44 protein-coding genes (2 of these 44 cut by a window edge) are annotated in these 57,671 nt (G+C 43.5%); 13 read left to right on the top strand and 31 right to left on the bottom strand.

All coding sequences use genetic code 11. The features are described from left to right. Positions 1-318, bottom strand: partial view of a 2-hydroxyacid dehydrogenase gene (locus ACVW0P_RS10195; RefSeq protein ID WP_457131995.1) — the beginning only. It extends 669 nt beyond the left edge of the window; 318 of the gene's 987 nt are visible here — the first part of the coding sequence; the start codon lies at positions 316-318; the stop codon falls past the left edge of the window. 436 nt (positions 319-754) lie between these two features. Here ACVW0P_RS10195 and ACVW0P_RS10190 point away from each other — a divergent pair, with 436 nt between their 5' ends. From ACVW0P_RS10190 to ACVW0P_RS10180, 3 genes are all read left to right on the top strand, one after another. Beyond that, a complete protein-coding gene (locus ACVW0P_RS10190) occupies positions 755-1,222 on the top strand; it encodes a PAS domain-containing protein (RefSeq protein ID WP_457131994.1) in 468 nt (155 codons plus the stop codon). A 5-nt stretch (positions 1,223-1,227) separates the two neighbouring features. Beyond that, positions 1,228-1,533, top strand: coding sequence for a hypothetical protein (locus ACVW0P_RS10185; RefSeq protein WP_457131993.1), 306 nt, complete (start codon positions 1,228-1,230; stop codon positions 1,531-1,533). Positions 1,534-1,610: 77 nt separating this feature from the next. Then, positions 1,611-3,011, top strand: coding sequence for a PAS domain-containing sensor histidine kinase (locus tag ACVW0P_RS10180; RefSeq protein WP_457131992.1), 1,401 nt, complete (start codon positions 1,611-1,613; stop codon positions 3,009-3,011). Positions 3,012-3,273: 262 nt separating this feature from the next. On the opposite strand, the gene ACVW0P_RS10175 is transcribed toward ACVW0P_RS10180, so the two are convergent. Next, positions 3,274-3,516 (bottom strand): hypothetical protein, encoded by a 243-nt coding sequence (locus tag ACVW0P_RS10175; RefSeq protein WP_457131991.1) that lies wholly within the window; start codon positions 3,514-3,516, stop codon positions 3,274-3,276. A 568-nt stretch (positions 3,517-4,084) separates the two neighbouring features. On the opposite strand from ACVW0P_RS10175, the gene ACVW0P_RS10170 reads away from it, so the two are divergent. From ACVW0P_RS10170 to ACVW0P_RS10155, 4 genes are all read left to right on the top strand, one after another. Beyond that, complete coding sequence (locus ACVW0P_RS10170) at positions 4,085-5,749, top strand: cation-translocating P-type ATPase (protein ID WP_457131990.1); 1,665 nt, start codon at positions 4,085-4,087, stop codon at positions 5,747-5,749. Continuing rightward, positions 5,746-6,426 (top strand): hypothetical protein, encoded by a 681-nt coding sequence (locus ACVW0P_RS10165; protein ID WP_457131989.1) that lies wholly within the window; start codon positions 5,746-5,748, stop codon positions 6,424-6,426. Before ACVW0P_RS10170 ends, ACVW0P_RS10165 begins: the two co-directional genes overlap by 4 nt. A gap of 39 nt (positions 6,427-6,465) precedes the next feature. Continuing rightward, a complete protein-coding gene (locus ACVW0P_RS10160; protein WP_457131988.1) occupies positions 6,466-6,849 on the top strand; it encodes a hypothetical protein in 384 nt (127 codons plus the stop codon). A gap of 149 nt (positions 6,850-6,998) precedes the next feature. Further along, on the top strand, positions 6,999-7,217 hold the full coding sequence (locus ACVW0P_RS10155) for an aldo/keto reductase (protein ID WP_457131987.1): 219 nt from the start codon (positions 6,999-7,001) through the stop codon (positions 7,215-7,217). A 73-nt stretch (positions 7,218-7,290) separates the two neighbouring features. On the opposite strand, the gene ACVW0P_RS10150 is transcribed toward ACVW0P_RS10155, so the two are convergent. The 8 genes from ACVW0P_RS10150 to ACVW0P_RS10115 form a co-directional block, all read right to left on the bottom strand. Beyond that, positions 7,291-7,746, bottom strand: coding sequence for a universal stress protein (locus ACVW0P_RS10150; protein WP_354426550.1), 456 nt, complete (start codon positions 7,744-7,746; stop codon positions 7,291-7,293). A 2-nt stretch (positions 7,747-7,748) separates the two neighbouring features. Beyond that, the gene (locus ACVW0P_RS10145; RefSeq protein WP_457131986.1) at positions 7,749-8,495 is read right to left on the bottom strand and encodes a succinate dehydrogenase/fumarate reductase iron-sulfur subunit; all 747 of its coding nucleotides are present in this window, start codon (positions 8,493-8,495) and stop codon (positions 7,749-7,751) included. Positions 8,496-8,503: 8 nt separating this feature from the next. Next, positions 8,504-10,414: a fumarate reductase/succinate dehydrogenase flavoprotein subunit gene (locus ACVW0P_RS10140; protein ID WP_457131985.1), complete on the bottom strand. Its 1,911-nt coding sequence runs from the start codon at positions 10,412-10,414 to the stop codon at positions 8,504-8,506. Between the two features lie 5 nt (positions 10,415-10,419). Next, the gene (locus ACVW0P_RS10135; protein WP_457131984.1) at positions 10,420-11,079 is read right to left on the bottom strand and encodes a succinate dehydrogenase cytochrome b subunit; all 660 of its coding nucleotides are present in this window, start codon (positions 11,077-11,079) and stop codon (positions 10,420-10,422) included. A gap of 46 nt (positions 11,080-11,125) precedes the next feature. Continuing rightward, entirely contained in the window at positions 11,126-12,556 is a 1,431-nt protein-coding gene (locus tag ACVW0P_RS10130; RefSeq protein WP_457131983.1) for an anion permease, read from the bottom strand. Between the two features lie 9 nt (positions 12,557-12,565). Continuing rightward, entirely contained in the window at positions 12,566-13,711 is a 1,146-nt protein-coding gene (locus ACVW0P_RS10125) for a porin (RefSeq protein ID WP_457131982.1), read from the bottom strand. Between the two features lie 113 nt (positions 13,712-13,824). Then, positions 13,825-15,249 carry a class II fumarate hydratase gene (fumC, locus tag ACVW0P_RS10120; protein ID WP_457131981.1) on the bottom strand — a complete coding sequence of 475 codons (1,425 nt, stop codon included), beginning with the start codon at positions 15,247-15,249 and terminating at the stop codon, positions 13,825-13,827. Between the two features lie 91 nt (positions 15,250-15,340). Beyond that, entirely contained in the window at positions 15,341-15,757 is a 417-nt protein-coding gene (locus tag ACVW0P_RS10115) for a response regulator (protein WP_354426557.1), read from the bottom strand. Positions 15,758-15,944: 187 nt separating this feature from the next. On the opposite strand from ACVW0P_RS10115, the gene ACVW0P_RS10110 reads away from it, so the two are divergent. The 3 genes from ACVW0P_RS10110 (at position 15,945) to ACVW0P_RS10100 (ending at position 19,274) form a co-directional block, all read left to right on the top strand. Further along, on the top strand, positions 15,945-17,132 hold the full coding sequence (locus tag ACVW0P_RS10110) for a PAS domain-containing sensor histidine kinase (RefSeq protein WP_457131998.1): 1,188 nt from the start codon (positions 15,945-15,947) through the stop codon (positions 17,130-17,132). Beyond that, entirely contained in the window at positions 17,129-18,178 is a 1,050-nt protein-coding gene (locus tag ACVW0P_RS10105; RefSeq protein WP_457131980.1) for a response regulator, read from the top strand. Before ACVW0P_RS10110 ends, ACVW0P_RS10105 begins: the two co-directional genes overlap by 4 nt. 79 nt (positions 18,179-18,257) lie before the next feature. Beyond that, complete coding sequence (locus ACVW0P_RS10100; protein WP_457131979.1) at positions 18,258-19,274, top strand: 2-hydroxyacid dehydrogenase; 1,017 nt, start codon at positions 18,258-18,260, stop codon at positions 19,272-19,274. A gap of 73 nt (positions 19,275-19,347) precedes the next feature. Here the strand turns inward: ACVW0P_RS10100 and ACVW0P_RS10095 are convergent, their stop codons facing one another. Then, positions 19,348-19,692 carry a hypothetical protein gene (locus tag ACVW0P_RS10095; protein ID WP_457131978.1) on the bottom strand — a complete coding sequence of 115 codons (345 nt, stop codon included), beginning with the start codon at positions 19,690-19,692 and terminating at the stop codon, positions 19,348-19,350. 85 nt (positions 19,693-19,777) lie between these two features. Next, positions 19,778-20,626, bottom strand: coding sequence for a universal stress protein (locus ACVW0P_RS10090; RefSeq protein WP_457131977.1), 849 nt, complete (start codon positions 20,624-20,626; stop codon positions 19,778-19,780). A gap of 310 nt (positions 20,627-20,936) precedes the next feature. Here ACVW0P_RS10090 and ACVW0P_RS10085 point away from each other — a divergent pair, with 310 nt between their 5' ends. From ACVW0P_RS10085 to ACVW0P_RS10075, 3 genes are all read left to right on the top strand, one after another. Then, the gene (locus ACVW0P_RS10085; protein ID WP_457131976.1) at positions 20,937-22,190 is read left to right on the top strand and encodes an alkaline phosphatase family protein; all 1,254 of its coding nucleotides are present in this window, start codon (positions 20,937-20,939) and stop codon (positions 22,188-22,190) included. A gap of 138 nt (positions 22,191-22,328) precedes the next feature. Then, on the top strand, positions 22,329-24,683 hold the full coding sequence (locus ACVW0P_RS10080) for an alpha-L-rhamnosidase-related protein (protein WP_457131975.1): 2,355 nt from the start codon (positions 22,329-22,331) through the stop codon (positions 24,681-24,683). 34 nt (positions 24,684-24,717) lie between these two features. Beyond that, the gene (locus ACVW0P_RS10075) at positions 24,718-27,369 is read left to right on the top strand and encodes a glycoside hydrolase family 2 protein (protein WP_457131974.1); all 2,652 of its coding nucleotides are present in this window, start codon (positions 24,718-24,720) and stop codon (positions 27,367-27,369) included. Between the two features lie 8 nt (positions 27,370-27,377). Here the strand turns inward: ACVW0P_RS10075 and ACVW0P_RS10070 are convergent, their stop codons facing one another. From ACVW0P_RS10070 to ACVW0P_RS09980, 19 genes are all read right to left on the bottom strand, one after another. Then, positions 27,378-28,412 (bottom strand): LacI family DNA-binding transcriptional regulator, encoded by a 1,035-nt coding sequence (locus tag ACVW0P_RS10070; RefSeq protein ID WP_457131973.1) that lies wholly within the window; start codon positions 28,410-28,412, stop codon positions 27,378-27,380. Between the two features lie 115 nt (positions 28,413-28,527). Continuing rightward, on the bottom strand, positions 28,528-29,751 hold the full coding sequence (locus ACVW0P_RS10065) for a sugar MFS transporter (RefSeq protein WP_457131972.1): 1,224 nt from the start codon (positions 29,749-29,751) through the stop codon (positions 28,528-28,530). A gap of 71 nt (positions 29,752-29,822) precedes the next feature. Then, positions 29,823-32,093 carry a GH92 family glycosyl hydrolase gene (locus tag ACVW0P_RS10060; RefSeq protein ID WP_457131971.1) on the bottom strand — a complete coding sequence of 757 codons (2,271 nt, stop codon included), beginning with the start codon at positions 32,091-32,093 and terminating at the stop codon, positions 29,823-29,825. A 270-nt stretch (positions 32,094-32,363) separates the two neighbouring features. Then, positions 32,364-33,542, bottom strand: coding sequence for a DUF4185 domain-containing protein (locus tag ACVW0P_RS10055; RefSeq protein ID WP_457131970.1), 1,179 nt, complete (start codon positions 33,540-33,542; stop codon positions 32,364-32,366). 13 nt (positions 33,543-33,555) lie between these two features. After that, entirely contained in the window at positions 33,556-34,731 is a 1,176-nt protein-coding gene (locus ACVW0P_RS10050; protein ID WP_457131969.1) for a prolipoprotein diacylglyceryl transferase, read from the bottom strand. Positions 34,732-34,838: 107 nt separating this feature from the next. Then, positions 34,839-37,934, bottom strand: a complete 3,096-nt coding sequence (locus tag ACVW0P_RS10045; protein WP_457131968.1) for a SusC/RagA family TonB-linked outer membrane protein — start codon at positions 37,932-37,934, stop codon at positions 34,839-34,841. Between the two features lie 39 nt (positions 37,935-37,973). Next, the gene (locus tag ACVW0P_RS10040) at positions 37,974-39,680 is read right to left on the bottom strand and encodes a RagB/SusD family nutrient uptake outer membrane protein (protein WP_457131967.1); all 1,707 of its coding nucleotides are present in this window, start codon (positions 39,678-39,680) and stop codon (positions 37,974-37,976) included. Positions 39,681-39,706: 26 nt separating this feature from the next. Next, positions 39,707-42,802: a SusC/RagA family TonB-linked outer membrane protein gene (locus tag ACVW0P_RS10035; protein ID WP_457131966.1), complete on the bottom strand. Its 3,096-nt coding sequence runs from the start codon at positions 42,800-42,802 to the stop codon at positions 39,707-39,709. Between the two features lie 94 nt (positions 42,803-42,896). Then, positions 42,897-43,904: a DUF4961 domain-containing protein gene (locus ACVW0P_RS10030; protein ID WP_457131965.1), complete on the bottom strand. Its 1,008-nt coding sequence runs from the start codon at positions 43,902-43,904 to the stop codon at positions 42,897-42,899. A gap of 21 nt (positions 43,905-43,925) precedes the next feature. Further along, positions 43,926-44,363, bottom strand: a complete 438-nt coding sequence (locus tag ACVW0P_RS10025) for a DUF5004 domain-containing protein (protein ID WP_457131964.1) — start codon at positions 44,361-44,363, stop codon at positions 43,926-43,928. A gap of 16 nt (positions 44,364-44,379) precedes the next feature. Then, positions 44,380-46,122 carry a RagB/SusD family nutrient uptake outer membrane protein gene (locus tag ACVW0P_RS10020; RefSeq protein ID WP_457131963.1) on the bottom strand — a complete coding sequence of 581 codons (1,743 nt, stop codon included), beginning with the start codon at positions 46,120-46,122 and terminating at the stop codon, positions 44,380-44,382. A 301-nt stretch (positions 46,123-46,423) separates the two neighbouring features. Next, positions 46,424-47,251, bottom strand: coding sequence for an alpha/beta hydrolase (locus ACVW0P_RS10015; RefSeq protein WP_457131962.1), 828 nt, complete (start codon positions 47,249-47,251; stop codon positions 46,424-46,426). 13 nt (positions 47,252-47,264) lie between these two features. Further along, positions 47,265-48,650: an SGNH/GDSL hydrolase family protein gene (locus ACVW0P_RS10010; RefSeq protein WP_457131961.1), complete on the bottom strand. Its 1,386-nt coding sequence runs from the start codon at positions 48,648-48,650 to the stop codon at positions 47,265-47,267. 5 nt (positions 48,651-48,655) lie between these two features. Next, entirely contained in the window at positions 48,656-50,980 is a 2,325-nt protein-coding gene (locus ACVW0P_RS10005) for a GH92 family glycosyl hydrolase (RefSeq protein WP_457131960.1), read from the bottom strand. A gap of 207 nt (positions 50,981-51,187) precedes the next feature. After that, positions 51,188-53,764 carry a glycoside hydrolase family 38 C-terminal domain-containing protein gene (locus tag ACVW0P_RS10000; RefSeq protein WP_457131959.1) on the bottom strand — a complete coding sequence of 859 codons (2,577 nt, stop codon included), beginning with the start codon at positions 53,762-53,764 and terminating at the stop codon, positions 51,188-51,190. Then, positions 53,745-55,172, bottom strand: coding sequence for an SGNH/GDSL hydrolase family protein (locus ACVW0P_RS09995; protein WP_457131958.1), 1,428 nt, complete (start codon positions 55,170-55,172; stop codon positions 53,745-53,747). Before ACVW0P_RS09995 ends, ACVW0P_RS10000 begins: the two co-directional genes overlap by 20 nt. A 31-nt stretch (positions 55,173-55,203) precedes the next feature. Next, a complete protein-coding gene (locus ACVW0P_RS09990) occupies positions 55,204-55,953 on the bottom strand; it encodes an SGNH/GDSL hydrolase family protein (protein ID WP_457131957.1) in 750 nt (249 codons plus the stop codon). 8 nt (positions 55,954-55,961) lie between these two features. After that, the gene (locus ACVW0P_RS09985) at positions 55,962-57,476 is read right to left on the bottom strand and encodes a sialate O-acetylesterase (protein WP_457131956.1); all 1,515 of its coding nucleotides are present in this window, start codon (positions 57,474-57,476) and stop codon (positions 55,962-55,964) included. A gap of 179 nt (positions 57,477-57,655) precedes the next feature. After that, positions 57,656-57,671, bottom strand: partial view of an alpha/beta fold hydrolase gene (locus ACVW0P_RS09980; protein ID WP_457131955.1) — the 3' end only. Its footprint extends 806 nt past the window's final position; only the last 16 of its 822 coding nucleotides appear in the window; the start codon falls outside the window, past its right edge — the gene reads right to left on this strand; its stop codon occupies positions 57,656-57,658.

Genomic DNA, 57,671 nt, shown 5'->3' with positions numbered 1-57,671 from the left:
GTGTTCGGCTACCGCTTCAGGTGAGTAGGCAGGGACGCGCAATACCGGGATGTTCAACACTTTCGCGGCCTTGAGGTCGACATTATTGAACCCTGCGCAGCGCAGGACGATCAATCTTACACCGTTAGCCTGAATCCGTTTGAGTACGGATTCGTTGACCAGATCATTCACAAAGATGCAAACGGCCTCAAATCCTTTGGTGAGTTCTGCCGTCTGTTCGTTTAACGACACGGTAAAAAAAATAAGGTCATGACCTGTATTGAACCGGTTCAAAAATTCCTCATCATATCGGTAGGTACTAAATATGGCTATTTTCATCTGTGATTAGACTTGAGTTTACTGAAATACTTGAATGTCTGCCGGAGCTTTTGCAAACTACTGAATAATTTTAATGATGGTCTAATGGAGATAACTATTTTACCTGGGGCTTTTCTGATTTTAAACACGTGATACTCGACCGTTATATCACCATTTCTTGATACCTTTCAGTTCCCTTTTCAACTCCCTTGTATAGAACAAAACTTGTTATAAATTGTCTATCAATCAGGCGCTAACAACTGGTGAGTTTATTTTTTCAAACTTTACACACGGCACAGGGAGTATAAAAACCTATTACAAGAGTTTATAACCTAAAAATAAAGCAGGTTAGTCCCTGCTTCGACCGCGATAATTACTTCAATACGAGGAAAGAAAGCAAATTAGCGAAAGTTTGTTTTTTCATTTTTGTTGATTATACAGCTACAAAAAATGAAATATGGACACTCCTGATTATAAGACTTTATTCGATAGTTCTCCTGAATTATTATTAATTATTAACGCAGATTTTACTATTATTTCTGCAACGGCTGCCTATTTGAAGGCTGTTAACAAATTAAATGAAGCGATTGAAGGTAAAAACATTTTTGACGTTTTTAAGAATGCCGCCAATCAAACAGTTGCTGATAGCATAGATGACATACGAGCTTCTTTAAAACGCGTAATTCGATATAAAACTACGGAGACTTTAAGCATCCCTACTTATACTACTGATGAACCCGTACCAGATATCAATCTAAAGCATTATCGAATTGTACATTCACCTACGCTGGATGAATCCGGTAATATCAAATATATCACCCAACGCCTTGAAGATGCAACAGAAGTAGAAACATTGAAGGCGCGGCTGGAGCGAAAAAAAAATCCATTGAGCAGATCGCAGACAGCGAAAAGCGGTATTACATGATGCTAATGAAATCCCCGTTTGCATTTTGTATCATGAAGAGTGAAGACCTGGTTATCACTCTTGCCAATGACCTGATGAAAGATTTTTGGGGGAAAGGCCGGGATGTGCAAGGCAAAACATTGCTCCAGGTGCTACCTGAAGTAAAAGATCAACCATTTCCGGAAATGATATTGTCCGTTTTAAAAACAGGTACACCTGTCTACGCAAATGAAATACTTGCGCGGCTACAATATGATGTTAAAATGGAAGACGGTATTTTAATATTGTTTACCAACCCTATTACGAAGAAGATGAGAATATTTCCGGCGTAACCGCCATCGCTTACGATGTAACCGAGCAGGTAACATCCCGCAAAAAAATAGAAGAAATCGAACATCGTTATCAGGAAATGATATTTTCATCTCCTTCATTGATCGCCATTTTAAAAGGTGAAGAAATGATTATCGATATAGCCAACGATGCTATTTTAGAAACCTGGGGGAAAGGAAAAAATGTGGTAGGCAAGCCATTGTTAACCGCTTTGCCGGAATTGGTTGGACATGGGTTTGATGATCTATTTAACCAGGTTTATACAACCGGGCAACCCCATTTTGCTTACGAAATGCCGGTTTATTTCGTGCGTAATGGTCAAAAGGAGTTATCTTATTATACATTTATCTATCAGGCGCAAAGAGATACAACGGGTAAAATAAATGCCGTGGCAGTTATCGGCACAGAAGTAACACCACAGGCACAATTAAACCAAAAGATAAAAGAAAGCGAAGAGCTTTTCAGGAAGCTCTTAAATACCATGCCTCAAATAGCTTGGACAAATACAACGGAAGGAGAAATAACTTTTTATAATCAGCGGTGGTATGATTATACCGGGCTGGATCATAAACAAACCAATTCATTAGGATGTAAGGCCATGATTCATCCTGATGATTTACAAATTGCCTTAAACGAATATAGTTCAATCCGTGAAACAAGCGATAGCGGGGAGTTTCAAATCCGAGGCATGAGTGCCGATGGATCATACAGATGGCATTTGATCCGTTTAACGCCAATAAAAAATGATGATGGACAAGTGCAATTATGGATAGGTACTGCAACAGATATACAAGAACTAAGGATGCTGCAACAACAAAAAGATGATTTTATCAGTATTGCCAGCCACGAACTTAAAACACCTATTACCAGTTTAAAAGCTTCCCTACAATTACTGAACAGAATAAAGGATAACCCTTCTAATATCATGTTGCCTAAACTTATTGTACAAGCAAATAAAAGTTTAGATAAAGTTAGCATACTGATGGATGATTTGTTAAATGCAAGTGTTGCAAATGAAGGGCAACTCCACATTAACAAAAAACTGCTAAATCTTTCTGAAGTGATAGAGGAATGCTGTCCTCATGTGCGTGCCGAAGGTATTTATATCATCAAAACTGAAGGTGATACGGATGTTGAAGTATATGCTGATGCTGCGCGGATCGATCAGGTTGTAATCAATTTTGTTAACAATGCTATAAAATATGCAGCCGATTCAAAAGAGATACGAATTTTAATTGAGAAAGTAAATGATATGGCTAAAGTATCAGTTATAGATAAGGGGCCGGGTATTCCGCCAGATAAATTACTTCATTTATTTGATCGTTTCTACCGCGTAGATAGTAGCGGAAGTCAATATTCAGGGTTAGGGCTTGGATTATATATATCTGCCGAAATAATCAAAAAACACAATGGCCAAATTGGTGTAAATAGTGAGTTGGGTAAAGGAAGTGCTTTTTGGTTTACCTTGCCTATAGCCTAACCATAGTTTTTGTTATGCTGAATCGCTGCTCAAGTCCGTCGGAATCTTAATAATTTATAGGGCTAAATTTCAGCATAAACACTGTTTCCTGGCTGATATTTAAATATAAAACAAAAAAAGGGATTCAAAACTTTCGAATCCTTTGCAGTTCCTGAAGAAGGGCTCGAATCCTTTCTACTATGGAAAAAGAAATATTTTCACTACCCCCGGAATGGTTCGAGATTATTCACCTATGGGCTGGCAGAAGGAAAGATTATCCAATTTATATAAACATTGAAATATTTGATATTTTTCTTAAATCTTCCATAAAATAGTTCGAGAATTGCCCAGTGTGGGCTACCTTAACGGGCAAGTCAGCTTTTTTAGCAGACTTGCCCTTATTTTTTGCCTCAAAAACAGCCCTCATGGCATCCTCATAGGTATCGGTGATGATTTTTTTATACAGGCCTATCACAGTCGGGCTTAGCGCATATTTTTCAAGATGTTTTTCAAATGCGTCATTCACTATTTTGGCATTAAACCTCACCCCTTTAATACGGCAGCAATGCAGGTTTTAAGTGACTGGTATCAACCTTGATTGTGACACGGGTCACTGTTGTTAAACAGGGTATAGACGAACTTTATGACGTGAGAAAATCTATCTATATACTCTTAATATTTGCTTTGGCGGTCCTTTTTGGCTGCAACAATGGTAAGTAGACCGCTGCGAACTACATGGATATCCTGACAAGGCTACCGGGAAATTTGAGGCCTGATCAACAATGTTTTGTCGCACTTTTCGGAAAAGACAGCGCAAGCTTGATCCTAACCATTCACCAAATGGTAAGGTTACAGGACAACTATATATCAAATATTATGAAATTAAACCAACGTCATTCGAAAGTGAACTGAATATTGGCAAGATCGATGGTGAATATAAAGGGGATACTTTATTTTGACAACTACACCTTTACAAGTGGCACACACAACAAAACCATATACACTAACCCTATCGCTTTATTATGTAAGAGCGACACCCTTATCCTCGGTGCTGGTCTAATATTCAACTACCTGGGCCGGTCTTGGTTAAGCAGATGAAAACCGTTGAAACTTTAGGCAGCGCGTCTGTCATATGCACCGACAAAACCGGCACCCTAACTGAGAATAAAATGAGCCTGGCTAAATTATATCTCCTGCAAACGGATTATATTTCAAATGCTGATGACATAACCGGCGAAGCTGAAAAGGAATTGATAAGGCTGGCGAAGTGGGCAAGTGAACCGATGCCTTTTGACCCGATGGAGATTGCCCTGCACGAAGCTTATACTAAAATAGCCTTTGTTGATGAAAGACAGGATTACCACATGATCCATGAATATCCTTTAGGCGGCAAACCGCCGATGATGACACACCTTTTTGAAAATGCAAAAGGACAACGAATTATCGCAGCAAAAGGGGCACCGGAAGCTTTGATTAAGGTCAGTGAAGTGTACGATATAGAGAAAGACCGCATTAACGCAGCAATTAAAGATCTCGCTGCCGATGGTTACCGCATATTGGCTGTTGGCGAAGCCGATTTTGCAGGTAATGACTTCCCGGCTACGCAGCAGGAATTCAAATTTAACTTTAAAGGCCTGGTTGCGTTTTATGATCCGCCCAAGAAAAATATCAGTGCCGTATTGCAGGATTTTTACAAGGCGGGCATTGATGTGAAAATCATTACGGGCGATAATGCGGAAACTACGGGTGCTATAGCCCGTCAGATTGACTTTAAAGGTTTTAACAAGGGTATCAGCGGTGATGCACTTATGCAATTATCTGACAAAGAACTTGGCGGGAAGGTGGAAACATTGAACGTTTTTACCCGCATGTTCCCGGATGCCAAACTGAGGATCATCAATGCCTTAAAAGCTAAAAACGAGATCGTAGCCATGACCGGTGATGGCGTGAACGACGGGCCGGCGTTGAAAGCAGCGAACATTGGCATCGCGATGGGCAAAAAAGGCACCGAAATTGCCAAACAGGCAGCATCGCTGATCCTGTTAGAAGATGATCTTTCCAAAATGGTGGATGCCATAGCAATGGGCAGGCGGATCTATATCAACCTGAAAAAGGCGATCCAATACATTATCTCCATCCATATCCCTATTATATTAACGGTATTTATTCCGTTGGCATTAGGATGGATCTACCCCAATATATTTTCGCCTGTGCATATCATTTTCCTGGAATTGATTATGGGCCCAACCTGTTCCATAATTTATGAAAACGAGCCGATTGAACAAAATACGATGCTGCAAAAACCCCGTCCGTTCAGCACCACTTTCTTTAACTGGAAAGAATTAACCACCAGTATCATACAGGGGCTGGTGATAACTGCGGGAACGCTGGCAACATACCAGTACGCGGTAAGTAAAGGAGCAGATGAACAGCTGACCCGTACGATGGTATTTACCAGCCTTATCGCCGCCAATATATTACTTACGCTGGCGAATCGTTCCTTCTATTATTCGCTGCTGACGACTATCCGCTATAAAAACAACCTGGTTTTGCTGATCATCGGGATCACCGTGCTTATATCAGCATCGCTGATATGCATTGGGCCACTGGCTGGTTTCTTTGGTTTCGAGCCATTAAGCCTCTTAGAATTTGCGGTATCCGCAAGTATTGGCTGTGCTTCAGTGATATGGTTTGAACTTTTCAAATGGCGAAAAAGACTAACAAACGGGAAAATTGCTACTAATTATACTTCATCATGAAGAGAAGAGAATTTTTAGGCGCAGCAGGGGGGGCGGTAGTTATTGCCGGTGCTACGTATTATGGCTTCAGCGATAAAAGCAATTTTGTAAGGGCCAATCTGAAGCCGGATAACCAAACCAAAACGCTGTTAACTAAGGATGAACGGCAAATACTATACCTCGCTTCCCTGGCGCCGAGCGGACATAACACACAACCCTGGTTTATTAAACATATAGAACCTTTGCACTGGGTCATCTGCAACGATAAAAGTAAGTGGTTACCAGCTGTTGACCCAACGCAACGGGAAACAATGCTATCTATTGGTGCATTTATTCAAAATTTAGCATATGCCTCAGATAGCCTGGGCTATAAATGCCAATTCAGTTTAATGGCCAATACTAACCAGGATGAACAAGTAATGGAAGTAAAACTGACAAAGCCGGGAAACCAATCCAGGTACGATACAAAAAGTATTGTAGAACGGCGAACTGTAAGATCAAACATACTTCCCGGAGCATTGAAAAATGAAGATATCAGGCTGCTGATAAGCAATGAACCGGATCTGGTTCATTTCATACCACGTACAACTAAAGCATATCAATATCTTAATGAACAAACCATCGAAGCCAATAAAGTCCAATCCTACCGGAATGCCGCCCAAAAAGAACTGGCCGACTGGATCAGGTTTTCCAACTAAGATGCAGAGAAATACAGGGACGGCCTCACCCCGGGGAGTATGGAAATAGCAGGCATTTCCGGTTGGGTAGTCCGCAACTTTTATGGGAAATCCAATGTGATGGGTAATAGCTTCAGAGATCAGAATATTAAGCAGACAGAGCAACAGGTAGCATCCTCAGCAGGCTGGTTTTTGATCACAAGCAAAGACCAATCTGTAATTTCCCTGATCGAAACCGGGATGCGGATGCAGCGGCTTTTCTTGAAAGTCAGAAGTCAAAATATCGCCATACACCCGATGACCCAAATATTGGAAGAGCCATCCATTCATCAAGGCCTTAACGTTTCTATAGGCATTACTGATCCGGTGCAGTTCATATTAAGGACAGGCTATGTAAAGGATTATCCCGCCCCGGTTTCATTAAGGCGGCAGGTAAATGGCTGATACATTCCTGATTATTATTTTACCGTTTATGAGCTGTCAAAAAAAATGAAAACGACAAAAGGACAAAATTGCCTGATAATTTATCCGAACAACTTTTTATACCTTTAATAAATAACATACCTGTATGAAAGCAAGAAAACTTGGGAAAAATGGGCCAGAAATATCTTCTATTGCCATTGGCACATGAATGGATACTCCGGCTCCGGAAGAGCGAGAAAAAAGCAAAAAAACAAACAATTGAAACATTAAAGCATGCGATTGATTCTGGTATAAGTTTTTTAAATACTGCTGATTTTTATGGGATGGGCTTTAACGAGCTAACGATTTACGAGGCCATTAAAGGAAGACGAAAAACAAGCACGTTTTAATACAATACCGCTGAGGATGTAAAAACGTTAAATCACAACGGAATCATTTTAAATAATGTTTTAAAGCACCTTATCAAGGCACCAGTAACAGCGGGCAACCACAGTAATTCATAACAGAAGGGATATTACTGTCAAAATACAAAGTTGCAATAGTTTTATCAACGTGATTCCCCATCACCACCAACCAAATCAAATTTTCGGAAACCAATTCTGAAATGGTTTCCATAACCGGCCCTGTTCCTCTTTTGCAACTGATAGTAAGAGCCGCCTGCTGCCCGGCGGTTAATTTTGATTTTAAATATTGGGACAAGTGGTCTAATCTTTCCCCACTTGTATGGTCCATTGCTGCAATCTCCTTATCCGGTGACCTTCTTTCGCCGGTAATTACAGAAGCCTCGATAGAAACTATTGAATTGTATATCAAGATATCAGCATTATTACTTAGAGCAAGTTCCAGCGCCATATCTGCTGCCCTTTCTGCTCGTTTTGTAAAATCTGTAAGCAGCAATATTATTTTCCTGGTTTCCATAATTAATCTGATATAATCTGTGCCTTGTTATACTCATAATTCATTCTTGCAATGTGCAATACCGATATCTCTTGCGGGCATTCTACCTCGCAGGCCTCCGTGTTGGTACAGTGGCCAAACCCTTCGGCATCCATTTGATCCACCATAGCAATTACCCGTTCAGTGCGTTCTATTTGCCCCTGAGGCAGTAAAGCCAACTGCGTAATTTTTGCAGATGTGAAAAGATCGGCACTTGAATTTTTACAGGTAGCTACACAAGCCCCACAACCGATACAGGCCGCAGCATCAAACGCAGCTTCTGCAACAGCATGTGAAATCAATATACCGTTAGCTTCGGGCGTTTCTCCTGTCGAGGCAGAAATAAACCCGCCTGCCTGGATGATCTTATCAAATGCTTTGCGGTCAACTTTCAAGTCGCGAACTATGGGGAATGCAGCCGCACGGAACGGTTCGATATATATCGTATCGCCATCTTTAAAACTCCGCATATGCAACTGACAAGTAGTTGTATGGGTAAGTGGGCCATGGGCCCTTCCGTTAATCATCATCCCGCATTGCCCGCAAATACCTTCGCGGCAATCGTGGTCAAATTCTACTACGCGTTCGCTTTTTTGAATCAGCGATTCATTGAGCAAATCCATCATCTCCAGGAACGACATATCGGTCGACACGTCATCCAATTCGTAGTCTTTCATTTGGCCGGGTGATGCAGGGTTATCCTGTCGCCAGATCTTCAAGTATATTTTCATGATTGGCTTTATTTATAGCTTCTAACGGTTAATGATACATTTTCGAATACCAGCGGTTCTTTGTGTAATTCGTGTGCCGCATCTGCGCCTTTCCACTCCCATGCAGATACATAGCAATAGTCTTGGTCGTTACGTAATGCTTCACCATCCGGCGTTTGATACTCTTCTCTAAAATGCGCGCCGCATGATTCTTCGCGGCTTAAAGCATCTTCGCACATCAATATGCCCAGATCAAGATAATCGGCCACGCGGCCTGCTTTTTCCAGTTCACTGTTAACGGTATGATCACCTGTTATTTTAAGCTCTTTATAAAATTGATCTCGTAATGCTTTGATGGCTATTATTGCCTTTTCTAAGCTATTTCTTGTTCGGGATAAGCCACAACCATCATATAGCAGCTTGCCCAGTGTTTTGTGGAAATGGTCGGCAGACAAGTGCCCGTTGATATTTAGGAATTGCTGTAATTGTTTTTTCACTGCTTGCTCTGCCTCGGCAAATGCCGGGTGATCTGTAGTGATCTTTTCGGCCTTTAACTCTCCGGCCAAATAATTGGGGATGCTGTAAGGCGCAATGAAGTAACCATCAACCGAAGCTTGTAGCAAAGAGTTTGCACCAAGCCTGTTAGCGCCATGGTCGGCAAAGTTTGCTTCCCCAAGAGCAAATAGACCGGGGATAGTGGTCATCAATTCATAGTCGACCCATAGCCCGCCCATGGTAAAATGTGCCGCGGGCGAGATCAGCATTGGCTCCTCGTAAGCATTTACCGCATTGATCTTATCATACATTTTAAACAGGTTGCTATATTTCTCTTTTATCTTTTCCTTGCCCTGTTCTTTGATGGCTTTTGAAAAATCAAGAAATACCGCGTTTTTCATAACGCCAACGCCGCAACCTGCATCAATACGCTCTTTGGCAGCACGTGATGAAATATCCCTTGGTGCCAGGTTGCCGAAAGTTGGGTACCGGCGCTCCAAATAATAATCCCTTTCCTCTTCGGGGATATCGTTTGGTTTACGTTCGTCATGTGCTTTCTTCGGTACCCAGATGCGCCCGTCGTTGCGCAGCGATTCGGACATCAATGTTAATTTGGACTGATGCTCTCCCGATTGCGGCAAGCAAGTAGGGTGAAACTGGATCCAGCTAACACCTGACATGTAAGCCCCTTTTTTGTGTGCCCGCCAAATGGCAGATGTATTGCAGCCCATGGCCAACGTAGATAGGTAATAGACCTTACCATAGCCACCGCTTGCCAGCACTACTGCATTAGCGGCGTGGCGTTCTATCTCACCTGTTACCAGGTCGCGGGTAATGATGCCTTTGGCTTTACCGTCAATCACAACCAAATCCAGCATTTCGTGGCGGGTGTAGGTTTTCACTTTATTTGCCCCAACCTGGCGCATCAGGGCCTGGTAAGCCCCTAACAAAAGTTGTTGCCCGGTTTGCCCGCGCGCATAAAAGGTACGGGAAACCTGCACCCCACCAAATGAGCGGTTGTTTAAATAACCGCCGTATTCCCTTGCAAATGGTACGCCTTGTGCTACTGCCTGGTCTATAAGGTTGGCCGAGCACTCGGCCAGCCTGTAAACATTCGCTTCGCGGGAACGGAAATCGCCGCCTTTGATCGTATCCGAAAACATGCGAAAGATACTGTCGCCATCATTTTTATAATTTTTGGCTGCATTAACCCCGCCCTGTGCTGCAACGCTATGTGCCCTGCGCGGCGAGTCCTGAAAACAGAATGATTTTACATTGTAACCCAGTTCGCCGAGGGATGCCGCGCAAGATGCGCCTGCCAAGCCGGTGCCCACTACTATAACATCCAGCTTTTTCCGGTTAGCAGGGTTTACCAGCTTTACGTGCTCTTTATAATTGTCCCATTTATCGGCGAGCGCGCCCCCGGGTATTTTTGATTCTAACATGATGATCAATTATTTAAATAAACAACAATGGGTATCAGCATAAATCCACCGGTTATAAAAGCTGTGTATGCCCATCCGGTATATCGCACTATCTTTACATATTTGGGGTGGTATAATCCCAACGTACGGGCCGCGCTGAAAAAGCCATGCAACAGGTGAAAGCCTACAGCAATAAACGAGACCTCATAGATAAGCACATACCACCATTGATGAAAGGTTAGTACAACAACCGAATACATATCCTTATACCCCTGCTTATCTAAGCCCATGGTGGTAAAGTCAGAAACGTACCAAAAATCCTTTAGGTGAATAACCAAAAACACGAGGATAACCGTGCCCAGCAGACCCATATTCCGGCTGTTCCATGGGCTAACATTGGCCCGCTTGTCATAAACATATTTGGGGCCGTTGGCCTTTTTTGTTTTACCGGCCAGTATGAGCGCATAAACCGCATGCGCAATAATAGATATCAGCAGTACCCAAGAAATTATCTTGATACCCATATTACCTGCCAGCAAATGCGAGTACCAGTTAAATTGTTCTTTAGCCTCGGCTGCGGGTAACAACAACTGCAGATTACCCAGCAAATGGATCACCAGGAAAAAGCAAAGGAAGAGCCCCGTGCCGGCCATTACGAGTTTGTATTGAATGGTTGATTGTTTCATAAGTGATTGTATCGGCAATAGATGTTTATAAAGAATTTAGCATCGGTTACCATAAGCCGATAGCCTTCCACCATAACCCGCCTACAAGGAACCAAACCAGCAGGAACAGCACGCTCATGAAAAAGCCTTGTTTCCACCAGTCCTTCATGTCCACGTAGGTACTGCCGAAGAAGATCGGCGCAGGCCCGTGACCATAATGGGTTAATGATCCCATCAATGTAGGACAGGCGCCTAAGAAAATAGCCAGCATTGGGCCGGGTACACCAACTGCTATACCTACCGCTAAAAACACGGAGTACATGGCGGCCACCTGAGCGGTTGCACTGGCAAACATATAATGGCAATAAGAGTAAACCAATATGATAAGCGGGAATGCCAGCTGCCAGCTAAATTGTTTCATGCTGCCACCAACCAAATGGCCAAACCAACCAATCAACCCTAAAGAGTTTAGGTAAGAGCCCATCATTACCAATGCCGAAAACCAAACGATAGTATCCCATGCGCCTTTTTCAGATTTTACATCTTCCCAGGTAAGCACGCCGCAAAGCAGCAATATACAAAGGCCAATGAGCGCGCCCGTAGTGGCATCTATAGCCATCAGGTTACCAAAGATCCATAGAACCAACAGGATGATGAAGGTGGCTACCATTAGCCATTCCTGCACGGTGATCTTACCCATCTCCTTTAGCTTGGCAGCAGCTATCGCAGGCGCCTCCTTAGTTTGCTTCAATTCGGGCGGATAGAATTTATAAAGAAACAGGGGCACTAACAGGAAACAAACTAACCCGGGTATGGCCGCTGCCATTGCCCAGCTCCCCCAGGTAATGTTTACACCCAAATCATGGGCAAATTTTTGGGCCATAGGGTTACTTGCTGTGGCTGTCAAAAACATCACCGAAGTAATCATATTGGCGTTGTAGCTGCTTAGCGTTAGGAACGCGCCTATCTTACGGTGCGTTTCGGGCTTATCGGGTTCGCTGCCCATATTTACCGCGATAGATTGCATGATAGGGAAGATAACCCCGCCCGCCCTCGCCGTGTTGCTTGGAATAGCAGGTGCCAATATCAGGTCGGCAGTGTTTAAGCCGTAAGCTAAACCCAATGTACTTTTACCGAATAGCTTAATAAAATTATAGGCAAGCCGGTTGCCCAGCCCGGTTTTGATAAAGCCGCGTGCTATAAAAAAAGCCAGCCCGATAAGCCAGATAGTGGAGTTACCAAAGCCGCTCAGCGCGTTTTTGATAGCATCTATTGGTTTGCCTGGCGCTAATACCTGGGTTGCCGCGCACAGCGTGATGCCTAACATGGCCATAGTGCCCATAGGTGCGGCCTTCAAAATAATGCCTACAATGGTTGCCACAAAAATAGCAAGCAAATGCCAGGCGTTAGACTTAACGCCCTCGGGGGCCGGAATAAACCAGATAACCAGGCCGACCACCAGGGTGATCGCAAATGATTTAAGATTGATCTCTTTCATGATGATAAATTAAAAGCGTACCTGTAGTTGGAGATAAGCCAGGTTATGGTTATAAGCAGTAGTAAGGGGTATGTTTTTTTGGTACAGATCTATAGATACACCTGCCTGTAGCGCGGCATAAAAATCATCGGCAAAGATTAGCGAGACGTTTGGAATAATTGTTTGCCTGGAATTGTGATTGAGCCTATAATTTTCGTTGAAGTATTCGTAACGCGACGAGAACTCGATACCCCTAACCCTTCGCATATTGGTATTGTAACGCACAATGGGGAAGATATAAAAACCCTGCATCCGCACATCTTTCAAGATCGGCTTTACAGTAAGGGTATTGTATAAAGCGAAGTTTGTACCGGTTTTGTATTCGCCGCCCAGGGAAAACTCCCATCGGTCGTTTAGTGCCATGCTACCTTTTACATCAATACCGAGGGCATTACCCGTACCGGCACCAAGGCTTCCTTGTGCAACATTTACGCCAAGTGTTAAACCTTTAAAAACATCGGCTTCTAAACGGCCGTAAATGTTCTTGGTATTATCGTTATCGTTTGCCTGGTTGCGGTTGTTACCATTATAAGCGCCTGCATAATAACGCAGTTGGCCGCTTTTATTAATGTTACCGAATATGGCTACACCAGTCTGGAAACTTTGCCAGCCACTTGCTCCGAAAGCGTAGTATTGGTTAGAATAATCCAGCGTGCGAATGATATCGTTCGGCACTACGTCTTCAATGCCAAAGAAAGGTCTAAATTGCCCTGCCTGCACATTTAGGTACTTGCTAAGCGTGTATTTCACATAAGCATTCTCCAATACTTTGTTGGCCGGGTCGCTATTAAACTCCGCAAAGTTCACCAGCAGGTTAGCGGAGAAATGGTCATTAACGGTACCCTTTACCACAAAGCGAACGCGCTTTAGCATAAAAGTATTGGTGATTTTACCAGTAGTGGCTGCGGGATCGAAGTTCTTCCCGTTTATATCTACGTTTTTGGTAAGTGAGCCAAGAAACCTGGTTTGTAAAAGCCCGGCAAAAGTGATAGAGCGTTTGTAAGTTGAGAAGTTTTTAATGGTATCGGTATTAACCTGCGGCATTACTGCGGATTGCTGCGCTGAAGCCTGCAAACAGGCAAGGAGCATCAGGATAGGAAGGATAAAATTTTTCACATAGGGGAGATAAAAGAGCGTGTTATTGATTGATGTAAAGGTGCTGACCGGAGGTGCATTAAATCATGACCCGGAACATTCGTAAAAATGATCCGGGTCACTAATAGAGAATATTAGAGTGTACCCACCATATCCACTGGGTTTACCCATTGGTCGAATTGTTCGCTGGTGAGCAGTTTCAACTCAATGGCCGATTCGCGAAGCGATAGGTTCTCGCGCATTGCTTTTTGGGCGATCTTGGCGGAATTTTCGTACCCGACGTGTGGGTTTAAAGCAGTTACCAGCATCAGCGATTCTTCGAGGTGATTTTTAATCCCCTCATAATTTGGTTCTATTCCCATAGCACAATGCTCATTAAATGATTCACAAGCTTCACCGATCAAACGGGCCGACTGCAAAAAATTGGCAGCCATTACCGGCTTAAACACGTTTAACTGGAACTGCCCGTTTGAGCCTGCGATAGTAATAGCCACATCGTTGCCCATTACCTGGGCGGCTACCATAGTAACCGCCTCGTTTTGTGTCGGGTTTATTTTGCCGGGCATAATGGATGATCCCGGCTCGTTCTCTGGCAAGTGTAATTCGCCTATGCTGCAGCGCGGGCCCGATGCCAGCATCCGGATGTTATTGGCGATCATCATCAACGATACTGCGATCTGTTTTAGCGCACCATGGCTTTCTACAATAGCATCGTGGGCAGATAGTGCTTCAAATTTATTATCAGCCGTACGGAAGGGCAGATCAGTAAATTGGGCAATATAACCGGCTACTGTTACATCGTAGTCTTTAGGCGTATTCATCCCCGTGCCAACTGCCGAGCCGCCAAGGGCCAGTTCGGATAAGTGGTCGAGTGTATTACGTAAGGCTTTTAACCCATGGTTCAGTTGAGATACATACCCGGAGATTTCCTGACCGAGTGTAAGCGGTACGGCATCCATTAAATGAGTGCGGCCAATTTTTACTACGCCTTTAAAAGCTTCAGATTTTGCATTTAATGTATCGCGCAATTTTTCGATACCCGGGATGGTTATATCGATCAGCATCTTGTAAGCCGCGATATGCATAGCGGTTGGGAAAGTATCATTAGATGATTGCGATTTGTTTACGTCATCATTCGGGTGGATGATTGTCTGCCTGTCGCCAAGTGCGCCGCCATGGATCACGTGCGCTCGGTTAGCTATTACCTCATTCAAATTCATGTTAGACTGCGTACCAGACCCTGTTTGCCATATTACCAGCGGAAATTCGTCTGCCATTTCGCCCTTCAGGATCTCGTCGCAAACCATGGCTATCAGATCGCGCTTTTCCTCAGATAGTACGCCCAGTTCTGCATTGGCATAAGCCGCTGCTTTTTTCAGGTAGGCAAAAGCATCGATAATTTCGGCAGGCATAGATGCCTTGGGGCCTATCTTGAAATTATTGCGGGAGCGTTCGGTTTGTGCGCCCCAGTATTTTTCGGAAGGTACCTGAACATCTCCCATCGAATCATGTTCGGTACGGAAACCTGTTTCGGAATTATTTAGCGTTAAAGTTGACATAGGACATACTATTTAATTGTATGCCGTAAAAGTCGGTGCGGATAGGCGCTTTATTGATGATAGCCAACAGGCTATTAAATGACTGTGATCATTAAATTAACTTTGGGCTTCCGTTTAAGATCCCGCGGAGGTTTTCAATACTAAATGGTTTAATAATTAAGTCTTCTACAATAGGATAACTAAATGCCTGGTCGTAATCGCGTTTAAAAATCGAAGAGGTTGCAACAAAGATCTTTGACTTTAGAATTTTATCGAGATCGTAATGTGCGTACTCCTCTAAAAAAGCCCAGCCGTTCATAACAGGCATGGATACATCAACGAAAATAAAATCAGGATACTTAACATCCTGCTTTACAAGGTCAAGTAAATGCGAAATAGCAAGTTCGCCATTAAGGCATACAGTTATGTCAACATAACCTATTACTTTTCTGATAAGTTTTTCTAAAATAAAGTTGCTAATAGGATCGTCATCTATAATCAGCACATTTACAGGCATATCGTATTCCATGTATCTATAACACCCCATGGCATAATTGTTTTCTTTATTTAATTATTGATTAAATAAAACACCGTCTTGGAGAGGTCAAAAAGTGATCACAATCACTTTTTTGGGGCAGGTAATTCGCGGCATTGTGTTAACTATAACCGACCTTCGCAAACGAGATATAACGGTTAGGTTATACCTGATCGTTAATATGGAAAAAGCCGCTCTTTTAATTGCCATTATAGACAATGCCATTGATGGCATCATTACCATCGACGACCGGGGCAAAATAGAGACCATTAACCCCTCGGCCTGTAAACTCTTTGATTACGCGCCGGCAGAAGTTATTGGGAAGAATGTCTCTATGCTGATGCCCCCGCCGGATAAGGCGCAGCACGACGAATATCTGGACCGCTACCAGCGCACAGGCAAAGCACATATTATTGGTGTTGGCCGCGAAGTAAAAGGCCTTAAAAAAAACGGTACTGTTTTCCCGTTTAGATTGGCTTTAAGCGAAGTCCAATATTCCGGCAGGAAAATCTATACCGGTTTTATACATGACGTGACGCGCGAAAAACAGGCCGAAGCGCAACTAAAGGATTATGCCGCACACCTTGAAGAACAAGTAGAGGAACGCACACGGTCATTAAACGAAACGGTAGCCGCATTAGAGCTTGCCAAAGAAGAGGTAAGCCAATCACTTGACAAGGAAAAAGAACTTAATCTTCTAAAAAGCCGCTTTGTATCTATCGCCTCTCATGAATTTCGGACACCGCTAACATCTATACAATTATCTGCCGGCTTGATCGAGCGATACGCCGAAACCCTGAATACACCGAATATTGGCAAACACGTGGGAAAAATTAAGCAAGGGGTTAGCAACCTTACAGCTATACTAAACGATTTTCTTTCTCTGGAAAAACTGGAAGCAGGAAAAGAACAACCCAACATTGCATCCTTCGACCTGGTTAAATTAGCCGAAGATATCACCGAAGAAATGCAGGCCATAGCCAAGCAACACCAAAATATCATTTACCAGCATACCGGCACAAGCAGTATGGTAAAGTTAGATCAAAACCTGCTTAAAAGTTGTATAGTAAACCTGGTGAGCAACGCTATTAAATACTCTGGCGAAAATACTTTTATTGCCTTTACAACAGAGATAAATAAGAACCAATGCACTATTACTATTAAAGATAATGGCATTGGTATTCCCGAAAAAGACCAAAAATACCTTTTTGAAGCCTTCTTTAGGGCTCATAATACCGGCACCATACCGGGTACCGGGTTAGGGTTGAATATCGTTGCCCGCTATATCGACCTGATGGGCGGCAGCGTAACCTTCGAAAGCAACGTTAACCAGGGTACTATTTTCATCCTAACATTTGCAACATCATGAAAAAAGTTTTAGTAATTGAAGACAATGACGACATCCGCGAAAATATACTGGAAATATTAGAACTGGCAGGTTATACTGTATATAATGCCAATAATGGAAAAACGGGTGTAGAAATCGCCCTCAAACATCAGCCTGATATCATTTTGTGCGATATTATGATGCCCGAGATGGATGGCTATGGAGTATTATACATCCTTAACAAACGTTTAGAGACCAGCACTATCCCCTTTATATTCCTGACAGCCAAGGCAGAACATCTTGACCTGCGTAAGGGCATGGAACTGGGTGCAGATGATTACCTTACTAAGCCTTTTGATGATTTGGAACTTTTGCAAGCTATTGAAAGCCGACTAAAGAAAAAGGAACTCCAACAAAAATTTTATAGTGCGTCCTTAGATCAACTTGGTTCTTTGGTAAATAACGTAGATGGGCTGGCTGAGTTAAAAAACATCATACAAGAACGTAAAAGCCGGGCATTCAAAAAAAACCAGGTTATTTATTACGATGGAGACAAAGGCACCGGCATACATCTGATCATAAGCGGGCGTATCAAAACTATTAAACTGGCAGAGGATGGCCGGGAACTAATTACAGGGATGTATAGCGCTGAAGACTATCTTGGTATAAACGCTTTACTGGCTAACGAACCTTACACCGATACAGCTACTGCTACAGAAGATAGCACCCTGTGTTTGATACCCAAGGACATGTTGGAACAACTATTAAGCAAGCACCCGGAAGTAGGCCGAAAATTCATTAAAATACTCGCAAAAGATATCAGGGAAAAAGAAGACCAGCTTTTGCGATTGGCCTACAATTCCGTTCGTAAAAAACTTGCTGATGTTTTATTCCGTTTACACCGTACCCTGTCAAAAGAAACCAGCGGTTTTAAAATATCCCGAGAGGATCTTGCGGCTATGGCAGGCATGGCAACCGAAACCGTCAGCCGTACCCTGTCTGATTTTAAAGATGAGCGCCTGATTGAAAAAACCGCCAGCCTGATAACCATACTGGACGAAGCCCGCCTTGCCAAAATGAAAAACTGACCAGCATCACTTTTACCGCTGACCAGCCTCATGGCACGCCTCGTGCCCTTGGAGTAATTTTGCTGAAATATTATAAATTATGAAAGCGGTAGCATACAGCATAAGGCCTTTTGAAAAAGAATATCTGGCGATAGCCAATCAAAAAAAACATGATATAACACTTATATCAAACCCATTAAATTCGGACACAACCAATTATGCCGAGGGCAAGGACGCCATTATTGTTTTTACAAACGATGAGGTAAACGCAACGGTAATTAAAAAACTGGCCGGGCTGGGTATAAAATATATCATAACAAGATCTACCGGCACCGATCACATTGATAAAGAGGCTGCAAATAAGTATAACATTAAGGTATCAAATGTGCCGTCTTATTCACCACAGGCCATTGCCGAACATTCAGTAGCTTTGGCCTTTGCCCTTAATCGAAGATTGATAAAAGCAGATAAAAACAGCCACCATTTTGATTTCAGGAACGAAGAACTTATCGGGTTTAATTTCGCAGGGAAAACAGTAGGGATCATTGGTTTGGGGAACACAGGGCTTGCCGCTGCCAAAATCTACAATGGCTTGGGTTGTAAAATTGTTGGCTACGACCCTTATTTTCAAGCAGAAGCCTACGATGTGCAAACTGTATCTTTAGAATCTTTACTGTCTGTATCCGATATCATATCCCTTCATTTACCACTAACAGCAGCTAACAAACATTTTATTTGTGAAGAAACCCTTAACCGGATGAAAGACGGGGTGATGCTCATTAATACTTCGAGAGGCGGGCTCATTAATACGCTTGATGTATTAACCGCACTTAAAACAGGGAAGATAGGCTACCTTGGTTTGGATGTTTATGAGCATGAAAAGGGCTTGTTTTTTGAAGATCACACTAACGACCAGTTTAAGGATACTTTATTGCAAATGCTTATGGCTTACGACAATGTATTGATAACGCCCCACCAGGCATATTTAACTAAAGAAGCCTTGCAGGAAATTGCTGATCAAACAATAAAGAACCTGGATAATTTGGAGATGAAGCAGTGCCTGGGTGCCGCCTGCGTTTGCAAAAAAGGGTGCCGGGATATTATTCCAAAAGTATAAGGCGAAAAGTTTATACCAAAAAAGCTGTTAGTATAATTTACCAACAGCTTTTTGCATTTGTACAAACTGCTTATTAAAATATAAAAATTGAGATCATTAGCAAATGAATGATCACGCTGGCCAGGAAAAATAATAGTGTTACCCTGATGCCTGCCCCGCCCATGCCTGAAATTATATTTGCAAAGTATAAACCAAGCGTTACCGCCAGCACGGCGAGTGGCGCGTTGAAATAATAGATAAGCGCGGCAGGTACCGGCAAAAACAAAACGCCTTGCGCTATTAGTGACACAATGAACCAAAGCGTTTTACTTTCGGTTTGCGTGTCTGCAAATGAATTCCACTTACTCCAAAGGCTTTCTTTAGGCGCTATTACCTGATCGTTATCCCAAATTGACTGTGCTGCGATTATGTTTTGCATGATGGTTACGTTTATTCAAATATCCGGGTAATTAGGCGCTAAGAAAATGACCATTTACCGCGGCTTAAATGATTGTAGACACTAATTATACCTGAAAAACCAATAGCGATATCGCAATATGGGCAGCCATTTTTTGGGTATGGCTTAAATTTAAAACGTCGTCAATAAAACTGTAGGGGCCATGGTTCATGGCTAATATATCTATCTGTCCGTGTTCGCAAAGCCAGTCTAAACCCTTCTCGGTATTGCTGTCAGTAATTGCACGGTAATAAATATGTGGGTAATCAGCCTTGTTAGATAATTCGGTTAATAGCTGATCGATCATCAGCTTTATAGAGGACGACTGCGGCACATGAAAAATGTGGGTCAATAAAACATCGGCACCAAGCGCTTTCGCAAATACAATTACTTCGTAAATTGATTTAGTTTCTTTTCCTATGTGATTGAAATCAAATGCAAAGGCGATCTTTTTTATTTGTTTAATGGGGCTTCCAGGAGGAATCATCAGCAGTGGCTTAGTAGCTGTATCGATCAGGCTGCTGCAATGATTGCCCATAAAAAAGGTGCTAAGTCCGTCGCTACCATGTTTACCGATAACAATCAAACCGATTTCCCTATCAGCAACATTACTAATCACATCTGTAACCTTTCCCCCCTCAGCGATATAATTTACAGCCGGCCTAAACGTTTCTGAATAATCGTTTTGCTCCAGGTGTGCTTTTAACTTTTGCAGGTCATCCGTACAGTTATTGATAGCCTGATCGCCGTCATCCGATTGCCAAAAGATCATTCCCGGCTGCGGAAGTTCGGCAGGAATAGTGATGGCATTTACCAGTAATATATTAGCGTTTGCTTGTTTGGCCAAATTATATCCCCATGCCGCGGCATGTGCAGCGTTTGCTGAAAAGTCGGTTGAGATGAGTATGGTTTGCATGATTATCTTTTTATACAGCAAAGCTGGTGAAAGCTTTGATGGTGAAAAATGATCATGGTCAGGATAATTTGTGATTGTGGTTAATCAACAATTACAAAATCTCGATAACTTACGCTTTCCGGTCAATCGCTAAATTTAAGAAAAGGCTATTTGTTCAAACCGCAATTAAGCAAATCAGTCAAGAAAAGGTTCGAGAATTGTCCGGTATGGCCCCCCTGTACATAGAGAGTAATACAACGCGCCCCATTAATATAACGTGTACTTAACCTGTTCAAAATATATGTAGATTAGTTTCGCCATAAAAACTAACATGAATCGTTCCTTAAAAATTTATAAGCTTACTATAATTATTTTGTGTTTATCAACCATAGCCAATGCACAACAAAGGGATAAAAAAGCGTTGTTTATTATTGCCGATGGTATCCCTGCGGATGTTGTTGAAAAACTATCAACCCCAAACCTCAATGCGATCGCTAAACAGGGCACATACATGCGTGCGCATGTTGGTGGCGATAAGGATGCCTACAACCAAACGCCAACAATATCCGCTGTAGGCTACAACAGTTTGCTTACCGGTACGTGGTTTAATAAACACAATGTGCCCGACAATGATATTAAAGACCCTAACTATAACTACCCAACCATCTTCAGGTTACTTAAAAACCAATACCCTAATAAAAAGATAGCCGTGTTTTCCAGCTGGCTTGATAATCGTACAAAGTTGGTTGGCGATGGTTTAAACCAAACCAATAAGATCCATGTGGATTACCATGCCGATGGTTTTGAATTAGATACCGCCAACTTTAAGCACGATAAAGAGAGCGCGTACATGCACCGCATCGATGAAAAAGTAATTGAAGAAGCATCAACAAGTATCAGGTTAAACGCGCCCGACCTATCATGGGTGTACCTGGAATATACCGATGACATGGGGCACCGTTATGGAGATAGCCCGCAGTATTACACGGCTATTGAAATGATGGATAAACAGGTGGGCAAAATTTGGGCGGCTATACAATACCGCGAAAAGAATTTTAAGGAAGACTGGCAGATCTTTATCACAACCGACCATGGCCGTGACGAGAAAACGGGCCAGAACCATGGCGGGCAATCAACCCGGCAACGCAGCACCTGGATGGTTACCAATGCGAAAGGCCTAAACGCCTATGCGAAATATTACTACCCTGGCATTGTTGATATTACGCCAACCATTGCCCGGTTCATGAACATTACAATCCCCGCAAAATATAAACAGGAGCTTGATGGCACATCGCTTACCGGCCCGGTATCAATAGCCGAACTTAAAGCTAATTTGGTACAAGGCAATATCGATGTAAGCTGGAAAGCTTTAGGAAAAGGCGAAAGGGTGAAGATCTGGATAACGGCAACCAATAATTTTAGAGAGGGTAAAACGGATGATTATAAGCTATTGGGCGAGTACAATGCCGATACAGAGCATGCGCTTGTATCGGTAAAAGATATGCCGTCTGCTTTTTACAAAGTTGTTGTAGAAGGCAAATACAACACAACAAACGGGTGGATAACGCCCCCGGTTAAGAAATAATATAACTACCCAAACCATATTAAAAAAGGCCACAGATTTAATCTGTTTGACACCCGCGGGCTTAAAATGAAAAAACTATTTTTTTGCTAAATCGATTTATAAAACTAAATTGCACTCACAACCAGTTATTCTTTTTTAATGAAACACATTTACGCGATACTGTTAGCCATTGCCTGCGTACTACCGGCAAAAAACAATTATGCCCAAACACCAAATAGCACCATAAATCGCCCCTGGAACTCCAGTTGGATAGCCGCTGCATTTGATGGCGGTAAAGATTACGGCGTTTTTTATTTCCGTAAAAGCATCAACCTGGTTGCTAAACCATCAAAGTTCCTGATCCATGTATCGGCAGATAACCGTTACAAGCTATACGTTAACGGCATACTGGTATCATTAGGCCCGGCGCGTGGTGACACTTACTTCTGGAATTATGAAACTGTTGATCTGGCACCTTACCTCACTACAGGTAAAAACGTGGTATCGGCACTTGTTTTCAATGAGGCCGATTATCGCCCCGAGGCACAAATTTCTGTACGTACGGCTTTTATTGTACAGGGAAATTCTGTCGCCGAAGAAATATTGAATACCGATAATACCTGGAAAGCAGCGCGTGATGTTGCCCACCAACCTATCCCCGGTTACTTTTTTGCCGCCACCAAAGGCGAGATGGTGGATATGAATCAAGCTATCAAAGGCGATTGGAGAGCCGTAGATTTCGACGATAGCAAATGGTTAATGGCGGGTAAAATAATGGATGGTAAGCTTAAAGGCATGGCATGGGGTATCGACTGGGCATTAGTGCCGTCGTCACTCCCGCAAATGGAAATGACCTATCAGCGCATCTCAAAATTGCGAAAAGCTACCGGTATGGATGTTCCGCAAGGGTTCCCGGAGAAAAATGTACCGGTAATCATCCCCGCGAATACTACTGTTACATTACTATTGGATCAAACCTTCGAAACAAACGCGTACGTCACCCTAAACTTTAGCGGTGGTAAAGATGCCGGCATCTCTTTAGGTTACGCCGAATCGCTTTACGAAAAAAACCGTACCGACAGCCGCAAAGGCAACCGAAACGACGTTGAAGGAAAAGACTTTATTGGGCGGATAGATAGCCTTATTTCAAACGGGGACAAAGGCCAGTCTTTTACAACGTTAAACTTTCGCACGTTCCGCTACATCAGGCTGATAGTACATACCAAAGATGAGCCACTGGTTATTAATGACCTTTACGGCACATTTACCGGCTATCCGTTTAAACGTACTGCCGTATTTAACACCGATAATACCGAGATAAAACAGATCCTGGATATTGGGTGGCGCACCGCCAGGTTAAACGCGTGGGAAACTTATACCGATTGCCCTTATTACGAGCAACTGCAATACATTGGCGATACCCGTATCCAGGCAATGGTTTCTTATTTTAACACCAATGACGACCGCCTTCAACGCAACGCTATTACCCTGATAGACCATTCGCGTTTGGCAGAAGGCATCACCAAAAGCTGTTATCCTACAAAAGGTACACAGATCATTTCGCCTTTCTCGTTGTGGTACATTGGCATGCTGCACGATTATTTTATGTATCGTAACGATATGGCTTTTGTTAAAGATAAGCTGGTTGGGGAAAGAACCGTCTTGGATTTCTTCAGCAAATATCAACAAGCCGACGGTTCGCTAAAAGACACCCCTTACTGGGCTTTTGTAGACTGGGCCGGCAATTTATGGGGCGAAGTTAAAGGCCCCGATGGCAGCGCCGCTATATACGATTTGCAATTACTTTACGCTTACCAATGGGCTGCAGAAATGGAAGGCAAAACCGGCATGCAGGATTTTGCAAAACTTTACAGCCAAAAAGCAGCCCAGTTAAAAGCAACTATCCACCGTAAATACTGGGACCCGGTGGCCAAACTTTATGCTGACACCAAAGAGAAAAAAGGATATTCGCAGCACGTAAATGCATTAGCGATACTAACAGGCCTTGTAAGCACTGCCGATATGCCGGCTGTAGCTAACGGGCTGGCCAACAACAAAAAGCTAACGCAATGCTCGGTTTATTTTAAATATTATTTGAACCAGGCATTGGTAAAAGCAGGCATTGGAAACGATTACATGAGCCTGCTGGGCATCTGGCGCGAAAATATAGCCATGGGCCTTACTACCTGGGCCGAATACTCTGACATTGCCACCTCGCGCTCCGATTGTCACGCATGGGGCAGCAGCCCTAATGTTGAATTTTTCAGAACGGTTTTAGGTGTGGATAGTTACGCGCCCGGTTTTACGAAAATTAAGGTTGAGCCACATTTAGGCACCCTTACCAATGTAAGCGGGGAAGTACCGCATCCGGTTGGTAACGTTGCGGTTAAGTGTATACTACAGGGCGGCAAATGGAAGATCAACATCAACCTGCCATCAAAAACACCCGGCATATTTGTTTGGAAAGCCAAAACTTACCCGCTTAAACCGGGAGCAAATTCATTTGTAATTTAATACCACCTGCTTGTTATTACCCATGCGATCTACCTTGAAATTATTACTAAGCGCAGCTTTTTTACTATTTGCGCAAACTACAACACAGGCACAATCTGTAAATTTAAAGTGGAAGCTGTTTCCGCAGGATAATAATTCATCCACCTTAAAACAGATCTCGGCACCGGGTTTTAATACTGACAAATGGATAGACGCGATTGTACCCGGAACGGTATTTTATTCTTACGTTAAGGCGGGCAAAGAGCAGAACCCCGATTACGGGGAGAATATTTACAAGGTCGATAAAAAGAAATACAATAAGCCATTTTGGTACAGATCGGAGTTTTCGTCGTCGGCATTTAAACCGGGCAAAACAGTATGGCTTAATTTTAACGGCATTCACAAACGTGGCGAGGTTTATATAAACGGCCGGCATATTGGCACTATCAAAGGGATAGTAGAACGGGGTATTTATAATATCACCCAATACATGAATAAAAAAACAGCCAACGTAATTTTAGTTTTGGTTGTACCCCCACGTAACGATCCTCAACATAACCACCCGCTTGCCAACTGGGAAAGCCCAACATACATCAGCAGTGGCAGTTGGGACTGGATGCCCGAAGTACCGGGTTTAAACAGCGGCCTTACCGATACCGTAAGCCTTACTACTACCGGCCCCGTAGCTATAATAGACCCGTGGATCCGCACGCAGATGGAAGATTTGGATGCTGCCGATATCTCATTAAAAGCCGACCTAAAAAACACTACAACGAAACCTGTAAGCGGGACCCTCAGGTTTACAATAAGCCCGGGAAACATCATGGTTAACGGGCCTCAAATAACCTTAAAAGCCAACGATACCCAAACGATTAATTACGGCAAAGCGCTGTTTCCGCAATTACACATTAAAAACCCTAAACTTTGGTGGCCAAACGGGTACGGCGGCAAGGCAGATGGCACACAAAACATCTACACCTGTAAAGTTAGCTTTGAAGTTGCCGCTAGCGGTTTATCAGATAAAGTTATCAAGACATTCGGCATAAGGAAGATCACATCTGATACCACATCGGTTAACGGCCCGCTAAGGGTTTACGTGAATGACGTACCGATACTTTTAAAGGGTGGCAACTGGGGCATGAGCGATTATATGCTGAAAGCACGCGGCAAAGATTACGATACCCGCATCCGCTTCCACCAGGATATGAACTTTAACATCATCCGCAATTGGACGGGTGAAGTTACCGACGATGCATTTTACAACTATTGTGATAAATACGGTATAATGGTTTGGGATGATTTTTGGCTGAACAACTTTGGGCAGATAGATAGCCTTGGCATTTTTAAGAGCAATGCTATTGAAAAGGTTAAAAAATTCAGGCACCACCCATCTATCGTGATCTGGTGTGGTGCAAACGAAGGTGTGCCGGGCGGTAACCCCAATGGGCCGTTAAATAACACTATTAAAGAAGCCATTAAAGATAACGACGCGGACGACAGGTTGTATCTTGCCCGCTCAAATGCCGGCGAAACCAACCCTAACTTTTCTATCCATGGCGGCAGCAGGGTGCTTTCGGGAAGTGGGCTGTGGAGCAATGCCGACCCAAAAACGTACTTTACCGACCCTCATAACGGCTATCTTTTCTCAAAAGACTCGTACGGGATGCGCAGTGAACTGGGTACTGCCACGTTTGTAAATATCGAAAGCTTTAAAAAATTCATGCCTAAAGATTACTGGGTTGCCCCCACCCCGGAAGCGGTTAACAGCAAAACCAATATGTGGGCAAGGCACTACTTTAGTACAGATGGTGCACTGGGCGGCGGCTCTGACCCGGTTAAGTATATCAACAGTATAACCAACAGCTACGGCAAAGCTACTTCGTTAGAAGATTTTTGTAAAAAAGCCCAGATGCAAAATGTAGAAACTATGAAAGCGATGTACGAATCATGGAACGACCATATGTGGAAGGATGCTACGGGCATGCTCATCTGGATGAGCCAATCGGCATACCCATCTATGATCTGGCAAACATACGATTACTATTATGACCTTACCGGCGCCTATTTTGGCGCCAAAACAGCATGCGAACCAATACATATCCAATGGAATGCAGCTACAAATTCTGTAAAGGTGATCAACAATAAAGCCTATGATATTGACGGGATTAATGCCGAAGCATTTGTTTACAATATGGACGGTAAAAGCGTACCGGGATACTATCAATCAAAAACGTTAAGCGTAAAAGCAACATCCGCTACCGAGGCATTTGTAGCTTTCGAAGGAAACGAGAAGCAGTCTTCATTATCTGATGTCCATTTCCTGAAACTTAAGCTTACGGATAAGGCCGGGCGGGTAATGTCCGAAAATTTCTATTGGATGGGCAACAAGTACCTTGACTATACAGCTTTAAATAAAATGCCTGCAGTTGGTAATAGTCTGATGCAAAGCAAGCCTCAAATAGCAGTCGCTAAAAATAAGGTGAGTAAACTGCTTACGTATAAAATTGTAAATAATTCAAAAATCACAGCTGCTTTTGGCATCAGGGCACAACTGGTAGATAATAGCGGCAAGCAGTTATTACCGGCGCTATATAACGACGGATATTTCTCGCTAATGCAGGGCGAAATAAAGATTCTTAAAGTAGAAATTGACCCAAAATTGCTAACAAAGGAATATAAATTACAGTTAAAGGCTTACAATAATTAAGCAGGCAATTACTGCATTACAGCTTTCTTAACCGCTTGTGAAGACCCCCTGATGTGGAAGTCGGTTTTCAGGATAATGGATTGGGAACTGATGTGTTGCGACGAGGTGTTAAGCTTATTTAACAACACGGTGATCACGCTATCGGCAATGGCCTCAATTGGTTGGGCTATAGCACTAACCGGCGGCGAAAACAGTTTAAACACGTCGTAATCATCAAAAGAGATCAGCGCCAGGTCGTCCGGCACTTTTAAGCCCATGCTGTTTATCACTTTTAAACCGCAGGTACCTACGTGGTTGGTGCCAAAAAATACGGCATCCAGGTTTTTATGCTTTTTAAGGAAGGCTTGCAAAGGCGCCATAATAAGTTCCTCGTTTTGGCTAAATACAATTTCCTGTACATATGGCTTCAGATCATTTTCTGCAAGCGCGTCTTTGTAACCCTGCAAGCGCGCCTGCATTTGGGTTTGATTTGATGCAAAAGTGATATAAGCGATATTCTTGTACCCTTGCTGCACCAAATGCCTGGTAGCATTATAAGTGCTAAAAAGGTTATCTATCTCCACAAAATCGGTGCTTACTTTTGGCAGGTGCCTGTCAAACAACACCACCGGCATACCCTCATTTATCAGCGAACTGATGTCTTCTTCAATACCTTCGGGCGGGGCGATGATGTAGCCATCAACGTGCCTGTCCCGGAACATGCTGATCAGGTCGCGGGTTTTATTGGTGTCGTTATCGGTACTGCAATAGATAATTTTGTAGCCATTTTTATAGGCCCGATCTTCAATAAGCCTCGCGATAGCCGCAAAAAACGGGTTGGATATATCCTCCACCATCAGCCCAATAATATTTGATTTACCTGTACGCAGGCTTTTTGCCAGCGAGTTTGGCTTGTACCCCACTTCTGCAACAAATTTCTGTACACGTTCTACCAGTTCTTTTCCTATTCTTTTTTCCTGGGCGCGGCCGTTCAGTATAAACGATATCGTAGTTTTTGATACGTTAAGGTGGTTGGCTATATCAACTATTGAGAGTTTCTTCACTTAATTTTATGGTAAAATCAAATATAAAAATAGTTAACATAAATAGCTATTAAATCGATTTAATGATATTGTAGCAAATATTGCCGGCAAATGTATTTTATGGGTCAGGCATCGCCTAAATGGCACTTTTATTAAGTCGTTTGTAGGTAAATCCGAATAGAAATATTACCACGTAACAAATAATTGGTAAATAATACGCCTCCGCAACATTATGATTAGCTACCTGGCCCATCAATAACGGGAACAAACCTCCTCCCACGACACCCATCACAATAAAAGATGACGCCTGTTGCGTTTTCTTGCCCATGTTTTTTAAGCCAAGGCTAAATATAGTTGGGAACATGATACTGAAAAAGAAATTGACGAACAGCAACGCGATGAATGATGGCCAACCATACCCCTGGGCTACAATAAGGCACATTACAATATTGGCTAATGCAAAAGCGGCCAGCAATTTGCTTGGCGCAATGTATCGCATCAGGAGAGTGCCGGCAAAGCGGCCTATCATCATCATCACCATACTTAACGAGAAAAAGTAACTTGCCTTGCCATCGCTAAAGTGCATTACATCGTGCCCGTAATTGATAAAGAAAGCCCACGTACCACCTTGCGCAGCTACGTTAAATAATTGCGCTACAACCGCAAAAACAAAATGCTTATGCTGAAACAGTTTTTTATCTGCATGGGGCACTTCGGTAGGCGCGTATGAATCGGCAGAAGTGCTATGAGGATCTACCAATTGGGGCACTTTTACAAACGAGAAGGCAAATGCAATTACAGCAATTACCGTCCCTATTACAATGTAAAGATGCTTTACCGAGACGAGGTCCTGCTCCCGCCCAAAAATAAAATAGCTCCCGACGATGGGCCCGATAATTCCCCCAGCACCATTGAAAGCCTGCGCAAAATTAATGCGCTGGTCGCTGGTGCGCTGGTCACCAAGCGATGCCACGAAGGGGTGGGCCACGGCTTCCAACGTAGCCATGCCACAAGCCAGTATAAATAATGCTATCCGGAAAAACGTGAACGATTCGGCATTAGCAGCCGGGATAAACAGGAACGCCCCAGCAGAGTATAGTAGTAAACCTAATAGCACACCATTCTTATATCCAAACCTTTTCATGAACAACCCCGCCGGGATTCCCATTACAAAATACGCCCCAAATATTGAAAACTGTACATAAGCCGACCGCGCCTTGCTTACATGCAAAACGTTTTGAAAGTGGCGGTTTAGCACATCACCAAGCGTCATGGATATGCCCCACATTAAAAAAAGCAGGGTAACAAAAGCAATAACTACATGAAATCTCTTCTCGGTGAATGAGGGTTTGATGTCCATTACGAGGGTTTAATTAATTGGTTCACAATTATACCACAATATGCCCTTGCTAACAATACCCTACTGTTTCATTATTTTGTTGTTGATACCGAGAATGGCTTATCTGCCTGCGAAACGCCCCGTTTATAATTTGGTTTGCTGCCCATTTTAAAGTGTAATGTGCCACCATTTGTAATAGCGTAATGGCTTAACCAATTATGCGTATAAGGCTTACCATTTAAAGTTGCCGACTGGATATACACGTTCTGCTTGCTGTTATTATCTGCCTGGATGATGAATTTTTTACCGTTCTCCAGCGTAATAGTCACCTTTTTAAATACCGGGCTGCCGATAGCATATTGCGGCACACCGGGCGTTACGCTGTATATCCCCAAAGCGCTTAACACATACCATGATGACATTTGACCCTGGTCCTCATCGCCGGGGTAGCCGTTCTGGGTAGAGTTGTAGATCTTCTCCATAATGTTGTGGGCATGGTATTGGGTTTTCCATGGTTCGCCGGCATAATCGTAAAGGTATATCATGTGCTGTATAGGCTGATTGCCATGCGCGTATTGCCCCATTTTTATCAGTGCCATTTCCGTCATCTCGTGGATAACGGATCCATAACCGCCCGGCACAATGGTAGATGGCTGTGAAAACACCGAATCTATTTTGGCGGTGAAATTCCTGTTGCCACCCATTAGTTTTATCAACCCCTGCACATCATGAAAAACGGACCATTGCCAATGCCATGCGTTACCCTCGGTATAAGGGCCACCCCAAGATAGCGGATCAAAAGGCTCTACCCATTTGCCGTTCGCATCCTTAGCGCGCATAAAGCGGGTGCTTGGGTCATACAAGCTTTTGTAGTTGTACATGTTCTTGCCAAACTGCGCCATGTATGGTTTGTTGCCCACAGCCTTTGCCAGATTGTACCCGCAAAAATCATCATAAGCATATTCTAAAGATTGCGCGGTTGCACCCTGTGTTTTTTCAGAATAAGGTACATAACCATTTGCGTTGTATTCTTTGGCGTTACCGCGGCCGTTTGCACCACCCCAGGGGCCTTTATTGTTTGCCTCGTGGGCGTAAGCGTTAAGTGCTTTTTGCGGGTCAAAGGTACGGATACCCTTCATCCATGCATCTGCCAGTAAAGAGATAGCATGATTACCCAACATGCCACCCGTTTCGGCCGGGAACGACCATGCCGGGAACCAGCCGCATTGCTCTTGCGCGGAAAGCAGCGCCTGCATATAACGGCCCTCCATTTGCGGGTGCAGGATAGTGTTTAGCGGGAATTGCGCACGGAATGTATCCCAAAAACCGTTATCGGTGTACATATAGCCATCGTGGATCTTGCCATCGTAAGGGCTAAAGTAATATGGTTTGCCTGCCTTATTGATCTCATAAAAACGGTGCGAGAACAGGTTAGCACGATACAGGCACGAGTAAAATGTAGCTCTTTGTTCTTCGGTACCGCCCTCTACCAATACACGGTTAAACAAGGTGTTCCATATTTTGGTGGATGCTGCTTTGGTATCATCAAAATTTTTGAATTTGCCCAACTCGGTAGCCAGGTTTAACGATGCCTGCTCGGGCGTGATATATGACGATGCAACCTTTGCCTGCACAACTGTGCCGGGTGCAAATTCTATGTAAGCGCCTTTGCCCTCTCCTTCATCGGCTTTATTATCTGGGTTAATGGTGCCTTTTTTATTTTCCCATGTGCCGTAGGCTTTAAATGGCTTATCAAATACGATCTCGAAGTAATTTTTGAAGTTTTGAGGCGCCCAGCGGCAATTGTTTACCCAACCTGTAATTTTACGTTCCTCTACATTAATGGTTACCCGGCTCATTTTGGTGTAACCATCCAATACCAAATAAGCAGGTGCAGATGCCGGGAATGTGAACCTTAAATGCGCGCCACGTTCAGTGGTGGTCATCTCGGTTACAATATTGTTATCCAACTTTACGCGATAGTAGTTTGGCTGTGCTATTTCGTTCTTGTGCGAAAAGCTTGTGGCGCGCTCTTCATCCGTTACAACCAACTTACCTGTAACCGGCATTAACGAAAACACGGCGTAATCATTAACCCATGAACTGCATTGATGCGACTGCTGAAACCCCCGGATCTTATTTTCGAAATATTGATATTTCCACCCTTCGCCGTTTTTACCAGTTTGGGGTGTCCAGGTGTTCATGGCAAATGGCACACTGGTAGCAGGGTAAGTATTACCGAATGATAGTTCGTATTTGCTGTTGGTGCCTTGTAAAGTATTGGCATAATGCACAAGGTCGGCTTGCTGGGCTTGTGCAGCGCCTGCAATAAGTAACGCGAAAAAAACTAAGGACTTTTTCATTATATATCTCGAAGGTAAATAATTTGCTGCAACGGCATCATTTGAAAAAGGAGGTGCTTCCACCTCCTTTTAATTGAATAAACCAAATATAAAACCAGAACCAATCTCCTGTTTCAAGAGTACTATAAGTACATCTGCTGTGTTTTTTTCATAATGCCTTAAATCTGTTAAGCGAAAAAATAATAATTTATAAGTATAATTGGCAGCAGACGCTAAATTGATTTAGCTAAAATATATAATATTTTCAAACTATCAAATTGGTTTCGGCAATTAATTGAATTTAACGCGGATAAAACGTGGACGGTACAGGTTTGGATGTTTTTGCAGGTCCTTTATAAACTCAACCGAATTAATATTGTAGCTAATCAGCAGCTCACCTGGTTTTGATAGGGTTGGGTGTGCCTTAGCATTGTAAACTACAAAGGTTTTCTCTACCAGGTCAGGCTTGCAATCCCAAAGCCTTATTACCGGGCCAAAGGGGCCAACAGGGCTTGCGCCTATCTTCATACCCACGTTAGTACCCATACCACCCTCCTGAAATACCAGGGCATACCTACCATCGGGCAGTGCCGATAGGCTTAGCTCGTTTGACACGCCCGTAGTAAGCACCGCGGCCTTATTTATATTTGCAACCCATTTTGCTCCATTCCAAAATTTCCATCTTTTGAAGTTTTCAAAATCGGTCGGAAGCACGCGTGCAACAAATAAACTTTTCACCAACCCCCGCACACCGTAAACGTAAATATAGCCATCGGACCTGTTAGCACCTGCCTTTTTAGTGTTCACGTAAACACCGGCACCGTAAGAGCCTATATCATCTTTACCGTCGGTTAAATAAAAGGGCGTATCCATCTGTTTGGTCACTTTATATGGCGGCTTAGTACCGGGAGCAATTTTGATGAGCGTATTACCCACCTCCCTGAAACCAAAAGCACCTAAGCTTACATTACGTACCCTGTAGCCGAATAAGTATGTAGCTTTATTTGACTGGTTTACAAACCCATCACCCAGCCAGTAGTAATCAGAACTGTCAGATTTTGGCGTTGTGGGGATAAACAATGGTTCGGCTTCTCCTTTTTTATCTGTATCCCAGTAAAACTTTATATTATTTTCTATAGGTTGGTTGCCATTAAGTACCGCTACCGAATTGTGGATCATTTTATACCCCGGCAACATGGTGTTTTCGCGAATCTCCCCTATCATGCTATCACTAAAAATGAAAAGGGTTTTGGAGTTCGGCCCTGCCTGCTTGCCTTCAACCCCGCTCATCGGGATGGTGTAAATACCGTCGCCGCCAAACCAACCTGTGTTGCGCTTTAACAGGGCTGACCATTCCGGTGCTTCTGATACCGTGAATTTAATATGGGTAAGGTTTACAGCCTTTTTTTGCGCAATACTTTGCGACAACGCAGTACAAAGGTATATGCAAACAAGCGCAAGTCTTTTCATCACAAACTGGTTATTAACGTAGGTTTACGCGGTTATGGGCAAGCCTAAAACGTTTATAGGCAATAATAATTATACCTGTTATACCGCCAAGCAATATAAGTGCCCCAATTAACTCCGCTTGGGTAAATGTAGTACCTAAAAACCTGTAATTAAAATTTACACGAATGTGTTCTATCAAAAACCGCTCGCCACCGTTAAGTACCAGGTAGATGGAAAACATCAGACCCGGAATCTTTATTTTTTTGCGGAACGCCCACATCAGCCCAAACATGCCTATACAAAATACCAATTCGTAAAATGATGTGGGATAAACACCCTTTGGCAGCACGTTACAATAATTGCCATCGCAACCGGGTATTGTTATACCGGCATTTAAGGCGTTATGCGGATAATTAAAACTCCACATCCAATCTGGCAGCAGGTTTAGCCAATTGGGTTTGGGTTGATGGTTTATAATACCCCAATCACCATCACCAGATAGATGGCAACCAATGCGGCCAATGCCATAGGCGAGCATCATGCCGGGCGAGCCAATATCCGCCAGGTGCACCTGTTTCATACCATAACGGTAGCCGATGTTAAAGTAAGTGAGCGCTCCAAATATCAATCCGCCGTAGTAAGCAAAGCCGTTTGAGGAGAAAAATATCCCCGCAGGGTCATGCAAAAACAGGTTAAAACGATCTGCGATGTCAAATAATTTTGCTCCAATGAAGCCGAAAAAACCTACGCTGAATACAATAAGCCCCATTAGCTGGTATGGGTGGCGGGTTTCTTCGACCACCATTGGCTTGGCTAATTGATGCTTTTTCCTATCCGAGTAAACCCAAATTGCAAACCCGGTACCTATGAGCAAACCCGAAGCCAGGTTACCGTTCAACGACAGCAGGTATCCGCGCGGGTCTTTAGCGAATAGGGCGTAGTTATAAACCGCACCGAACACTTTATAACCGAAAAGAAATCCCAATACAAAATTTACTGCCAGGTCTAATACTGATGCCGGCCGACCGGTAACTACTTTACGTTTAAATGCGTGTATTTTTCCGTTAGCTTCGTACCTTTTAAATTCGGATGTGAACACGATGTATGCACCTAAAAAAGACAAAGCCACAAAAAAACCAAAAGTTTGAATAGGGAACGAAAAACCGGCGTGGAAGAGGTATTCAAACAGGTGGCCAATGGTTGGAAACATAGTACTAATGTATAAAATACCTGCCGAATGCTTTTTGAATGGGCTTTATAAAAAAGGCAGGGGCCAACTGCAAATTGCGCTAACCCCTGCCTTATTAAATATCCTGCTTAGAAACCCAGTTGAACACCTAAGTTTACAACGCGCTGGTTAATGTAGGCATCACCCGCAGTGTTTGTAGAGATCTCCGGATCTTGTTGATATTTATTGTAATTATCCCATGTGAACAAGTTGTATGCACTCATGTAGACCCTTGCATTGTTTATTTTGAAAGGCAATAGCTTGGTTGGTAATTGGTAACCAATATCAATAGTTTTTAAACGGATGTAGTATGCGTTAACCAACCAGTAATCACTAAAGTATGCCGTTGGGCTGTTTACCGATGTTGGGTTAAGGCCTAACCGTGGAAAGTTAGCGGTTGCGGCTGTAGCGGGCGTCCATCTTTCTTGATGTATTGGCTGAAACTGGCTCTGGAACGGCTCGATACCGGTACCCAGTACTGCAAAGCTGTAATTGAATGAACCTTGTAGCAACACGCTTACACTAAACCCTTTATATACACCTTGTAATGAGAGACCTAATATCGTATTTGGTAAGTTTGGGTTACCTATAGCACGTTTATCAAATACGTTTATTATGCCATCACCGTTAAGGTCGTCGTAACGCAGATCGCCGGGTTGCAACTGAACCCCGTTATCAGGGGTAGGAATCTTGTTCACGTTTGGCCCTTTTATGGCGGCAATATCCTCTGCCGTATAGTATCCTAAGAAGTGGTAACCATATTGCTGGCCAATAGAGTAACCGGTTTGTGCAAGCCAGGGATAGGCCGGTGCTGCTTCGTCTTTAAACAAAATTTTGTTTTTGGCGTATGAGAAAACAAGGCCGGTATTGTATTGAAACTTCCCGATGTTACCATGGTAGCTTATCTGCCCGTCGAAACCCTGGTTTTGGGTTTTGCCAAGGTTCACCGCAGGCAGGTCTACACCTAATACCAAAGGCACACTGCCAGGGGTTATCAGCTGTTTGTCGCGCACATCATGGAAATAATCAAACGTAACAGATATTTTATCGTTAAATAAGTTCATATCCAAACCAATATCCAGTTTGCGGGCGCGTTCCCAAACAACTGTAGGGTTACCCAGTGCACCTTCATAAATGGTAACATAAGGTTGTGGCGACTGGCCAAAATTGTAGCCGCCACCATTGTTATAAACCTGGTTGTACACATAACGGTTACCCGGCGCCGCATCAGAACCAACTAAACCGTAGCTGGCCCTTAATTTAAACAGGCTAAAGAATGGCAATGCTTTACTAAAGAAGTCCTCTTTCACTAAGTTATAACCCACGCTTACCGCCGGGAAAATACCAAAGCGGTGGTTTGCTGCAAAACGGTCGGTACCGTTATAGGCAACGTTAAAATCTACCAGGTATTTTTGTTTGTAATCATACCCTAACTTGCCTGATACGCCCCTGAATTTTTGAGGTACACCAACCAAATCTCCCGACAATAAATTAGCCGCATACAATGTGTTTGCGGTTTGGTTAAATAAAACCAAGCCCGAAAAATGATGCGTATTTCTGAACGTACGGTCGTAATTTAAATATAACTGCAAGTTGTAGTTATTGGTATTTTGATCGGTATTACCTGTTAAACCATACGTTTGATACACATAGGTACCTCCCGGGCGCAATGAATACTGATCGGTAGTAGGGTCGTAATGGTATGATGGGATCCCCTCGTTAAATATTTGTTTAGTGTACTGCTCGATACTTGAGTAAGCAATGCGGCCGGTAACAGATAAGCCATCTGTTATGGCATCCAGTTTTTGGGTAGCGCCAAACAAAAAGTTAAAATCTGTTCTGCGGGCATGCTGATATCCGCCGGTGGCAAGCCTTGCATTTAGCGTAGGTAGGTGATCCGGGTTAAATTGCGAATACGCGTAACTGTAGCTACCGTTAGGGTTTAAGTATGGCGATGTAAATGGGGTTTCTTTTGTAAAGTTGTACACCTCTCCTACCGCATTTTGATTGTAAGGCTGGTTTAAGTCAGAAAAACGGGTGGTTACATCTAAGCGAAGGTCGAGCGTTTTGGTAACCTTTAGATCGAGGTTGGAACGGAAGTTATACCTGCGGAAATAATAGTTTGTGTTCACCAAGGCTTGCGGGTCGGCAAAATCGCGTACCAAACCGTCTTGGTTTAGTGCACCGCCCGATATAAAATATTTTAAAGCGTCTGACCCGCCCGATATATCCAGGTTAGCATTGGACTGATAACTCTGTTTTTTAAAGATCTTTTCGTACCAGTTTACATTTGGGTGCCCGTATGGGTCATTACCATTTTTGAAGGCGTCCAGATCTGCCGGGGTGAAGCTCTGCGGGATGCCATCATTCAATTGCGCTTCGTTTATTAACAATGCCGAATTGTACGAATCCAAAAATTTTGGTGTTTTGGTTGGCTGTTGCATGCCACCCTCAACCCTAACGTTTACCTTTGGTGCACCACCTTTACCACGGCGTGTAGTCACTACCAATACACCGTTGGCACCTTTAATACCGTACACGGCTGTTGACGATGCATCCTTCAGGATAGAGATATTTTCAATTTCGTTTACGTTTATCTGCTGTAACTGGTCGTAATTGTATTCAATATCATCTACGATAATAAGCGGCTGGTTACCTGCAGGGTTTAATGAACTTACACCACGAATGTAAAAGTCTGACGCATCTCTGCCCGGTTGGCCGGATCCCTGTTGCGAGAAGAAACCCGGTAATTTACCCGTAAGCGCATTTTGCACGTTTGCTGTTGGTACGGTACGGATATCGCTGGCCGAAATTGAACTTACGGCACCTGTGCTGGTAATACGTTTACGGGTACCATACGCAATTACGGATACCTCATCCAACCCATTGGTGCTGGTTTGCATAATAACATCAAGCGTTGTTTTATCGCCTACTTTAACTTCCTGCGTTACGTAACCTATAAAGCGGAAAACAATGGTTTTTGACTGCCCCCTTAACGTGATAGAAAACTTGCCGTTAACATCAGCAATGCCCCCGTTGGTAGGGATGCCTTTTTCTACAACAGATACCCCCGGCAAAATCCCGGTAAGATCGCGCACTCTACCAGTAACTACTGTGTTTTGTGCAAACAAAGCCCCCGGTAGCAACATGAATATTATTGGAAAGAAAAGTATTATTTTTCTCATAACTGCTTAATTAATTGGTTTAAATTGCCTGTTTGGTAGTTACCATCCGGGGTTTTGTTTCATATTAGGGTTCTTTTGCACTTCGTCATACGGGATAGGGTACAAATACATTTTTGGCGTAATAAACTTGGTCGCCAGTACATTTATCGGGTTATAATTAAATATAGCACCCACCTTTACTATACTAACCCCTTTGCGTGGCTGGTTCATGTTTGTTTCGGCCAGTTTCCAACGGCGAATATCCCAATAGCGGTTCTCTTCGAAAGCGAGTTCAACGCGGCGTTCACCTTGTATTACGGTGCGCATTTCATCTTTTGTCATCCCGGCTTTTAAACCATATTGGTTGGTTGCACCAGCTGTAATACCCGCACGTTTGCGTATACTTATTAACGTGTTATAAACGTCGGTAGTTGGCCCGGCAGATTCATTAAGCGCTTCGGCGTAACCTAATAACAGGTCAGAATAACGCATGATCAGCCAATCTGTACTGTGGGCGCTGTAGTTGTTGGTGTTCTCAAAATTGCCCATAAACTTCCGCATGTAGTAGCCGGTTTTGGTTTGCTGCAAAGCACCATTCGGTTTACTTTGGCCACCTTCGTAGGTTTGTAATTGCGTGTTTAACCAATCTGCACCGTTATAAAGAATGGTTTTGGTAAGCCTTGGGTCGCGGTCAGTGTAGGGCTTGTTGCTATCATAGCCTGATGCAGCATCGCCAATAGGCAAACCGTTCGCCATCGGGAACGCATCAACCAAATCTTGCGTTGGGCTGGTTTGGCCTTTACCAGTTGCTGCGGTAAAACCAACAGGCCCGTTGGTAATCTCTACACTGTTACTATTATCGCCCTGGCGCATAAATAGTATTTCGGGGTTGTTCTGTGTCAGGAACACATCTTTAAATTCCGGTAATAACGAGTATGTGCCCAGGTCCATTACATCTTTAGCGGCGGCGGCAGCGGCAGCCCATCGCGACGCCTGAAAATCGGTATAGCCTGTTAAGGGGTTTGACGCATCAATGTTGCCACCGTTAAATAATGGGCTTGCGGCATATAACAACACACGTGCTTTTAATGCCATTGCGGTACCTTTGATTACGCGGTGGCTATCGGCATCCGGGTCGGCAATTGGGTATGTTAACAGCGTATCTTTTATAGCGTCGCACTCGCTTACAATGTATTTAACACAATCATCAAAGCTGTTGCGTGGCAAGGTTATATCATCCGTAATGGTATATACCTTGTTACCCATTAAAGGTATACCGCCATAACGTTTTATCAGTTCAAAATAAAAATACGCGCGCAATAAACGCGCTTCGCTCTTCCAAACATATTTCATTGAATAGCCTTTATACTTGGCCAGTACAGGCACAACATCAATATGGTTTACAAATTCGTTGGCCTGGCGGATGCCCGCATAGTATGAGCCAAAAAGGTTTTCTTCATTGGGTAAACTATAGGAGTTATAAGCACCGGTGGAAAGTATGGTAACCACATTGGTTGGGCTTGATGCTGAAGAAATAGCATCATCAGATGCGGCGTCGAGATAATCGCCCGCTACACGGTTATGACCGTTTTTTAATACCGAGTAAATCCCGTACAGGTATTTCTGCGCATTTGAACCGGCCGAATCCCTCGGGTCGAAAATTTTATCTATCCCAACTTTATCAACCGGGAACTGCTCGTATTTTTTGCAACCTGCAATTGCCAATATTAGTGCAATGGCTGCTATAATGTTTTTTTGATGTTTCATGATCATAATTTTTTAATGGCCAAAAATTAAAGCTTAACAGTAATACCTGCGTTTACTACCCTTTGTATGGGGTAAGCGCCGTTGCTTACCTCAGGGTCTATCCCTTTGTAGCCATATAAGGTTACCAGGTTTTCGCCATTAGCAAATACCCTTACGCCCGATAATTTTAACTTATGTACCCATTGATAAGGCAGGTTGTAGCCTACCTCTGTATTTTTAAGCCTCAAGTAGTCGCCCCTGCGCAGGTAAAGGGTAGAGTTTGCCGTGTTGTTGGCGTTACCTAAAGACAAGCGTGGAAGCGTTGCAGTTGCCGCTGTTTCGGGCGTCCACCTGCCGGTTAGGTTATCATAACCCTGGCCTGCGTAATTAAGCCCCAGGAAGCCGATGCCTGCAAAGCCGTTCACCATGGAGTTATTGAACAAGATCTCGCGGTTTTTAACACCCTGAACGATCATACTAAAGCTGAACCCTTTGTAGTTAAACCCTAATGATGCGCCATAAAACAATAGCGGTTTTTTATTGCCGATGGCCGAGATATCAAATTGGTTAATTACCCCGTCGTTATTTAAATCCTGGTACTTTACATCGCCTGCCTGCGCGGTGTAACCTGTGGTGGTTGCACTTGTAGCAGCCTCTTGCGCGTCTTTAAAGAAACCTAAAGCCGTGTAGCCATATATAGCACCGGTTGACTGGCCCGTACGGCGCAGCCAAGGGTATGGCGTTGGTGTTTCATCGCTATAAACAGATTTTGAATACTGAAGCGATGCATTGCCCGATATAAAATAATTAAAGTTATTGATATGGTTTTGGTAGGTTAACGTCAGTTCCTCGCCCTGGTTAAGCACTACACCGATATTTTCTACCGAGTATGGTGTTCCTAACAATAAGCTATTGCGGCCACGTATTTGTAGTAGATCTTTATACCTGTCGTGATAATAGTCTGCAGTAATTTTAAGGTGTTTGTCAAACAATTCAATGTCGGCACCTATGTCTATCTTATCTGCTTTTTCCCAGCTGATAAGCGGATTAGCTAACTGATTGGCAAATTCACCTTGCACACCGGCACGTACATTACCTGTAACATATTGGTAGCCATTTGGCGAGCCGTAAGTTTGTAAGAAGTTATAGTAGCCAAAGTTATCTACGTTGGCATTACCGGTAAGGCCATAAGTAGCACGCCATTTCCATGAGTTTATCCAGCTAAAGTTATCTTTAATAAAGCTTTCTTTAGCCATTTGCCAGCCTAAACCTCCGGCGTAAAACAAGCCGAATTGTTTATTTGGCGGATACCTGTCGTAACCGCTGCGGTTTACAGCGCCTTCTATAAAGTATTTACCATCGTAGTTGTACCCTGCTTTAAACGCCTCGTTGGTGGTTGTGCTGGTTAAATCGAAGTTAAGGTTTACCGAACGGGTATCGTATAATGCCTGGCCCGTAAAATTATGTTTACCAAATGTCCTGTCGTAGTTTAATGATAGCTGCGCGAATGAATAACGGGCGCTTGATACACTGCTAAAAACATTTTTCTGTGATGACGATGTGCCCACAGCGGCATAGGTGTCATCGGTCTTTATTAAAAAAGAATTGTTTTGTAACGATCTGAATAAAGCACTTTGCGAAGAAAGTGCCAGGTTACCTCTCGCCTTGCCGGAAAGGCCCGGGGTTACACTGCTCATATCATAGGTAAGATCCAGGTTGGCTAATACATCGTTACTGTTGGTACGCTGGTAACCCGAATATTGCGATTGCGCTAAAAGATTGTTATTAAATGTTGTTGTGCCTGCAAAAGAGTTATCGGGGTTATAAATAGGATAAGCATTATTCGGTGTAGAATATAATTGACCAAGGATATTATCATACCCTGCGCCCGGCTGGTTACCAGATTGGATACGGCCAAACATTTGCAGATCTACAACAAACTTTTTAGTTACGTTAACCGTCAGATCTGAGTTGATGATGTAGCGGCTAAGGTTGTTATTGGTGTTATATGGTGATTCTGCCGCTGTTTTAAACATCCCATCCTGGTTAAGGTAGTTTAACGATACGTTGTAACGGGCAATATCTGTACCGCCGCTTACATTAAGCTTGTAGCTGTTCATAGGCGAATTTTTGCGAAGCAGGGTATTGTACCAGTTAACATCCGGGTGGCGGCTTGGGTCAGAATGGTCGCGGTAAGCTGCAATATCTGCGCCGCTGTAAATAGGTATTTTCCCGTCGTTCTGCAATGCTTCGTTATACAGGTAGGCATACTGGTAGGCAGGCAAAGGTGTTGGCAGGCCCAATGAAGTTTGCAACCCGGTTTGCGCCGTGAATGAGATACGTGGCGTACCTGCAAGGGCACGCTTAGTAGTTATCAATATAACACCCCTTGAGCTATTTACGCCTAAAAGGATAGTAGAAAGCCCGTCTTTTAAAACTGAAACCGACTCGATACTTTCCGGGTCGAGAGAAGATATTTCTCGCTGCACACCATCAATGATAGTAATTGGAGCCTGCCCGCGTAATGACAAGCCAAACTCGGTATTATCATTAGCCGAATAGTTGTTGTGTAACACTACGTTACCGATAAAGTCGCTTTGTGTTTGAGCAGCCGTTTGCGGCGCCGCAAACCCTCTAAACTGTTGCGTATACAAACCTGCAAGCTGCCCGGGCAAAGCATATGTATATAATGTTGCAGGCGTAGTTGTAAGCTGGTTGGTGTAAATTGTTGATATAGCGCCAAGGCTTTTGCTTGCATCGGCTGTGCCATACAAAACATCAATCTTAGCCGGCGTTTTGATATAGGTATCAATAAGCCTAACCGTAATTTCGCGGTCGCCTTTTACCGTAACTTGCTGCACATTGTAATTTGGGTACATAAATATCAATACAGCGTTATTGGCGGCGGTAATTTCAAAGTGGCCTACCCCATCGGTAGTTATCATATCGGTTTTACCCTTTACAGATACCTTGACACCCTTAAACGGCTTGCCATATTCGTCAAGCACAACTCCGCCGGCTATACCGGGGCGGGCAACATACGTTGCTATAGTATCCTGCTGCATGGCGCGGCCGGTTGTTACCAGCGCCAGCATTAGCATCACTAAAGCCGTAAAATATTTACTTAAGTAGCATTTAGCCATTGTATAAAGTTTAAATTGTTGGCAAAAAATAAAATATCGTTTTAGCAGGGCGTAAATAGGTTATTCTAAACGCACCGGTAGTATAAAAGGCTGTTTATCCGCACTTAAAGGTGTACACAAACGGATCCTGAGTGTTACCATAGCCAACCCTTTTCGTACCCGTTTTATCGGTTACGAAGTACTCTATCTTGGTTATAGTTTGCGCATCAGTTGTATTAAATAGTGCTTTTGGCCAAAAAGTTATCCGGTAATGTTTGCTGTTAGGTGCTGTCTCCGCCATTCTGGTTTTATCTGTTTGCCCGCAAACTTTTATTGTTTTACCATCATTGGTGTAAGCCGTTGCGCACAGGTAAACTTCAGCCTCATCTTTAAGGCTTGTAGTTACTACTGTATTATCAAAGGTTAGCGAAACAAAATCGTTGTCTAATGATTTTGGCGGATCTATCACCGTAAGTTGCGGGTTACAAAAATCTACGAGATCGCCGGTGCCGCCCGTAGCTTCAAAACATGTGGGCGAATTTATTTGGCTGTAATAGGTACCAAACTCGTTGCTTGTATAAGCATTGACACTATCAGATATAACGTAACTTAACTTTACAATTGTGGGGTTACCATCGGCAGCAACTTTAAGGTTTATAGTCACATTGCCTTCAAAAGTAAAACCACCGCCATACGCGTAGTTTTTTTCTGATTGATAAACCACCCACTCCATATCATCAATGAGGTTGCCGGCATTGCCAAACATCTTTTTGGTATAGGCAGGCCAGCTTAAGCCACCACCATTTTTAGGCAGTGAGTTTGCCGGAAGAAGAGACATAGTGCCGCCGCCCAGCGACTGACTGCTGTAGCTAATTTTGGCGTTGTCTGCCATTTTCCATCCCTTTGGCACCAGCATGGCAAATATGAGGTAATTGCCCGTTCCGTCACCTGCGGTTGGGATCTTAAAGTTGACTTTAATATTAATATTGCTGCCAACTACGGCAGTATTTGGTTGCTCAAGGCTGGTAATTTCTTCACCGCAACAAGCAAGCACTATGCCCAATATCAGAAAGGCACATGCTCTCCACAACCCCTTGCCTTTTATATGTAAAAATGATATCATAGTATTTTTTTTTGCTGTTTATTAATTAGTTTGCTGCAGTACGTACACATATGAGTTGTTGGCACAGCCCGGGCTAAAAGTTAATGATAGCTGCCTTTTGCCGTTCACAATAGGATAGTTAAAAGCGGTGGAAAGTGGTTCGGCACCTGCAGCTGTAAACGTTATTTTAAACGGGTATAAAGGGTCGTCAAGCGCGTAAGCACCGTCTTTGTTAACAATAAATGGCAGTTTGCTTATCAATTTATAAGTACCATTCTCAAACTGGATCCTAAACTGGCTAAAATCAACCAGCCCGGCCAGGTCGGTACCGTTACGGGTTGCTTTTATCACCTGCCAGCTGCCGGTTATATCTTTCAGGGCTTCCTGTTTTGGCAGTACCTTTTCTGTTTTGCATGATGCCGCCATTATTACTAATACAAGCAGCAACAGCATCTTTTTTATGTTATGATTACTTTTCATCAACTGTATATAAAAATTAATAACCAGGGTTTTGGATCACATCTGGCGATTTTGCCACCTCGGCCTGCGGTAAAGGCCACAGATACATTGCCGGGCGGAAATTTCGTTTACGTACATCAAAAATTTTATAAGTAACATTACTACCATCGCGGTTAACCTCCATCCCTTTGGTTTGAATATTATCGGTTTGCTCGGCAATTTTCCAGCGGCGTACATCCCAAAAACGGTGCTCTTCAAAAGCAAGCTCTACACGGCGTTCGTTGCGGATAACCTCGCGCATTTGCACCTGGCTTAAACCGGCGGGCAACTGGTATGGCGATAACCCCGCACGTTCCCTCACCTTTTCAACTGCTGTATAAACAGTTCCATCCGGCCCATTATATTCATTGGCCGCCTCAGCGTAGTCAAGGTACATTTCAGCGAAACGAATTAACGGCAAACATCTTTCTGTACGATGGATAAAATCATTGGCTACAGCATTTGGCGATAGCATTTTATTGGTATAATATCCTGTAGATGTACCCACGTGAACTGCATCAGGACCGGTTTTGGTACCGTTAAAATTACCCTGGAAGATATTTACTGGCGAGAAGCCCGATACAAGCCTGTTTTGCATTAAAGTTTGGTCGCGCACAACGGTGTAATCCAATCGCTGGTCGCGGCCGGTGTACGGATCTTGCGGGTTGTACGTTGATGCGGGGTCTGTAATAGCTTTACCATTCTTCATTGGGAAGGCATCAACCAAACCTTGTAAAGGGAATGCTCCATTTTTACCTGTACGTGATGGCGGCTGAAAAAGGTTTTCAAGATCCACATTGTCATTGGGTCTCATTAACTGGAAAATATATTCGGTATTATAACGCTTGGTAAACAGGTCGCGAAAACCAACACCCGGCGTAGAATTATCTAAATTTAACGAGTATGCGCCCAGGCCTATCACCGCGGCGGCGGCATCCTGTGCTTTTTTCCATCTTTCTTTATCATATGAAGGATACCCTACTACAGCATCATTTTTGGTACCTTTAAGCGGCGCTTCGTTAAATAGCGGGCTTGCAGCATATAATAACACACGGGCTTTTAAAGCCAAACAAGCCCCTTTTGAAGCACGGCCATAATTGATGCCGCTTTGCGCATTTGGCAGATCCTGCGCTGCAAGGTCACATTCGGAAAGGATATAATTCACACACTCCTCATAAGTATTACGGGCCGCGGGGATCTTATCGGTATAGTTAAATAAACTATCGCCCGCCAAGTGGATACCACCATAATGTTTAAGCAAAATAGAATAGTACCAAGCCCTTAAAAAGTGGGCCTCAGCCACCATTTGTGTTTTTGTAAATGAGTTAATGGGCGATTTTGGCAGGTTTTTAAGCAGTTGGTTAACCGACCGGATATTAGTGTATGATTTTTTATAAGCATCATCGGTAACTACCGCTGCATTAATGGTACCTGTTTCCCAGGCCAGGGCAGTAGAACCGCCCGAACTAAAAACCTCCGCCTCGTCTGATGACGCATCAAGCCCACCGTTTGGGGTTTGGTTAGGACCGTAAATAAACCGGCTTGCAGATGCGCTAAACCCAACGTTTTCATAAATACCTGCTAAAAAGCGCACGGTGTTGGCACTATCTTTAAAAACAGTTTCTTCGGTAAGGTTAGATGTTGTTGTTTGCCCCAGGAAGCCGTCTTTTTTGCAGGATGCAAGAAGAAACAACACCAGAAAGAAGGAACAAGCAAATAACTGTAAGTAAATTTTTTTCATACTATAGGGTTATACATTAAAAGCCCATTAGGCCCCGATATTTTATAGTTTAAGCGTTAAAAATCGTTTTAGCAAACTTCAAAAGATTGCACGATTAATACGCTGCCTTAAAATTTAAATAAATGGTTTATAATTATTGGTTTGTAATTATGTGCTAATATAAGTCGTAAAAACGATTTAGCAAAGTTTTTCTGGTTTTTTTTAACTTTTAATAAATTGCAGCCTTCGGCAGCAATTGTTTAACATTTTAATAAGTTTTATACAGGCAATAAGCAATCTTTTTAAAAAGTATTCTTCTAAATTATTTTTCGCTATTAAAATACCTGCTAAAAAACAACGACTGGTAGTTTATAGAGTTCCCCCAATATTCCCAGGAATGCCCTCCCGGCCTTACTGTGTAATCATGCGGAATCTTCCGTTCCATCAATTTTTCGTGTAATTCCTGGTTGCCGCTGTACATACCATCGTCGTAACCGCAATCAAATGTTAGGGCAAGCGCGTTGGGTTTTAGCAGGTACACCAAGCTAACTACGCAGTGCTGCTCCCACACTTCGGGGTGTTCGCTGTACTTGCCTAAAACCTGTTCAATACCGTAACTATCGGCAAACTGGCGTATATCAACAACCCCGCTCATGCTGCCCGCAGCACCAAAAACATCCTGGTGTTTAAATGCCAGGAAAAGTGCGCCGTGGCCGCCCATACTAAGGCCGGTAATGGCCCTTCCTTTACGATTGGCTATGGTTGAGTAGTGTTTATCAATATAGCTTACCAATTCGGTACCTATGTAGGTTTCATACATCCACTCCTTGCTTATCGGGCTATCAAAATACCAGCCGGCAAAATTGCCATCGGGGCAAACTATAAGCATGTGATAGGTATCTGCCAGTTTTGTAATAGCGGGAATCTTTTTGATCCAGTCGCTGTAGTTACCGCTAAACCCATGCAAAAGATACATTACCGGGTATTTTTTTGATGCTGAATAATCTGCCGGTTTTACAACCACCGCTTTCATATCTTTATTCATAACCGTGCTATGGGTTAAGGCGGTATCAACATTACCGGCGGTAGCTTTTAGCCAAAACGAACTTGCAAAGATCAAAAAAAGCGTAAATATTTTTTTAGTATTCATCTTAATAGGAATGTTATTTTGAAGCAACTATCTGAATGTGGTGGGTTTGCGGTTTGTTAATTGCGTAGATCTGGTCTGTTAATACATTCATTTCTTTTTGCCAGGCATCGCGTACATTTTTATAGCGGGCGCGGGTGTAGTTATCTTTATTACCGTTCACGAAAATATTTTTTGCGGAATGGATCTTAACCGAATCCATAGCGGCGTTGCTATCTTTAAACAGCATCCCTTTATCCTTTAAAAAGTCGTACTCCATCCACATGTAATTTCGCAGGCGCCGCTCAATTTCCCAACGCTCCTCGTTCAATTCGCGGATCTGGATAGCTTGCTGGTACTGTGGTGTGATAGAGATCTCGGCCAGGTTAATACCATTGGCAAATGCCGACGCCGACCAGCTGCCCATCTTTTCACCGTCGATCAAAAGGTCATATTGGCCGTTTAAAAGGCTTTTTACTGTCAACATTTCCCTGTTAAATTCATCGTTAAACGGTACTACCTTTAATGCATCCGATTGCTTTTTGTTGTTGCCCCAACCGCGCGGAATGGTATCCAGTGGGTATGGTAAGGATTTTGACAGGTAATTGAATGATAAGGATTTATTTGTAGACGTTAAATTTAAAACTGAGCAATTAGCTGCCTTTGATACCGTTTTGCTTGCGGCGTTAATATTAATGTCGGCCACCACATTATTACTTAGTCCCTGTGCTTTTAGGAAAAGGTAGGCCATTACAAGATGCCCGTTATTATCCGGATGGATCCGGTCGCCGGGGGTTAGGCTAAACGTGCTGTCTTTTAACTGTTCACGCTTGTTTATCGCATCCATCGGATGGAAAAAATCTACAAAGCCCCAGCCGTTGTTTTTTGCTGATTGCCGCTGGTGATCTATCACTTTGGCCAAAGCATCGCTTTTGTGCGGGTAGATATTTTTATTGGTGAATTTGGTGGTCTCATCATAAGGCGAGCCACCTATCAATATCTTGCGGATCTCCGTATGTTTTTTCAGTTTGTCTTCGAGCGCCGCATAGGTTTTATAGCTGTTAACAAGGCGCTTATCAATAAAGTCCTGTCCGTCCGGGCGGTACCATTCAAAATAACCGGTATCATTCATGCCCCAGGTAAGCGTTAAAACGGTTGGCTTGCGGGCCAGCGCATCGGCATCAATACGATAAGCCATCTGGTTAATGTCATCACCACCAATACCTACGTTATAACACGTGATACGCTGGTTTGGGAAATGCGTCATGTAATATAGCCAGATGTACGAGTGATAGTGGCCGCCATCGGTAATGCTGTTACCTACAAAGGCTATCCTGTCGCCGGTTTTAAACGGCGCTATATTTTGGGCGCTAACACCAGCACTTAAACCAATACCAATTAACAGCGAATAGAGTTTCTTCATAAAATTTAGTTTGTACCCCAGTTTTTATTTGGCTGCGCGCCCATGGTAAGCTCCAATGTACCGCCCGCTGCCAGATCTTTATAATCGAGGTAACATTTGTTGTATGCGCTGCCATTAAGCTTCGCGCTTTGTATGTAAATATTTGTGGCCGAATTATTTTTCGCCGATATGGTAAAGGATTGCCCCTTAGCATATTTTGGATCGAGCCTTAGGGTTACTTTATCAAACATCGGGCTGGTGATCTCCTGGCGGGTATCGCCGGGGCAAACCGGGTGCAAGCCTGTAGCGGCCAACACGTACCATGCTGACATTTGCCCAACATCCTCGTTACCTACCAAACCTTCAACCGAGTTTTTGTATGCACGGCGACAGATCTCGCGCGTCCACTTTTGAGTAAGCCACGGCTGGCCCAAACGGTTGTAAAGGAACGGTACATGGTGCACCGGCTCGTTAGCATGATTATAGTAATCGTTCCACATCATATTATCGGGGGTTTTGGCAAACAGGTTGTCCAGATCGGCAAGTACTTTTTCTTTACCGCCCATTAGCTGCACCATGCCATTAACATCGTGCGGCACAAACCAACCCTGTTGATATGGGTTGGTCTCAAAAGTGCCATACCATTGCGTCATCCTGCCAGAATCGGGCCAGGCAACCCATTTCCCGTTCTCGTCCTTGGGGCGGAACCATCCTTTATCCTTATCAAAAATATTTTGGTAGGATAGGCTTCGAGCAGTATATTTTCGCTGATCTGCCGGATGCTTTAACCAATTGGCCAGCTGCGCAACACACCATTCGTTGTAAGCATACTCCAAAGTTTGTGCAATACCAATTACACTCGGGGTATAACCCTTATCGCCATTACCAAATTTCTCTACCGAGCCAACGGACAACGCATAAGCTTTATTCACATCGTAATTGCGGATCCCTTTGGCATACGCATCAGCAAAAACGGAGGTCATGGGGTTGCCCAGCATACAGCCCGTGTAGGCGTTTAATAGCTCCCATCGTTCAAAATAGTTTTTCTGTTTTTGATCGGCAAGGGTAACCATCGAGTTCATCAGATCGTTAACTAACGATGGGTTGATGATGGTTTGCAAAGGCATCTGGCTGCGGAAAACATCCCATCCGCTAAATATCGTGCGCTTTTTAAATGCCGTGGTGTAGTGCGATTTACCATCGCCACCGGGATATTTACCATCTACGTCACTGATGATGCGCGGGTCTATCATGGTATGATAAAGAGCGGTATAAAACACTTTCTTTTGATCAACTGTACCACCCTGGATGCTTACTTTAGCTAAAGCCTTATCCCATAAGGCAACGGCGCGCTGATGTGCGGCATCAAAATTCCAGTCCTTAATTTCGGCAAGCAGGTTATTTTTTGCTCCCGCGATACTAACAAACGAAATGCCCGATTTCATCAGCACCTGTTCGCCCGCTTTGGTGGCAAACTGGGTATAAAAACCAAGGTGTTTGCCTTGCTTTTCTTCAATTCCCTTGAATATTGCCGCGTTAGCCACCTTGTCCTGGTATTTATCGCTGCCTACTTCTTCGCGTTTGCGCACCCAATTATCGGGGATATCGGCGCTCCAAACACCAAAATCTTTCAGTGGCTTGTTAAACTTAGCAAAGAAGTATACCACATAATCTGCGTGGCCGTCCCCGTTGCCCCAGCCGCCACCATCGGGCGTACATTTCATCCAGCCTTGTATGGTGTAGTTATCTACCACCTTTACATATTGCAAAGTTGATGTACCACCTACCCTGCGTGCAAGATCTATCTGGATGCGCGATAATGTATTTTTAGGAAACGTGAAACGCAGCATACCGCTATGCGGCGCGGCTGTCATTTCTGCCTTAATGTTATAATCTGTTAATAAGGTGCTGTAGTACCCCGCCGATGCCTTTTCGCTTTGTTTAGAATATTGGGAGCGGTAGCCACCTTCCGGGTGGGCAATGGTACCGGCCTTTGTTTTAAGCTTGCCCGTGGTTGGCATCACCAAAAAATTACCCAGATCGCCATACCAGCCTATGCCGCTCATTTGCGTAAAGGCAAACCCCTCGATGCTTTTCTGCTCGTAGCTATAACCCGAGCCATTGTCTCCGCCGGTAATAGTATTAGGGCTTACCTGCACCATGCCATAAGGCGTTGTTGCACCGGGGAAGGTTTTACCAAGTCCATGGTAGACGCCTGCATCTGCCGTGCTGGTACTGGCACCTATAAAAGGGTTTACGTACTTGGCAAGGTTTTGCGCACACAGCGGCTGCACCGCGGCAAGGCCGAGCGAAATGCTTAATGCAAGGTATTTTTTTATATTACGAAACATTGTAATGAACAATAATTGGGTTGCCCGAATTCTTAAGCTAATAGCATAACCAGCTATTTTGCCCAAACTCCAATCATCAAATTTTAGTGTGACTGGATAAAATCGGTTGTTGTTTATTAATTGGTATTAATACGTCCAAATATACAAGAAAAAACGATTTAGCAAATTTTATAGAATTTATTTTATATGTTGATGTTAAGCCAGCTTTTAAATGGCTTTTGCATTAACTAAACGAATGGTATGAATGCCGAATTTTGGCATAGCTATACTTATAGATGTTTCCCCGTTCTTAGTTTTAGTGGATACCAAGGTTTGTAGCGCCTTACCATTCAACTCGCTTAACACAATTTTATCGGCCTTGCAATTGAAGGTGACTTTGCTTTTTACATTAGCTGCCCCTGTATTAAACAACCGTACCATCATATCATTCCCATCAAAATTAACTGCCGAAATTTCATAACCAACAGGTACTTTAACCAGCGATTTACCAGATAACGTTGGTACAGATGACAGTGCTGCTACCAACAGCGGTTCGTTCCACTCGTTATTTTGCTGCTGGATGGCGGCTTTGTCCCACTTCCCAGCATGCGGTACCAGGGCATAATTAATGGTAGTTGGGCCGGTGATACTATGGTCCTTTCCCCATAAGCCCAAACCCGAGTATTGGATGTTTAACCCTAATGGAAAATTCTCGCCATGCGCGTAACTGGTTGTATGGTCTGTAAACAGGGCCATGCCATATTGGTTATCCTTATCGGTAACATCCACCCAGTTTAAAATAACGTTATTTTTGATGCTATCCCAACGGGTGAAAAAGGTGTTATTTAGTTTACTTTCAGTAACATCAAACGGCGCGTTTTTGTAGACATTTTGTTGTGAAAGGTTTAGGGGGAAATAAGCCAATAGCTTTTCTTTGTCGTTGTAAAAAGCTTTTTCGGGATTATCCAGTCTGTAAGTGTTTGGCGGGGTTGCCTGTCCAATGCCAGGGTTGCCTGTCCAATTGATATTTACGCTGAGGTCTATACGTGGATTTCCTTGTGTCACGGTTAATAATTGCGTGTAATCGCTACCGTTTAAAGTGCCTTTGATAGATAGTTTAATTTGCAGCGGCCCTTGTTCAAGTATCTCAATTTTGGCCGGGTTATCTGCTGTAGATTTAAAGCCGCCATCACTATAAAAATTACCGCGAAGCTCATTAAAGGCACGTGCATTTTTTTGATCTACAAACTGCTTGTTGTTTAATGTTTTGGCTACGATGCTTTTGAGAGTGCCGCCATGCGCCGGGTCGATAATGATCTTGTACAGATCTGTTTCCATCAGGTAAAGACCATTTTTCAAAACAGTAACCGACGCGCCCGTTATTACCGATACTTGTTGCGCCTTTAATTGATAAACGGCATACCCCATTGCAGGTACCTGCGCTTTAAAAAACAACTTTGTTTTATCACTGTCTAACTGTGCGGGCATTTGTAAACCTGTACTGTTGAATATAGATAATTGCTTTATATCGATACCCTTAGGTGCCTCAATAAAAACTACTTCATCACGATCAATACCTGTGGTATTGTAAACTGTGAAATAATTACCGGAGGACGTTTTATTGTTGATTAGCGCTTGGGCGTTATTAATAATGCTGTCACAAATTCTGGTAGTATTAGCTGTCCAGTCGACTACCTTATCTGCCCAGGTATCGCCCTTTTTACCGTTGTAGGGCACTATCCAACAATCATGATGTTGCGACAGCAGCAAGGTGCGCCATGCCGAATCGAGCTTTGCCTGCGGCCATTTATACCCGGCATATATTTTTGCGATAGATGCTATTTTCTCGGCTTCTATCAACTTGTTTTCTGAAACGCGCACTTGCTGGGCTATCTGCTGCATCACCTGCGAACCCCAAACCAGGCTCACCTGGATATCTTCTTGCGATAGTTTCCAGTCCTGCCGTGCGTCGTTCTTGGCAATGTTATCAAAGTAATTGCGCCAGGTAGTATAAATACTTGTTATGCCATTTTTAATGCCCTTGCCTATAAATGGGCCATTTTTCCAGCCGGCATCCTGTAAGGTCATCCCCACAGGGTGCGGCATGCCTGCGGCAAAGGCAGCGTTGATATATTGCGGCGAGTTATTCCAGGCGATGGTCTGCCAGGTTGATCTCGGCGCTAATTTTTCGCCCTCGTATCTTGGCGAGGTAATGATAGAGCTACCATCTGGCCCTATCCAATTTACCAATTCGCCGGCATGGCTGCGGGTGTACCCGCCCCAGCAAGTATTTGGGTTTTTAAGCGATGCGTATTTAAACCCAAACGATTTTAGTATCTGTGGTAACGCGCTTGTAAAGCAAGGTTCTTCGGACGAGTAACTGCTAAAAACAGCGGTCGGGAAATGCTTTTTCACCAAGCTGATACCATAGCTAAACTGGCGGATGATGCTCTCGCCGGAGATGTTATAATTATAACTTTGTGCATAAGCCGGGTTAACATATTCGATACGGCCGTTAAGCGACTGATCTGCAAACAGGGCTTTAAAATCCGCAAAGGCAGCCGGGTCTATTGCTTGTGCCCTTGCCCATGTTTCAGGTTCAAGCTCGATGTTGATTTTCCAGTTTGGGTTGCTTTTCAGCAGATCGGCCATAAAGCGGGTATTCCAGTCGGGGTAATGCCCCCAAATGCCGCCATGGTAACCATCGATATAATAGGCAGTTTGTGCTGACGCATTGGTGCCGATAAAAAGGGCACAGGCCGATACCCCTATAAATTTTAAAATCTTATTTTTGAGTAAGTACATGCTGATCTGTATTAACCTTCAGTATTTCCACTTTATGGGCTACCGGGCGGTTGATAAGGTAAATTTGGTTGGTAAGCAGGTCCATTTCTTTTTGCCATGCATCACGTACAGGCTTCAGGCGGGCTTTGTAATAAGTATTTAATACAGCGCCTACAAAGAAATCCTTTTTAGCATAATGCTGTACTGAATCGATAGTTGCTTCGCCATCATTATGCAGCAAGCCGTGTGGTTTCAGGATGGAATAGTGCAGCCACCAGTACTCGCGCAGTCGGCGTTCTACAGCCCAGCGCTCCTCGTTCAGGTGCATTACGGTAAGGGCCTGCTGATATTGTGGGGTTGCATGCACTTCAGCCAGGTTTATACCTGTTTGTAACTGACTACCCGCCCATATACCAACCAATTTGCCATCTATTTTAACTTCGTATTTATTACCACCGTTTAGGTTTTGTACTTGTAATAATTCCTGGTTAAACTCCTGCTGAAAAGGCACTAATTTTAAACCGTCAGCTTGCGACCGCCCCTGTTTACCGATGCTTTGCACCAAGGTATCAATTGGATAAGGCAACGCGTTGGCCTTGTAAGTGTAGCTAAGCCCGGTTTTGTCAGATCTTAGCCCGGTTATCACGCAATTCTCGTTATTGATGACCGCATTTTTTTTGCTATCGATATTAACCGCGGCAACTTTCTTGTTTGTAAAACCCTGCGCTTTTAAAAACAGGTAAGCCATCACCATGTGCCCGTCTACCGTTGGGTGCACCCTGTCGAAGCTTTGCATCGAGAAGGTAGAATCCTTTAATTGCTGTTGCTGATTAATAGAGATCATGGGCTTGCTAAAATCCATAAACTCCCAGCCGTTTGCTTTGGCGGCATCTTTTTGAAAACCGACAATGCGTTGCATAGCCGCGTTCTTATTAAAAATAACACCCGGTTTTATCTTAGAAGTACCATCATAAGGTGACGAACCGATCATCACTTTGCGTACTTCGGGGTGTGCCTTAAGGTGTTTTTGGATCTCTAAAAAGCTTTGGTATGACGTGGCAACCTTGACATTATAATTCGAGTCGGCTTTTGCACCGTTAAGCCATTGGTAACCCGTATCATTCATGCCAAAGGTTAGCGTCATCACGGTTGGATGCTTATCAAATACATCCTCTTGAAGGCGTTCGTCAATCTGTTTTGCCACGTCCCCACCTATACCTGCATTTATAAAATCTACCCGCATGTAGGGCATCCGCGTCATGTAATAAAGCCATATATACGAATGGTAATGCCCCCCGTCGGTAATGCTGTTACCAACAAATGCTACCCTGTCGCCTGCCTTAAAAGGCTTTACCTTCTGGGCGTTAACTGAAGTAGCTACCCCGGCAGAAAAGATCAATAGAAATGTCCTCAACAAGTATTTTATCATATAAATCGTTTTAGCGATTAGTCCAAAAAGACTATTTCAACGCCTTTTTAATTGCCTCGTCGGCAAGTGGTTCCATTATTTTATACCCTGCCAGGTTTGGGTGCAGGCCATCTGTACCTAATCCATCCCTCAAAGCCAACTTATCATCAACCATGGCCGCATAGTAATCAACATAGCCTAACTTGTTTTTCAATGCGTAATCCTTTAACATAGCATTAAGCTTTGCAATAGGCTCTTTAGGATCAACACCCGGTTTCCATCCAATGGCATAAGCAGGTAAAACCGAGCAAAGTATCACCTTAATATTAGCAGTTTTTGCCAGTTGGGCCATCGAGAAGATATTGCCCGCTACATTTTCTAAAACAGACGGGCCCGTATTGCCGGCAATGTCATTTATACCCGCCAGTATAATAACCACTTTAGGTTGCAGGTTTATTACATCTTCCCTAAACCTAACCAGCATTTGCGGGGTTGTTTGCCCCCCAATACCACGATCTATGTATGATCTCGATTTAAAAAAATCCGGGTCGGTATTGATCCAGTTATCAGTTATCGAATCGCCCATATACACCACGCGCTTCTCGCCGGGCGCAGGTGCGGGCATTTTTAAGTTATCGCCCGCATAACGGTTAAGCCAGGCCCAATCGTTATGGTAGCGTTCTTCTACCGCCTTTTGGAAATTAGCCCAAGCCTCGGCTTTTTTCTGCTCTTCGGTTTGCTGGGCATTTGCTTTAAGCGTTGCAACCATCAGCAGGCATAATAATATTTTAAACGATTTCATATCAGGTGTTATTTTTTCACGATAACAGGTTCGGGCCAATCATCCGTGCGGAAAGGTACCGCAGGAAGGCCATCGCCGTTCTCGAAATTTGTTACAGGATAGTTGGTAAAGGCATAACGCACGGCTACAGGCTTTTTAACCTGCCTGGCAATCAGTTCAACAATATTACCATTAATCTTTGCGTCCGCAGGATAAAATTTATGGTCCTCACCAGATAACATAAAGTATTTTGGCGCACTCCCATCATTAGTGCGCAGCCCCGATTTTATACTGGACGGGATGAAATTTATGATAGCTATCTTCCTCAAAAACTGCACATGATCTACATGCGGGCCTTCATAGTTAACGCTCAGCACGCCGTAAGTGCGGTTCAGGGCCGTACGTGCAAGCCTGTCGCCTACCGGCTTTTTATCTATGGGGTGAATATTTTTTGCATCGCCTACATCCATAGTAACCACCATGGCAGTATTCTCCATTTTTGATACCTTCTCCTGCACTTCGCGAAAAAACGCATAATCGTTAAGGGTAGAATCCATTTTACCGTAAGCATGTGGGGCAACCTGTACATAATAAAAGGGCAGATCGCCCTGCGAAAATGCTTTCCGCCAGCTCTTTATCTGAGCATAACTCAGTTGCAAATAACTATCCCGCTCGGCGCGGTTAGACTCGCCCTGGTACCAGCAAATGCCTTTTATAGACAGGTTATAAAACGGATAGATCATGGCGTTGTGGATCAGAAAGGGCTGGTAAACTCTATCGAACGAAAACACCCCGTCAAGCTTTTCTTTCGACTTTGGATCGTCAAAAAAAGGCTTTAAATAAGCCCTGTTTAGCATAGTATCGGCTGCCATTACGTCCTGTGCCACGTAGGCCTGTTCCCAAGAGCCACCAATGCCGGTGTAGATAAGGCCGATTGGGATGTTCAACTTATTTTGCAACCCCTTTCCAAAATAATAGCCCACGCCACTAAATTCTTTCACCGTTTCAGGCGAGCAAACCTGCCATTCGCCTTTAATCGTATCTATGGGCTTGGTATTCCAGTTAAAACCTACATTTAGGATTCGGATATTAGCATCCTGCGCCTTAGCGACTTCGCTGGCGGCATCCTTCACCTCTTTCATGGGAAACTGCATGTTAGATTGCCCGCTCAAAAACCAGACGTCGCCTACAAGTAAATTAGATAAAACTATGGTAAGTGTGCCGTTTTGTACGCTTATTTGGTGAGCCGTAAAATCGCCGGGCCTGGCTTCGGGCACCGGGATAATGGCTAAAAACTTATTATCGGCATTTGCTGTAACACTTATTCCTGTTGCCATCCAATCTGCCTTAACAGAAACAGTATTACCGGCGGTGGCATCCCCCCAAACTTTAAATGGTTTGTTTTGCTGTATAACCATATTGCGTTGCAATACCTGGTTAACCTTAAATGTTACCGGGTTGCCCACCGCCGTTTTTGCCGGCTGCGCAAAACCAACTTGTACAAAAAAGCATATCGTACAAAAAAACGGTAAAGCTTTAAACATTTAATATAGCGTTGGTATTGGTTTAAAGTAACAAATGTATATAAAGCTTTTTATTTTACTAAATCAATTTAGCAAAATTGATAACTAACACCCTTTTTTAACTATTGATAACAAAAAACGCCTTGAAAACTTAATTCCAAGGCGTTTTTTGACCTAAAATGCTCAAAAAAAGTCTTTATTTAGCCTTTAATAAAT

It is taken from the genome of Mucilaginibacter sp. UYNi724, from assembly GCF_054057495.1.
The sequence above is the reverse complement of the archived record's forward strand: the minus strand, read 5'-3'. Positions and strand labels throughout refer to the sequence as shown.

Coding starts and splice junctions, on each gene's coding strand:
- ACVW0P_RS10190 (WP_457131994.1), top strand. CDS start 755: ATGGACACTCCTGATTATAAGACTTTATTCGATAGTTCTCCTGAATTA.
- ACVW0P_RS10185 (WP_457131993.1), top strand. CDS start 1,228: ATGAAATCCCCGTTTGCATTTTGTATCATGAAGAGTGAAGACCTGGTT.
- ACVW0P_RS10180 (WP_457131992.1), top strand. CDS start 1,611: ATGATATTTTCATCTCCTTCATTGATCGCCATTTTAAAAGGTGAAGAA.
- ACVW0P_RS10170 (WP_457131990.1), top strand. CDS start 4,085: ATGAAAACCGTTGAAACTTTAGGCAGCGCGTCTGTCATATGCACCGAC.
- ACVW0P_RS10165 (WP_457131989.1), top strand. CDS start 5,746: ATGAAGAGAAGAGAATTTTTAGGCGCAGCAGGGGGGGCGGTAGTTATT.
- ACVW0P_RS10160 (WP_457131988.1), top strand. CDS start 6,466: ATGGAAATAGCAGGCATTTCCGGTTGGGTAGTCCGCAACTTTTATGGG.
- ACVW0P_RS10155 (WP_457131987.1), top strand. CDS start 6,999: ATGGGCCAGAAATATCTTCTATTGCCATTGGCACATGAATGGATACTC.
- ACVW0P_RS10150 (WP_354426550.1), bottom strand. CDS start 7,746: ATGGAAACCAGGAAAATAATATTGCTGCTTACAGATTTTACAAAACGA.
- ACVW0P_RS10145 (WP_457131986.1), bottom strand. CDS start 8,495: ATGAAAATATACTTGAAGATCTGGCGACAGGATAACCCTGCATCACCC.
- ACVW0P_RS10140 (WP_457131985.1), bottom strand. CDS start 10,414: ATGTTAGAATCAAAAATACCCGGGGGCGCGCTCGCCGATAAATGGGAC.
- ACVW0P_RS10135 (WP_457131984.1), bottom strand. CDS start 11,079: ATGAAACAATCAACCATTCAATACAAACTCGTAATGGCCGGCACGGGG.
- ACVW0P_RS10130 (WP_457131983.1), bottom strand. CDS start 12,556: ATGAAAGAGATCAATCTTAAATCATTTGCGATCACCCTGGTGGTCGGC.
- fumC (WP_457131981.1), bottom strand. CDS start 15,249: ATGTCAACTTTAACGCTAAATAATTCCGAAACAGGTTTCCGTACCGAA.
- ACVW0P_RS10115 (WP_354426557.1), bottom strand. CDS start 15,757: ATGGAATACGATATGCCTGTAAATGTGCTGATTATAGATGACGATCCT.
- ACVW0P_RS10110 (WP_457131998.1), top strand. CDS start 15,945: ATGGAAAAAGCCGCTCTTTTAATTGCCATTATAGACAATGCCATTGAT.
- ACVW0P_RS10105 (WP_457131980.1), top strand. CDS start 17,129: ATGAAAAAAGTTTTAGTAATTGAAGACAATGACGACATCCGCGAAAAT.
- ACVW0P_RS10100 (WP_457131979.1), top strand. CDS start 18,258: ATGAAAGCGGTAGCATACAGCATAAGGCCTTTTGAAAAAGAATATCTG.
- ACVW0P_RS10095 (WP_457131978.1), bottom strand. CDS start 19,692: ATGCAAAACATAATCGCAGCACAGTCAATTTGGGATAACGATCAGGTA.
- ACVW0P_RS10090 (WP_457131977.1), bottom strand. CDS start 20,626: ATGCAAACCATACTCATCTCAACCGACTTTTCAGCAAACGCTGCACAT.
- ACVW0P_RS10085 (WP_457131976.1), top strand. CDS start 20,937: ATGAATCGTTCCTTAAAAATTTATAAGCTTACTATAATTATTTTGTGT.
- ACVW0P_RS10080 (WP_457131975.1), top strand. CDS start 22,329: ATGAAACACATTTACGCGATACTGTTAGCCATTGCCTGCGTACTACCG.
- ACVW0P_RS10065 (WP_457131972.1), bottom strand. CDS start 29,751: ATGGACATCAAACCCTCATTCACCGAGAAGAGATTTCATGTAGTTATT.
- ACVW0P_RS10060 (WP_457131971.1), bottom strand. CDS start 32,093: ATGAAAAAGTCCTTAGTTTTTTTCGCGTTACTTATTGCAGGCGCTGCA.
- ACVW0P_RS10055 (WP_457131970.1), bottom strand. CDS start 33,542: ATGAAAAGACTTGCGCTTGTTTGCATATACCTTTGTACTGCGTTGTCG.
- ACVW0P_RS10050 (WP_457131969.1), bottom strand. CDS start 34,731: ATGTTTCCAACCATTGGCCACCTGTTTGAATACCTCTTCCACGCCGGT.
- ACVW0P_RS10045 (WP_457131968.1), bottom strand. CDS start 37,934: ATGAGAAAAATAATACTTTTCTTTCCAATAATATTCATGTTGCTACCG.
- ACVW0P_RS10040 (WP_457131967.1), bottom strand. CDS start 39,680: ATGAAACATCAAAAAAACATTATAGCAGCCATTGCACTAATATTGGCA.
- ACVW0P_RS10035 (WP_457131966.1), bottom strand. CDS start 42,802: ATGGCTAAATGCTACTTAAGTAAATATTTTACGGCTTTAGTGATGCTA.
- ACVW0P_RS10030 (WP_457131965.1), bottom strand. CDS start 43,904: ATGATATCATTTTTACATATAAAAGGCAAGGGGTTGTGGAGAGCATGT.
- ACVW0P_RS10025 (WP_457131964.1), bottom strand. CDS start 44,363: ATGAAAAGTAATCATAACATAAAAAAGATGCTGTTGCTGCTTGTATTA.
- ACVW0P_RS10020 (WP_457131963.1), bottom strand. CDS start 46,122: ATGAAAAAAATTTACTTACAGTTATTTGCTTGTTCCTTCTTTCTGGTG.
- ACVW0P_RS10015 (WP_457131962.1), bottom strand. CDS start 47,251: ATGAATACTAAAAAAATATTTACGCTTTTTTTGATCTTTGCAAGTTCG.
- ACVW0P_RS10010 (WP_457131961.1), bottom strand. CDS start 48,650: ATGAAGAAACTCTATTCGCTGTTAATTGGTATTGGTTTAAGTGCTGGT.
- ACVW0P_RS10005 (WP_457131960.1), bottom strand. CDS start 50,980: ATGTTTCGTAATATAAAAAAATACCTTGCATTAAGCATTTCGCTCGGC.
- ACVW0P_RS10000 (WP_457131959.1), bottom strand. CDS start 53,764: ATGTACTTACTCAAAAATAAGATTTTAAAATTTATAGGGGTATCGGCC.
- ACVW0P_RS09995 (WP_457131958.1), bottom strand. CDS start 55,172: ATGATAAAATACTTGTTGAGGACATTTCTATTGATCTTTTCTGCCGGG.
- ACVW0P_RS09990 (WP_457131957.1), bottom strand. CDS start 55,953: ATGAAATCGTTTAAAATATTATTATGCCTGCTGATGGTTGCAACGCTT.
- ACVW0P_RS09985 (WP_457131956.1), bottom strand. CDS start 57,476: ATGTTTAAAGCTTTACCGTTTTTTTGTACGATATGCTTTTTTGTACAA.